Consider the following 55485-nt stretch of genomic DNA (forward strand, 5'->3'; position numbering starts at 1 on the left):
TCTGCGGCCGGACCCTCGGCGAGGTCGGCCCGGTCGTCGTCGAGGACGCCACGGCCGACGCCCGCTACGCCGACATGCCGATGGTGGTCGACGACCCGAACGTCCGGTTCTACGCCGGTGTGCCGCTGCGGCTCGGTGACGACGACGTCAAGGTCGGGACGCTCTGCCTCGTGGACCAGGCGCCGCGGACCCTCGGCGACGACGACCTGGCGCTGCTCGAGGAACTCGGGGTGTGGGCGGAGCGTGAACTCGCCGCCGGTGCCGACGAGGACCGCCTCCGGGCCGTCCTGGCCGGGCTCGAGCCGACCGGTGTCACCGTTCCCGGGTACCGGGTCGCCGGGATGAGCGTGCCCCACGGCGTCGTCTCTGGTGACCTGCACGAGTGGCACCGCTCGGGCGACGACCTCGTGGTCACGCTCGCCGACGTGATGGGCAAGGGCATGTCGGCGGGACTCCTCGCGGCGAACATCCGCGGGGCGCTCCTCGCCCGCGGCGACGAACGACCGGACACCGCGGTCGCCGGGCTCGAGGCGCAGGTCGCTCCCGAGCTCAGCCGCGCCGAGTCCTTCGCCACGCTCTTCCACGGCCGACTCGAACCGTCGACCGGACACCTCGAGTTCACGGACGCCGGACACGGGCTCGTGCTGCACCTCCGGGCGGACGGCTCCGAGACCGTGCTCCGCTCGTTCGACCTCCCGCTCGGCCTGCACCCCGCCGGCCTCACCCGGACGACGGGGTCGCTCGACCTCGGCGTCGGGGACGTGCTCGTCCTGGTGAGCGACGGCGCGCTCGAGCTGTGGGACTCGACGCTCGCATCGCTGTCACGGCTCGGGGAGCTCTACCGCGGCGCGGCCGACCTCGACGACTTCCTCGGTCGGGTGCGCGCCCGGTCCGTCGAGCACGACCCGGGCGACGACCTGACGGTCGTGGTCGTGGCGCGCGACGCCTGACGCGGGCTGGTCGCGCCCTGCGACGCCGGCGCCGGTCCGGCTCGTCGTCTCGCTCCGAGACGCCGACGCCGATCTGGCTCGTCGTCCCGCGCGACGTCGTCGGTCAGGCGCCGAGTCGCTCGATGAGCTCGCGGTAGCGGGCGGCCGTCCGCTCGACGATCTCGTCGGGGAGCACGGGCGGCGTGCCCTGGCGATCCCAGTTCGCGCTCAGCCAGTCGCGGACGATCTGCTTGTCGAACGACTCGGTCCGGTTCGCGCCGCGGGCGTCCCAGTACCGGCTGGAGTCGCTCGTGAGGACCTCGTCCGCGATCCGCACGACCCCGTCGGCGTCACGACCGAACTCGAACTTCGTGTCGGCGATGACGACCCCGTGCTCGAGCGCGATCGCCGCGGCCTCGGAGTAGACGCGGAGCGACAGGTCGCGGAGCGTCTCGGCGTCCTGCTGCCCCACGAGCTCCACCGTCTGCTCGAACGAGATGTTCTCGTCGTGCTCACCCTGCGGCGCCTTGTACGCGGGCGTGTAGATCGGCTCGGGGAGGCGGTCACCGTTCGACAGCCCGGCCGGGAGCGCCACACCGCAGACACTGCCGGACTCCTGGTACTCGGCCCAGCCGCTGCCCACGAGGTAGCCGCGCACCACGCACTCGACGGGGAACATCGTCAGCGGCACCACGTGCATCGAGCGCGACGCGACCTCGGCCGGCACCGGGGTCCCGCCGGCGGACTCGGGCAGGAGGTGGTTCGGGACGTCGGACAGCCGGTCGAACCAGAAGCGGGACAGCCGCGTCAGCAGCTCGCCCTTGCCCGGGATGGGGGGCTCGAGCGCGAAGTCGTAGGCGCTGACGCGGTCGGACGCCACGAGGAGCAGTTCGGACGCGTCCGCGACCCCGGTGGTGCCGGTCGGGACGTAGAGCTCGCGGACCTTGCCCGAGGCGACGTGCTGCCAGCCGTCGACGACGGGGGCGCTCACCGGGCGACCTTCGCGGCGATGTCCGTGCGGTACTGCGCGCCCTCCAGCGTGATGTCGTGCAGGCCGGCGTACGCCCGTTCACGGGCCTCGGCGAAGTCGGCGCCGGTGGCGACGACGCTCAGCACGCGACCGCCGGTGGCGACGAGCTCGCCGTCGAGGAGCCCGGTCGCGGCGTGGGCGACCGAGACGCCCGGACGCGCGTTCGCGGCGTCGATGCCGGTGATGCGACGACCGGTGTGCGGGTTCTCCGGGTAGCCCTCGCTCGCGAGGACCACGGTCACCGCGGACTCGGCGCGGAACTCCGGCGCCGGCACGGAGCCGAGCCGTCCGGTCGCCGCGGCGAGCATGAGGCCGCTCAGCGGGGTCGCCAGGCGGGGGAGCACGACCTGGGTCTCCGGGTCGCCGAAGCGGGCGTTGAACTCGATGACGCGGACACCCTGCTCGGTGACGATGAGCCCGCAGTACAGCAGACCGACGAACGGCGTGCCCTCGTGCTCGAGACGCCGGACCGTCGGCAGGGCGACCAGGTCGGTGACCTCGGCCACGAAGGCGTCCTCGGATGCGCAGCGGTCCGCGAGCCAGGGGAGGGGCGAGTAGGCGCCCATGCCGCCGGTGTTCGGACCGGTGTCGCCGTCGCCGAGGCGCTTGTAGTCCTGCGCGGGGCTGAGCGGCCGCACGTCGTGCCCGTCGCTCAGGAAGAACAGGGAGACCTCTTCGCCGTCGAGGAACTCCTCGACCACGACGTGCCCGTGCTGGAGCCAGTAGGTGGCGTGGTCGACCGCGGCCTGCCGGTCCTCCGTCACGAGGACGCCCTTGCCGGCCGCGAGCCCGTCGGCCTTCACCACGTACGGTGCGCCGAGCTCGTCGAGCGCGGCCACGGCTTCGTCGACCGTGCCCGCGTACACGGGACGGCCGGTGGGGACGCCCGCCTCGGCCATGATCCGCTTCGCGAACGCCTTGGACCCCTCGAGCTGCGCCGCCGCCTTGCCCGGACCGAAGACCGGGATGCCGCGGGTGCGGACGGGGTCGGCGACACCCGCGATGAGCGGTGCCTCCGGACCGACGACGACCAGCTCGACGTCGTTCTCGATCGCGTACTCGGCGACGAGCGCTCCGTTCGTCGGGTCGAGCGACACGGTCTCGACGTCCGCGGCGATGCCGGCGTTGCCCGGCGCGACCGTGATGACGTGCCCTGCCTGCTCCGCGAGGAGGGCCGTGACGATGGCGTGCTCGCGGGCACCGGAACCGAGGACGAGGATTCGCACCCGGCCAGCCTACCGAGCGCTGGTGCCGCGTTGCGATCGGCGTCGCTAGCCTGTGGACATGCCCCGCAGGACGATCGACGACGAGGACGGACGGCGCGCGCTCGCCGCGGTGGTCGGGGGCGGCACACAGCGCACCGACGTCGCGACGGCGGTCCGGTGGACGCTGCAGCGGCTCGCCGAGGACGTCCCGGGCAACAGCGTCGAGGTCCGCGTCCCGCCGTTCGCGGCCGTGCAGGCGATCCCCGGTCCGCGGCACACCCGCGGCACCCCACCGAACGTGGTGGAGACGGACGCCGCGACCTGGATCGCCCTCGCCACCGGGACGCTGCGCTGGGACGAGGCGGTCGATGCCGCGCGGGTCAGCGCGTCCGGTTCGCGGGCGGACCTGACCGACTTCCTGCCGGTACGACTGCCGGCCTGACCTGCGGCGCGCGCTGCGACGGGAGATCGCTCGCGATGCGAAGCGAATTAGGTAGGTCCTACCGATGCGCCCCACGCAACCGGTTGCCTATCGTGGAAGTCGCCGGGATTCGGACCCGACCCGAACGGGTCCGAACCCGGCGACACGCCACACGTTACGCGATTTCCGACCAGCTGTGTCAACCATTCGGCGCGTCGTGCTGCATCCCGCAACGCAGATTGCGGTGCGGGACGGTACCCGCTGGTCGACCGGAGGGGCGTCGAGCACCTCCGACAGCGTTCAGAGCAGCTCGGCGAGCTCGGTCCGCGCGTGCAGTTCCCACTTCTGGAACACCCGCGACAGGTGGGCGTCGATGGTCCGGACGGACAGCCCGAGCGTCTCGGCGATCCGTCGGTTGCTCAGCCCCTCCGCCGCGAGCTTCGCGACCTCGTACTCGCGGTTCGTCAGTGGCGGCTTCGTGTGCCCTGCGGTGACGGACATCCCGTGCGAGGCGAGGACGCCCTGCGCGACGATGACCCGTGGTCGGTCCCGGGCGCGGACGGCGTCCAGGTACTCGACGATCGCCGCGGCGAGGGGCCCGTCCACCCGCTGGGCGGCGACCCGCAGCCGGTCCGCGGAGGGCCCGTCGTCCCGACCGGCCTGCAGGTCGTTCGCGTAGTGGAGCGTCTGCCCGTACATGACGTGCGTCCACGAGCCCGCGGCGCTCGACCGCTCGATGACCTCGTCCATGTGACGCTGCCCCTCGGGGTTGCCGAGGAGCCACTCCGTCCACGCGATCGACACGGCCACCTGTTCGCCCGTGATCCGCATGGCGCGCAGGGGCGTCGTCCGGGCCCGGTCGAGCGCGACCGCGGCCTCCTCGAGCCGACCGGCGTAGGCGTATGCCATGGCGAGCCGGGCCCACGGGTACGCCGCGAAGCCGCCGTGGTCCGCGACGTCGTAGCGCTCGCACGCCGCCGAGAACGCGGCGATCGCGTCGTCCCACCGCCGCTGCCCGATCGCGAGGTTGCCGTCACCGATGAGCTCCAGCGTGAAGTCGTACATGAGGTACGGGCTCGACCGTCGGACCGGCACCTCCGTGAGCAGGTCGGCGACGTCCCCGCGCCACACCTGCACCTGGTGGAGGACGGAGACGATCTCCCCGACGCTCCACGGCGCGTCCTCGAGGTTCACCACCGCGGTCTGCAGGGCCTTGCGTGCCAGGGTCGCGGCGTCGTCGAGCCGCCCTGCGGTGGCCAGGCCCATCACGGCGCACGGCGCGACGCAGAGGAAGCCCAACGGCACGGTCGGGGCGTGCACGATGCCGGTCGCGTCCACCTCGGCGCGGACGCCGGCGAACCGACCGCCCCACCCCAGGTGCGCCAGGCGCAGGAGCCGGAGCCGCTCGGCGGCCTCCGGACCGACCAGCTCGGTCGCGGCGTCGGTGAGCGCCACCGCGGCGTCGACGTCGTCGTCGTGGAACTGGCGGATGTTCGCGAGCGTCTCGCACGCCTCGATGACCGCCGCGTCGTCCACATCGTCCGACGTGCGCGCGATCGACCACGCGGCCTCGGCGTCCGCCCGACCGGCCTCGCGACCCGCGCTGTACGAGTGCGCCAGCGATCGCAGCACGAGGGCCGCGATCCGCCCCGTGCACGACAGCGACGTCCGGAGTGCGGCCGAGGTCAGGGCGATCGCGCTCTCCAGCTCCTGCAGTCGGACCGCGACCTGCGCGGCGTCGAGCAGGGCTTCGGTCGACGGCTGCACGCCGCACTCGAGCGACCACAGCGCCGCTCGGAGCCGGGCTGCCGGGGGAGCGCCCTCCGCGCGGTCGGCGCGGAACGCGTTCGCACGGGCGAACAGGAGCGTGCGACGGGCGACGGGCACGAGGGCGCGGACGACCTCGCCGACGAGGGGGTGCGACGGCCGCACCACCACGGTCCCGTCCTCGGTCGAGTCCATCCGCACGAGGCCGAGCGCGACGACCCGGTCGATGTCCCCGCCTGCCACGAGCGCGAGCAGCCGGGGGAGCGGGATCGGGTCGGCGAGCGCGACGATGTCGACGACGTCACGGAGGTCCTCGGGCAGCGTGCCGAGCTCCGTGCGGTACATGTCGGCGAGGCTGTTCGACGCCGTGACCCGTCCGCGCCAGTACCACCCCGACGCGGTCTGCTCGAGCGCCCCGGAGGCGAGGGCGGCGCGGACGACCTCGCGGACGTACAGCGGGTTGCCCGCGGTCGCGCGGTGCACGCGTTCCGCCGATGCGTTCTCCAACGGGGCGCCGAGCGCGGTCGCGATGAGGTCGGTGGTCGCGTGGAGGTCGAGGGGCTGGAGGTCGATGCGTTCGAGCAGGTCGTCCTGCCACAGGGCGCGGAGGGGTTCGGGCAGCGCGGTGAAGTCCCGACAGGTGAGCACGAGCCGGGCGTCCTGGTGGCGGACGAGCCACGCCACGTACCGGGCGGAGATCGCGTCGAGGTGGTCGGCGTCGTCGACACGGAGGAGCACGTCGCGGTCCGCACCACCGAGCGACCGGAGCCGCTCGGCCGCCTGGCGTTCGTCGGCGAGCTCCGCGAACGTGGTCGGCAGTTCGCCGAAGTGTCCGGAAACCGCGTCGAAGGGCATCGACCGGCCAGCCGCGACCGCCGTGATCGGCACGACGAGTGTCCGTCCCGCGGCGTCTCGACCGACGACGCGGTCGGTGATCCGTTCGGCGGCGGTGGTCTTCCCGAGGCCCGGAGCGCCGACGAGCGCGACGCTCCACCGGTGCTCGGCGACGACGGCGACCGCGCGGTCCTCCTCCTCGCGGCGGGCGATCGGCCAGGCGATCCGCGCGGGCGGGCGGCGGTGGGGACCGGACCGGTGACCACGCTCGGTGCGTCCGCGCATGCGTGTCACCTCGTTCCCTCCCCACCCGTCGTCAGGGCGCGACCGGTGGGGACCATCCTGCACCTGATCGCGTTCCGCGCACAGGCCGGAGCACGTCCCACAGTGGGGGACAATGGGCTGGTGAGCACCACCGACGGACCCGAAGAACGACCGGCCCCGAACGCCGTCTCCACCTCCGACGAGGTCACCATCCGACGTGCGCCGAAGTTCGGCGTCTTCATCGTCGGCGGCGCGGTGCTCGGCTTCCTCGTCACCCTCGTCGTCGTGTCCGCGACGATGAACCTCGACCGCGGCGACCAGCAGGAGACCGCGAGCTTCGGCTCGCTGGTGGGGTACTTCTCGCTGTGGGGCGTGACCATCGGCGCGTTCGTCGGCGCGGTGGTCGCCGTCGTGCTCGACCGCGTGTTCGCGCGCCGTGCGGCGGCGCTGACCGCCGAGCGCGTGGACGTCGAACCCGCGCCGGAGACGGTCGACGGCGAGGTCGAGGACCACGGCGACGACGTCGCCGGTCGCTGACGCGACCCCTGATCGGACGGGAGGCCCGTGGCGGTGTCGCCACGGGCCTCCCGTCCGTCTGCTGGTCGCCCTGGGCGACCGGACCTAGCTGAGCTGGTTCGCCTCGACCCAGGACAGGTACTCGGGGCTGACGGTGCCCGTGACGTACTCGCCGGTGAAGCAGCTCATCTCGAGGTCGGTGACGTCCGACCCCTCGATGATCGCATCGCGCATGTCGGCGATCTCCTGGTAGATCAGGTGGTCGCTGCCGAGCACCCGGTTGATCTCCGGGATCTTCCGGTCGTGCGCGATGAGCTCCGCGCGCGTCGGCATGTTGATGCCGTAGACGTGCGGGTACCGGACGGGCGGAGCGGCGCTCGTGAACGTGACCTCGTTCGCGCCTGCGGCCCGGGCCATCTCGACGATCTCCTTGCTCGTCGTGCCGCGCACGATCGAGTCGTCGACGATGAGGATGTTCTTGCCCTTGAACTCCGAGGACATGGCGTTGAGCTTCTGGCGGACGGACCGCTTGCGCTCCGCCTGCCCCGGCATGATGAACGTCCGGCCGACGTAGCGGTTCTTGTAGAAACCCTCGCGGTACTCGATGCCGAGCTTCTGCGCGACCTGCATCGCGGCCGGGCGCGAGGAGTCCGGGATCGGCATGACGACGTCGATGTTCCCCGTCGGCGCGTACTGCTCGATCGTGTCGGCCAGGCGGTTGCCGAGGCGGAGCCGGGCGTCGTACACCGAGATGCCGTTCATGACCGAGTCGGGACGCGCGAGGTAGACGTACTCGAACGAGCAGGGCACGAGCCGCGGGTTCTTCGCGCACTGCCGCGCGTGCATCTGGCCGTTCATCTCGATGAAGACGGCCTCACCCGGGGCGATGTCGCGGACGATCTCGTAGCCGCCGGACTCGAGGACGAGCGACTCCGACGCGACGACCCACTCCGGCTGGCCGGCCTCGTCGAACTTGTGTCCGAGGATGAGCGGGCGGATGCCGAACGGGTCGCGGAACGCGAGCAGGCCGTGCCCGGCGATGGTGGCGATGGCGGCGTAGGAGCCCTCGACGCGCTCGTGCACGCGCTCCACGGCGTCGAACACCTGGCCGGGGTCGAGGTCCTTGCCGCGGACCTGGCCCTGCAGCTCGTGGGCGAGGACGTTCACGAGCAGCTCGGTGTCGGAGCTCGTGTTGAGGTGCCGACGGTCGATGTCGAACAGCTCGCGGGTGAGCTCCCGCGTGTTCGTCAGGTTGCCGTTGTGCACGAGGACGATGCCGTAGGGCGCGTTCACGTAGAACGGCTGCGCCTCTTCCTCGTTGCTCGCGGCGCCCTTCGTGGCGTAGCGCACGTGGCCGAGGCCCATCGTGCCGAGCAGGGACCGCATGTCACGTGTGCGGAAGGCCTCCCGCACGTGTCCACGCGTCTTGTGCATGTGGTGGATGTGACCCTCGACCGTGGCGATGCCGGTCGAGTCCTGTCCTCGGTGCTGCAGGAGGAGCAGAGCGTCGTAGATGGATTGGTTGGCAGGACTCTGGGCGACGAGCCCGACGATGCCGCACATTCGCGGTGTGCTCCAGACCGTAGAATCGGGGGGACCGAACAAGTCTGCCATGCCCTGCGGAGGACGACGCATGACGAACCCCTACGCCGAGGCCGGCGTCGACACAGCAGCCGGCGACCTCGCGGTCGAACTCATGAAGTCGGCCGTCTCGGCCACGCACAACGCCTCGGTGATGGGCGGTGTCGGCGGGTTCGCAGGGCTCTACGACGTGTCGTTCCTGAAGGACTTCGAACACCCGCTGCTCGCGACGTCCACCGACGGCGTCGGCACGAAGGTGGCCATCGCCCAGGCGATCGACAAGCACGACACGATCGGGCAGGACCTCGTCGGCATGGTGGTCGACGACATCGTCGTGGTCGGCGCGAAGCCGCTGTTCATGACCGACTACATCGCGTGCGGCCGCGTCGTCCCGAACCGGATCGCCGACATCGTCGCCGGCATCGCCCGCGGTTGCTCGGCGACCGGGACCGCGCTCGTCGGCGGCGAGACCGCGGAGCACCCGGGCCTCCTCGGTCCGGACGACTACGACGTGGCGGGTGCGGCGACCGGTGTGGTCGAGGCCGACCGGCAGCTCGGCGCGCACCTGGTCGAGGACGGCGACGTCGTCGTGGCGATCGCGTCGTCAGGGCTCCACTCGAACGGCTACTCGCTCGTCCGGCACATCCTGTCGACGCGGGGCGTCCAGTACACCGACCAGCTGCCCGAGTTCGGCGCCGGCGTGTCCGTGGGCGAGGCCCTGCTCGAGCCCACGCGCCTCTACACGAGCCCGCTGCTGTCCCTGCTGTCGTCGCACCCCGGCGCGGTGCACTCGCTCTCGCACGTCACCGGTGGGGGCATCGCCGCGAACCTCGCCCGCGTGCTGCCGGTCGGCTCGTGGGTCGAGGTCGACCGTTCGACGTGGTCCCCGCTGCCCGTGTTCCGGGTGCTGGCCTCGATGGCGGGGACGCCGCTCGAGGACACCGAGGGCACGTGGAACCTCGGCATCGGGATGTTCGCCGTGGTGTCGGCGGGTGCTGCGTCGGACGTGATCGCGTCGCTCGGCGCCGCGGGGCTGCCGTCGTGGGCGGTCGGGACGATCTCGACCGCGCCGCGCGAGGACCTCACCGGCTTCGAGCAGGGCGCGAAGGGCGTCGACGGCGGGGCCGTGCGCCTCGTGGGGGCGTACTCCGCCTGACGCGCCCGGCCGTCCGGTCGGCGGGCGGGCAGGGCGGTCGCGCGGGCGGGCCGGAGCGCCTGCCGCATGGTCGCAACACCCCGCGTGCGCACTGCACGACGGTCACGGATGGTCGCTCTCGGCGAGCCGAGGGACACGACGTGACCGCCCGGCGCACGGCGTGCGGGGAGTCGTGACCGTGCCTGGGGCCGTGCGCCTCGTGGGGTCTGCTCCGCCTGCCGCGGGCGGGCCTCGACCGGCTCAGGTCGCGACACCCCGCGTGCGCACCGCCCGACGATCACGGATGGTCGCTCTCGGCGGGCCGGAGCGACACGACGTGACCACCGGGCGCACGGAGTGAGGGGAGTCGTGACCGTGGCCGGACGTTCACGCGTGGTCCGCACCGCACCGCACCGCACCGCACCTGAGCCGACGGGCGCCGCACACGCGCAAACGCCGCGCACCCGAGGGTGAGCGGCGTGTCGCACGAGGGCGGCTCAGGCGGACTTGTTCTGGTCCTCGTGTTGCTCGAGCTCGAGGTCGTCCTCGTCGTCACCGTACTGGTCAGCCCAGCGGTCGACGTAGGAGTTCTCGTCCGAGTGCTGCCCGGCGGAGAGCTCGCGTTCGAGCGCACCGTAGTTCGTCTCCGGGCTGAAGTACTTCAGCTCCCGGGCGACCTTGGTGTGCTTTGCCTTCTGACGGCCGCGCCCCATGCGTGACCCCCTCGTGATCGGCTCTGGTCCGATCCTGGCGGGTGCGATTGGACACCCGGGGAATCGGACGGTTCGTGGTTTGAAATCTGCCGATCACTCTACCATGTACCCCGATCTGGACGTCGCCCCGAGCACGGCGGACACAGCAGAATCGGATGTGATGAGCGACGCCACGAACCCCGCCCCGGACCAGTACGCGCGTGTCGTCGTCATCGGCGCGGGTCAGGCCGGGCTCTCGGTCGCCCACCACCTGCGTCGCCTCGGACTCGCGCCGGGCTCGGACCTCGTGGTCCTCGACCGCGGGCCGGACACCGGCGGCGCGTGGCAGTACCGGTGGGAGGCCCTGCGGCTGGGCGCGGCACACCGGGTCCACGACCTGCCGGGGATGCGGGCGATGGGCCTCGCGTTCGACGACGCCGACCGCGCTCGACCCGCCCGGGACGTCGTCGCCGAGTACTACCGCCGCTTCGAGCAGCACTACGACCTCCGCGTCCGTCGTCCGGTAGCGGTCACGTCGGTCACCCGGGTCGAGGGCTCCGACCGACTCTGTACGACCCTGCAGATTCCGGACGGACGGACGAGCCGGATCAGCTCCGAGGTCGTCGTCAACGCCTCCGGGACGTGGGGCACCCCGTTCGTGCCGTGGTACCCGGGGCGCGACGTCTTCACCGGCCGGCAGCTCGACACGACGGAGTACCGCAGCGCCACGGAGTTCGCCGGGCAGGACGTCGTCGTCGTCGGCGGCGGGACGAGCGCGATCGGGTTCCTGCTCGAACTCGACGGTGTCGCGCGGTCCACGCGGTGGTTCACGAGGCGCCCCGTCGTCTGGTCGGACTCGGCCTCGCTCGACCTCGAGTCGGCGGTCGCCGCGGTCGACGAGCAGGACCGTGCCGCACGCGCCGGTCGAGTCCTGCCGAGCATCGTCAGCGGCACCGGCATCCCGGTCACGAGGCGCATCCGAGCGGGCATCGACCGCGGCACGCTGGTGTCCTCGCCGATGTTCGCCCGACTCGACGCGACGGGCGTCGTGACCGCCGAGGGCGAGCACGTGCACGCCGATGCCGTCCTGTGGGCGACGGGCTTCCGTGCCGACCTCCGCCACCTCGCACCGCTGCGGCTCCGCACCGCGCAGGGTGGGATCATCGTGTCGGACGGCCGCTCGGAGGACGAGCCGCGCCTGTTCCTGGCGGGTTACGGCCCGCAGGCATCGACGATCGGCGCGAACCGTGCGGGTCGGCGCATCGCCCGGCAGGTCGTGGACGTGCTCGCCGACGCCGCCTGACGGCGGCCAGCGGCCGGGCTGACGGACGGTCGAGAGAGCGGACGAACGTACGAACGGACGGACGGGAGGCGCGGCGCAGGTCGTGTGCCGGCCGTCCGTTCGTTCGTGGTCGCGTAGGGACGACCGGGTCAGGCGGGCAGCGGCTCGTCGACGCCCCGACGTCGCCGGGTGGCGAGCAGCAGGAGTGCGTCGAGGGAGAACCGCCCGGGGCCGATCAGGGCGACCGCCAGCGATCCGACAGCGAGGACGAGGACGTACTCGAAGCCGCCGTCCTGTGAGAAGAACCCGGCCGAGGAGTGGGCGAGCAGGCCCGCGACCACCATGTCGACCGCGAGGAGCACCCCGACGACGCGGGTCGCGACGCCGAGCACGAGGAACACCCCGCCGACGAGCTCGAGCCCCGCGACGAGCGGTGCGGCGACCTCGGCGAGCGGGACCCCCATGCCCGCGAAGCCCTGGGTGACGTTCGGGATGCCCTGCGCGAACTTCTGCGCGCCGTGGGCGATGAACACCACGCCGAGGACGACGCGGAGCACGGTGAGGCCGATCGAGGTCGATGTCGTTCGCATGCCCGAGAAGCTAGCGGGTGACACGTCATCGAGTACCCCCGGACGGGGGTCTCGGCGGACTTCGCCAGGGCTTCGCCAGGACATGCCCAGACAGCGGTCCACCGTTCGGTGGACCCGGTCTCAGGAAGCGGCGTCGGACCCGCGGCCGGTCTGCGCCTGCAGCCGCTCGATGTGCTCCGACGCCTCGGCCTTCGTGAGGTCGGCGGGGAGTTCCTCGCCGGCCTCACGCGCGAGGGTGTCGAGGTAGCTCCGCTGCGGGCCGGTCATCGGTTCGTCACCGGTGACCCAGTCCTCGGGGTCCTTGCTCGCGGTCGTCGAGGGGTCCGGGCGCGGCCCACCCAGGGTCTCGCCCGTGTGGTCGGTCTGGTCTGCATCGCTCATGCCGCGGACGCTACGCCGGGCCACCGACGCGCACCCCAGCGCGGCGTCCCCCGGACAGCAGCAGGGCGGGCGTCAGGCGGAGGCGGCGTACCGCACGAGGTCGGGACCGATCCCGCTCAGGGCGATCGGGACCACCGAACCACCGCGCTCGATCCACATCGTCGCCGCCCGCTCGTCGATCCGGTCGACGACGTGCAGCGCGCCGTCGAGCAGCACCGACGCGGTCACCCGCTCGGTCCCCGTCGACGGGCGCGGCGGCAGCCCGGGGACGTCGGCCGCGTACGCGGCGTACCGACCGGGTGACAGGAACGGGGACACCGGGGTCGTGACGATCTCGAGGCCCTCCGCGACCGCGGTCACCGCGACGAGTCGGACGGCCTGGTCCTTCGGCAGTGGGACGTCGACCACCGGAGCGTCGTCGGGGCCGGCCAGCGCGCGGAAGGCGGGCCGACCGTCGGGGGCGAGCAGTGCCTCCCGGCCGTCGATCCGCACCCGACCGCGCCCACGCGAGTCGGCGTACAGGCCCGGGACGATGCCGGACCGGCGTGCCTCGAGGCGGGTGATCACGACGCGGTCCGGTCGGTACCAGTCGCGGAGCGTGGCGGGGTCGACCCACCCGATGGCCGGCTCGCCGCGCGAGAGCGCTGCCGAGTCGTCCGCGGCACGTTCGTCGACCGCGCCGAGGGGGTGCTCCCCGCGCACGGCGACCAGGCCCTCGAGCGGGCTGCCGGCCGGCGGCTCGTGGTCGAGCACCTCGACGCGCTTGGACACCTTGCCGCCGTGCGCGTCGAACGTGGCGAAGGCGCGGAGGTCGGTCGGGGTCATGGCGTCACATCGTACGACCGGGCACCGTCACGCGGTGTCACGACCGATCGGCCCCGGGCGGCGACGCCGGCGTGCGCGCCGCGGGCGGGGAAGCGACCAGTGTCCGGAGTTCGCCGGTGCAGCGCGCCGGGTCGACGCCCTCGGCGGGTCCGGCCGGCCGGGTCGCACGCCGTGGTCCGGCCTCGACCCGCGATCCGGCATCGCCCCGCGGACCGGACCCGCCCCGCGGGACCAGGCTGTTGCGCTGGTCGGAGCGGAGCAGCCGGTCCTCCTCGCGGCCCTCGGGGCGGAAGACCCCGTGCGGCGACCGGCGGAGCGGCGGCCGGACGGGCTCGCCGCGGCGCTCCTGGCCCGGCAGCGGACGCGAGCGCCGGCCGTAGAGCAGCTCGGACGAGTCGAGCAACCACGGGACCAGGGCGACCGTGACGCCGTGCACGAGCAGGAGCTTCTTCCGGATGCGGCGGCCGCGGTGGTTGTGGAGCAGGTTCTCCCACCAGTGCCCGACGACGAACACCGGCGTGTACACGGTGACGACCTCGGAGCCGTGCTCGGCGCGGTGGGCCTTGATGTACTTGATGAGCGGCATCGAGATGTCGCGGTACGGACTCGGGACGATCGTGAGCGGCACCTCGATGCCGTGGTCGGCCCACTGGGCACGGAGCCGCGCGGCCTCGGCGTCGTCGATCGCGACGTGCACCGCCTCGAAGCTCGCGTGCTTCGCGGCGATGGCGTAGTCGAGCGCCTTGAGCACCGGCTTCTGCAGCTTGTTGACGAGCACGATCGCGTGGTCGCCGGTCGCGCCGAACTCGGTCTCCTCGTCGGCCTCGATCTCGTGCGAGACGTCGCGGTAGTAGCGGTTCACGCCGAGCATGAGGACGAACAGCAGGGGCATGATCACGAACACGAGCCAGGCGCCGTGCGTGAACTTCGTGATGGTGACGATGACGAGCACGACGAACGTGAAGCTCGCCCCGACGGTGTTGATGAGCCGCGAGCGCACGACCTGACCGCGGTTCACCGGCTCGGCGGCCGTCCCCGCTCGGTCCTGGCGCAGCAGGCGAGTCCAGTGCACGACCATGCCGGTCTGCCCGAGCGTGAACGAGACGAAGACGCCGATGATGTAGAGCTGGATGAGGCTCGTCACGTTCGCCCGGTACACGACGAGGAGTGCCGCCGCGACGAGCGCCAGGACGATGACGCCGTTCGAGTAGATGAGGCGGTCGCCGCGCGTCGAGAGGGCCTTCGGCGCGTACGAGTCGCGCGCGAGGATCGAGCCGAGGAGCGGGAACCCGTTGAACGCCGTGTTCGCCGCGAGGAGCAGGACCGCCGCGGTGGTCGCCTGGACGACGAAGAACAGGACCGAGCCGTCCCCGAAGGTCGCGGCGGCGATCTGGGCGATGAGCGAGCGCTGCGGCGTGGTCGCGCAGTCGGCGAAGCCCTGCAGGTCGCAGGCACGCTCGGCGTAGTGCACGCGGGCCACGAGGGCGAGCGTGATGAGCCCCACGAACAGGACGATCGCGATCCCGCCCATCGCGACGAGGGTCTTCTGGGCGTTCTGGACCTTCGGGCGACGGAAGGCCTGCACGCCGTTCGCGATCGCCTCGACGCCGGTGAGGGCCGAGCAGCCGGACGCGAAGGCACGGAGGAGCAGCAGGACGAACGCGGCCTGGGTCGTGTGTTCGACGTTCTGCACGGTGTACTGCGCCGACTCCGCGACGGGGGCGTCCCCGACGGCGACCCGCACGAGACCGGTGACGACCATGACGAACACCGACGTGACGAACAGGTAGGTCGGGATCGCGAAGGCCTTGCTCGACTCGCGGACCCCGCGGAGGTTCACGGCCGCGAGCAGCACGACGAAGAGCAGCGCGAGCTCGACGCGGAACTCGTTGAGGAACGGCAGCGCCGAGATGATGTTGTCCACGCCGGAGGCCACCGACACGGCCACGGTCATGACGTAGTCGACGAGCAGCGCACTCGCGACGACGAGTCCGGCCTTCTCGCCGAGGTTGCGGTGCGCCACCTCGTAGTCGCCGCCACCGGACGGGTACGCCTTGATGAGCTGCCGGTAGGAGGCGACGACCACCACGAGGAGGAGCACGACGAGCGCAGCCACCCACGGCGCGAAGGTCAGGAACGCCATGCCGCCGAGCAGCAGGATCATGAGGAGCTCCTGCGGCGCGTACGCCACGGAGGAGAGCGGGTCGCTCGCGAAGATCGGCAGCGCCAGGTGCTTCGGGAGGAGCTGTCCCTCGAGCTTCTCGGAGGGGAGGGGATCCCCGATCAGTCGCGCCTTCAGCGACCGGATCTCGTTCGTCACGAGCGGCAAACCTACTCATTTCGGACCCGGATTCAACACGACCCCGCCCGCCCGTATTCCGCGCCTGCGCGGATCCTCGGAACCTGTGCTGTCGAGCAGGGTTGCGGTTGACGTTGCGTCAACGCTTACGGTGTGCAGCATGAGTGATCGGACAGACAGCGCCGCGTCCGCTGCGAAAGCACCCCACGGCATCGCCGCCGTGGCGCGTTCCGCGGGGGTCTCCAGCCGGACGCTGCGCCACTACGACGCGATCGGGTTGCTCCCGGCCACGGCGGTCGGCGAGGGCGGGCTCCGCCGCTACGACGACCGGGCACTCGTCCGGCTGCAGCGCATCCTGCTCCTCCGCGGGCTCGGCCTGGGGCTGGCGGAGATCGCCGAGGTGCTCGACGGCGAGCAGGACGACGTCACGGCACTCCGGGCACACGTCGCGTGGCTCGAACGGGAGCGCGACCGGCTCGCCCGGCAGCTCGCGGCCGTGCGCACCACCATCACGAGGATCGAACGAGGAGACGACATGACCGCACAGGACACCTTCGACGGGTTCGACCAGACCCGGTTCAAGCAGGAGGTCGAGGAGCGCTGGGGCGCCGAGGCCTGGCAGCGCGGACAGGAGTGGTGGACGTCGAAGGACGCCGCCGCGAAGGACGCGTTCCAGGCGGAGCAGCGGGCGATCGCCCGGGACGCGGCGGCGCTGGCGGCGTCGGGGGACGGTCCGACGTCGGCCGCCGGGGCCGCACTCGCCCGCCGGCAGCTCACCTGGCTCGAGCAGGCGCCCGGACCGGCCGTCACCGCCGAGCGGTTCCGCACGCTCGCGGACATGTACGTGCACGACGAGCGGTTCAGGCACGCCTACGAGTGGGCCGGCTCCGGCGCCGCACGCGCGCTCCGAGACGCGATGCACGCCCTGGCGGACGCCGGCGGGGTGTGACGACGCGGCGCGCGTGACGCAGGGCGACGGCGCGGGCGGGCCGGCCGGGAGGCGCGGTGTGCGCCCGCCCCGCCGGCCCGGCCCGTCGGTGCTCGCGTCCGCTCCCGTCGCTCCCGTCAGAGGGAGCGGCGCAGCGCCTCGAGGCCGTCACGCAGACGGGTCACCGTGTCCGCGGTGAGGGTGCCCCGCGTCGCCTGACGTCGGAGGTCCGCACGGACCTGCTGCCGGAACGACGACAGGACCATCTCGACCTCGCGGAGGGCACTGGCGCCCGACGTCGGGACGTCGACCGGCTCGTCGGCCGACTGGCCGCGCGGGGCCTGGGCGCTCGCCGCGAGGTCGGCGCGGAGGGACCGCATGGCCTCGCCCACCGATGCGCGAACGCCGTCGGCGAGGGACTTCACCGAGTCGGTCACGCCGTCCTCGAGCGCGGCGACCTCGGCGGCCCGGGCGTCGAGCTCGGCACGGCCGGCGTCGGTGATCGCGTAGACGGTCTTGCGGCCGTCGGCGGTCCCCGTCACGAGGCCCTCCTCCTGGAGCTTCGCCAGACGGGGGTAGACGGTGCCAGCGCTCGGGACGTACGTGCCGCCGAAGCGGTCGCCGAGCGCGGTGATGACCTCGTACCCGTGCATCGGGTGGTCGCCCAGCAGGACGAGCAGGTAGAGGCGCAGGTGGCCGTGCGCGAAGACCGGGCTCATGCGGGCACCTCGCCGTCGGTGGTCGGGGTGGTGGCGGACCCGTCGGCGACCGGCGGGGCGTGGAGCACCGCGATGTCGCCGGAGACCGAGTTCACCTTGAGGTCGAGCCACTGGCCGGAGAGCTCTCCGCCCTGCTTGACGTACGAGCCGCGCACCCCGCGGATCTCGGAGTCGTCGAACTGCAGCTTGCCGGACGCCGTCGAGACGGTGCAACGGTAGGGCACGCCGTCCTCGAGCCGGACGCTGACCGAGCCGGACACGGTGTTGACGCGGGCCGAGTCCGGGGTGCCGTGCAGGTCGAGCAGGACGTCCGCGCTCACCCCGTCCGCCTGGAAGCGCGGGATCGACCCGGTCGCGACGACGTCGCCCGACACGGTGTGCACGGTGAGGGCGCCGTCGAGGTCCCGCACGGTGGTCGTGCCGGAGACGGCGTTGACGGTGACGTCACCCGCGACCCCGTCCACGACGACGTCGCCCGAGACGGTGTGCAGCGTGGCGCCGCGGTCCGTGCCGGAGAGGAGCGAGCCGGCCGACACGACCCCGAGGGTGACCGGGACGTCCCGCGGCACGAGGATGCTCACGTCCGCCTGGGCCTTGCCGCGGAAGGACTTGAGGAACCCGATCGGGTCGTCCCAGCGGATCTGCGGGTGGTCGACGGTCAGCGTGTCCCCGTCGACCTCGACCATGAGCGGCTTGCCGGAGACGCTGTGCACCTCCACCCGGGCGGTGGGCTCGTCGTGCGCGACGACGTCGACCTGACCGGCGACGAGCCCGACCTTCAGGCGTCGGACGATGCCGGTGTCGATGACCTTGGGCTCCTCCACGAGCCACTTCTCCTGTGCCATGGTGCCTCCTCGAACTCGCGATGTATCGCGTCTGGTGATGACACGATACATCGCGAGTTGCGCGAGTGGCAAGACGACGTTCAGGAGGTGATCCGTGCCTCCGGGCCGGGTGCGGCCGCCGCGGCGGCGAGCCGCGTGCGGTCCGGACTCCACGGGAACCGACGGAAGAGGGGCATGAGCGGCTGCACCATCGGTCCGATCGCGAACGCGGCGATCACCGTGCCCGCGCCGACGTCCCCGCCGAGGAGCCAGCCGACGATGACGACGGTGACCTCGATGACGGTCCGCGCGACCCAGATCGGCCAGCCGAAGCGCTGCGAGACGCCGACCATCAGGCCGTCCCGGGCGCCCGTGCCGAACCCGGCTCCGATGTAGAACGCCGTCGCGACGGCGAGGAGCAGCAGCCCGGCGACGAAGAGCCCGATGCGGGGGAGGAGCCCGTCGGGTGCCGGCACCAGCCAGAGCACGAGGTCCGCCGACGGGCCGATCGCGAGCGCGTTGAGCAGCGTCCCGATGCCCGGCTTCTGGCGCAACGGGATCCAGAACAGCAGGATCACGCCGCTGGAGACCACCGTGATGACACCGAACGACCACGGCACCACGTGCTCCAGTCCCTCGGTGAGCACCGTCCACGAGGCCACGCCGACGACCGCCCGGACCTGGAGCGCGGTCGACGCCCCGTAGAGGAACAGGCCGACCATGAGCTGCACGAACCGGAGGGTGAGGGCGGGGGTGCGGGGCATGCTCCGATCGTCGAGCAGATTGGCCTGCAGGTCGAGGGCCAATCGCGCTACCGTGGATCCATGACGCCCGTCCTGCTCAGCGCCCGGTCCGCAGCACTCCTCCTCACCGACTGGCGCGACAGCACGGACGCCGCCGCGTACGAGGCGCTCTCCGACGCCCTCCGGGTCCTCGCCATCGACGGGCGCATCCCGCAGGGCGTCCGCTTGCCCGCGGAGCGTGGGCTGGCAGAGGCGCTCGGCGTCTCCCGCACCACGGTCGCGAACGCGTACGCCCGGCTGCGCGAGGACGGGTTCCTCGTCTCGGTCCGCGGGTCCGGCAGCGTCGTCCGGTTGCCGCGGGACCTCGTCGGGCGCCCCGACCCCGAACGGCTCGGCGGCGTCGTCGGCGGAGACGTGCTCGACCTCCGCAAGGCGGCGCTGCACGCGGCACCGGGCATCGCCGAGGCCGTGGAGCGGGCGGTGCGGCACGTGCCGGCGGCGCTCGCCGGGATCGGGTACGACACCGTCGGGGACCCCGGGCTCCGCCGGGCGATCGCCGACCGCTACACCGCGCGCGGCCTGCCCACCGACCCGTCGCAGGTCGTCGTCACCATCGGCGCGCAGCACGCGATCGCCCTGCTCGCCCGCGTGCTCGTCCGGCGCGGCGACGCCGTCCTCGTCGAGTCCCCGACCTACCCGCACGCGCACGAGGCCTTCCGTGAGGTCGGTGGTCGGCTCGTCGGGGTCCCCGTCGACGCACGCACCGGCTGGGACACCACGGTCCTCGAGCACACGCTCCGCCGCACGGCCCCGTCGGTGGCCTACGTCATGCCGGCGCTCCACAACCCCACGGGCGCCACGATGACCCCCGACGCCCGCGACCTCCTCGTGTCGGTCGCCGCCTCGGTCGGGACGACGGTCGTCGCCGACGAGACGATGGGGGAGCTCCGCATCGACGGACCCGCCGCGACCCCGCTGGCCGCGGCGTCCGACGACGTCGTCATGATCGGCTCGGCCGACAAGGTCTTCTGGGGCGGACTCCGCATCGGCTGGATCCGCGCTCGTCCGGAGCTGCTGCAGCGGCTCCTCCTCGCCCGCCCCACGGGCGACCTCGGCACGCCGGTCCTCGACCAGCTCGTCGCGCGCGAGCTGGTCCCACGGACCGAGACCGTCCTGGAGGAGCGGCGCGCGTACCTGGCACAGGCCCGCGACGACGTCGTGGACGCGTTGCGCACGCGGCTCCCGGAGTGGGACGTGCCGTCGCCGGCGGGCGGGTTGACGACGTGGGTGGGCCTCGGCCGGCCGGTGTCGAGCGCGCTCGTCCTCGCGGCACGGGCCGAGGGGGTCGTGCTCGCCTCCGGCGGGGTGTTCGGCCCGGACGGCGGGTTCGAGCGCTTCCTCCGGGTGCCGTTCACGATGCCGGCCGCCGACCGCACCAGGATGGTCGACGTCCTCGAGCGGGCGTGGGCGCGGGTCGGTGGCGAGGCGGTCGGCCCGAGCGGGTCGCTGGCAGCGGTGGTCTGACGACGGGATCATCCCGACGGTGGAGGCGGTGCGTCCCTCCGACGGATGTCCCGTGCGACCGACCGCGGGATCCTGAGGGCATGGAGACGACCGTGCACCCCGCGCAGACCGAGGCCCCTGAGCGGCCGTCCGACCGACCGACGATGCCCGTGGCGGCCCGCGCGGGCACCGCGACCGGGCTCGCCCTGCTGGCCGGGATGCTCTGCTCCTACGGACAGGCCGTCCCGGGGCTCGGGGAGTTCGCGAACTCCGCCGGCCCGTGGTTCGTCGTGGCGGGGCTGCTCGTGCTCCTGTCCGGCCTCCACCGGCGACCGGCGATCCCGATGGTGCTGGGTGTGGTGTTCCTCGAGCTCATGCACGTCGGGTACTGGGCCGCGACCAACCTGCGCGGCTACGCCGACTTCCTGTCCCTCACGAACTTCTGGGTCCTCATCGGGATCCCCGCGGGACTCCTCGCGGGCCTCGTCGTGTGGGCGCTGCGGTCCGGATCGGGTCGCCTGGCCGCCGCGGCGATCGGTGTCACCGGAGCGGTGCTCGTCGGCGAGGGGGTGCGGGCACTGCTCCGGATCGCCGACACCACCGGCACGACCTTCTGGACGATCGAGATCCTCGTGGGCGCCGCGGTCGTCGTCGTCGGGGTGCTGACGGCACGGTCGCCGGTCGACCGGGTCGTCGCGCTCGGCACCGGGGTGGTCGGCTCGTTGGGCGTCCTGGGCGCCTACCTGTTGCTCGGCTGAGCCTCCGACCGCGTCGGCCTGCGAGGATCGGACGGTGCACCTCCTCTCGGTCTTCAGCATCCGGAACCGGTCCCTCATCGCCCTCGTCACGATCGTCGTCGCGATCTTCGGCGGCATCTCGCTGACGAGCCTCAAGCAGGAGCTGATCCCGAGCGTCGAGTTCCCCCAGGTCGCCATCGTGAGCGCCTACCCCGGCGCCACCCCGGAGGTCGTGTCGAACGACGTCTCGACGAAGATCGAGCAGGCGATCCAGGCCGTACCGAACCTCGAGTCGACGAGTGCGACCTCGTCCACCGGGCAGAGCGTCGTGTCCGCGTCGTTCGACTACGGCTCGAACCTCGCCAGCGCCGAGGACAAGATCCAGACCGCGGTCAACGCGCTGTCACTGCCGGACACCGTGCAGACACAGATCGTCACGGGCTCGTTCGACGACCTGCCGGTGCTGCAGCTCGCGGTGACGGGGGAGGGCAACCAGGAGCAGCTCGTCGACCGCCTGAACGCGACGGCGATCCCCGACCTCGAGAAGCTCGACGGCGTCCGGCAGGCCGACGTCTTCGGCAACCCCGGCCGGCGGGTCGTGATCACCCCGGACGAGGACGAGCTCGCCGCGAAGGGGCTCACGTCGCAGTCGATCTCGGACGCCCTGAGCGACAACGGCACGCTCATCCCCGGTGGCACGATCACCCAGGACGGGAAGACGCTGTCCGTGCAGACCGGCGAGCGCATCGCGTCCCTGAAGGACATCGAGGCGCTCCCGCTCACCGGCTCCTCGGGCAGCAGCTCGTCCGGTTCGGGTGACGGCGGGTCCGGATCGGGCGGCTCCGCATCCGGATCCGCGACCGGCGGGGCGGGCGCAGCCGGGGCCTCGGGCGCGACCAGCACGACGGGCGGGACCGGCGGGGCGGGCGGGAGCAGCGCCTCCAGTCCGACCACCGGCACCGGCACCGGGGCGTCCACCGGTACGGCTGCCCAGCCGACCACGACCACGCCGACGAAGCTCGGCGACGTCGCGAAGGTCGCGATCGAGGAGTCGCCGCGCACCTCGATCAGCCGCGTCGACGGCAAGACCGCGCTCACCATCGCGATCACGAAGACGCAGGAGGCGAACACCGTCGACGTGTCGGAGACGGTCAAGAAGGCCCTCCCGGACATCCAGTCGAAGGTCGCCGGCGACCCGCGGTTCACGGTGGTGTTCGACCAGGCGCCGTACATCCAGCAGTCGATCGACTCACTCGCCGAGGAGGGCCTGCTCGGCCTCGGGTTCGCGGTGGTCGTGATCCTGGTGTTCCTGCTGTCGGTGCGGTCGACCCTCGTCACGGCGATCTCGATCCCGACGTCGGTGCTCCTCGCAGCGATCGGCATGCGCGCCGCCGGGTACTCCCTCAACATCATCACGCTCGCGGCGCTCACGATCGCCATCGGCCGCGTCGTGGACGACTCCATCGTCGTCATCGAGAACATCAAGCGGCACATGCAGCCCGGGGTCGACCGGGCCCGGGCGGTGCTCGACGCGGTGCGGGAGGTCGCGGGTGCGGTCACGGCCTCGACCCTGACCACCGTGGCGGTGTTCCTGCCGGTGGCGTTCGTCGCGGAGCTGGTCGGCGAGCTGTTCCGGCCGTTCGCGCTCACCGTGACGATGGCCCTCATCGCCTCGCTGCTCGTGTCGCTGACGATCGTGCCCGTGCTCGCGTACTGGTTCCTCCGGCCACCGAAGACCCACCGGCACGCCGAGGCCGGTGCTGCGGCCGCCGACGGGACGCCCACGGAGGAGTCCGCTGCCGGTGCCGCCACGGGCGTGCCTGCGGTCGGGGCCGAGGGCGGGGCCGCGACCGGCGCACTGGCCTCCGCCGCCGACCTGCACGACGCCGGTCGCCGTGACCGCCTCCAGCGCGGCTACCGCCCGGTCCTCGCCTGGGCGATGCGACGCCCGTGGGTCGTCATCGTCCTCGCGGTCTTCGTGCTCGGCGGCACCCTCGCGGCCGTCCCGCTCGTCAAGACGAACTACCTCGGCGACTCCGGCCAGAACACCTTCACGGTGACGCAGGACCTCGAGCCGGGCACGAGCCTCGACGACCAGTCCGACGCGGCTGCGAAGGTCGAGAAGGTGCTGCGTGGGGTGCGGGGCGTCGAGACGGTGCAGACCACCATCGGGTCGAGCGACCAGTCGATCCAGGCGGCCTTCGGCGGCGGGGCGTCCGCGTCCGTGCAGTACAACGTCACGACCGACTCGACGGCCGACCAGCCCACGATCCAGTCGACCGCGCGCGACCGCATCGAGCGGATCGACGGCGTCGGCGAGGTGTCGCTGTCCTCGGCCGGCGGCGGCTTCGGCGGCTCGAGCGACATCGAGGTCGACGTCACGGCGCCGACCCAGGCCGAGCTCCGGACCGCGGCGGACGAGGTGCTGCGGAAGATGCGCGGCGTCGACGGCACCACGGAGGCGACGAGCAACCTCTCGGCCGCCGAGCCGTACCTCGCCGTGAAGGTCGACCGGCAGGAGGCAGCCGAGCGCGGCCTCACCGAGCAGCAGGTCGGTGGGCTGGTCGCGGCCGCGGTCTCGCCCCGCGACACCGGCAGCGTCGAGATCGACGACGCCACCCTCGACGTGTACATCGCCGACCCGAACCCGCCGGGGACGATCGCGGCGCTCAAGGAGCTGTCGATCCCGACGTCGACCGGCGAGGTGCCGCTGTCCGACCTCGCGACCGTGGAGCAGTCCGAGGGCCCGACCACGATCACGACGTCGAACGCCGTCCGGACCGCGACGATCACGGTCACCCCGGACGCGACGAACCTCGGTGCCGCCGTGCAGAACGTCACCGCGGCCGTCGATGCCCTCGACCTGCCGAAGGGGGCGTCGGCGTCGATCGGCGGAGTGGCGTCCAGCCAGTCGTCGGCGTTCAGCCAGCTCTTCCTCGCGATCCTCGTCGCGATCCTGATCGTCTACGTGATCATGGTCGCCACGTTCCGGAGCCTGCTGCAGCCCTTGCTGCTCCTCATGTCGGTGCCGTTCGCGGCGACCGGCGCGCTCCTGCTGCAGATCTTCACCGGCATCCCGCTCGGCGTCGCGTCGATCATCGGCCTGCTCATGCTCGTCGGCATCGTCGTGACGAACGCGATCGTGCTCGTCGACCTCGTCAACCAGTACCGCAGGCGAGGGCTCCGCGTCGCCGAGGCCCTGGTCGAGGGCGCGACGAGACGACTCCGGCCGATCCTGATGACCGCGCTCGCGACGATCTTCGCCCTGGTGCCGATGGCGCTCGGGCTGACCGGCAAGTCGGGGTTCATCTCGCAGCCGCTCGCGCTCGTCGTGATCGGCGGCCTCGTGTCGTCGACGCTCCTGACCCTCGTGGTGCTGCCGTCGCTCTACTTCGTCGTCGAGCGGGCGCGGGAGCGTCGTGCGGACCGCATCGCCGCCGGGATCACCCGGAAGCAGGCCAAGCAGCAGCGGCGCGAGGAGCGGAAGCGGCGGCGCGAGGAGCGGCGTGCGGCACGGGGTCGGAAGGCCGCGTCGGCGGACTGATCCGCCGCGAGCAGCGCGTCAGCGCTCCGAGGCCTCCACCGCCCGGAACCAGTTGACGAGCACGACGACCAGGGTGGTGACGAACACGATCGCGGCGACCTGCGCCAGCACCTGCATGTGCCCGGTCGCCGCGGCGTACCCGCCGAACGCCACCGTCGCGCAGAACGACAGCCCGAGGAGCAGCTCCACCACGGACCGCAGGGCGGAGGCGTGCTGCCAGGTGGTCGGGGCGGTCGCGGGGCGCGTCGAGGTGTCGGTCACCCCGGAAGTCTGCGCGGACACGGCGCCGGGCAGCAGTCCCGACTCCGGGTGCCACCCGCGCAGGGGGTGCGGCACGAGCACGACGCAGGGACGGCGCAACCGGTTCGGCGCGTGGCCGATCCGGTACGTGGGGACCGGGGCAGGAGTACCCGAACGGCCAGACCAGAGATCGACGTGCCTCGCCTGCTCCGCAGTGCCCGGCGGGCCGCGTCGCCGACGGCGGGTCGCGAAGGCGACCGGGTGGCGGACGGGAGGCACGGTGCGCGCCCGTCCCGTGCCTCCCGTCCGGTGGTCCGGACGCGACCGAGCTGACCCGTCAGCCGAGCCGATCGCGCAGGAACGCGACCACGCGCTTGCTCATCGCCTCGTCGAGCTGCGCGATCGAGTGCGCCGTGCCCTGCACCTGCACGAACGTCACCGGCACGTCGTGGGACCGCAGCGTCGACACGAACTCCTGCGACTCCCACAGGGGGATGAACTCGTCCGTGGAGTGCCCGATGAAGAACGGCGGGGTGTCCGCCGTGACGCGGTACTCGGGCGATGCCTGCTCGGCCGCCGGGCACTGCGTGTACGTCCGGCACCCGAGGTAGAGCAGCTGCTTCCGCTGGAAGGATGCCGACACCCCGTCGGCCTCGGTCGAGCGGCTCGTCAGGTTCGTCGGACCGCTGAGGTCGACGACCGCCCGGATCCGGTCGCCGTCCGCGAACGCGGGGGAGTCGTGGTCCGTGACGGCGAGCAGGGCCGCGAGGTTGCCGCCGGCGCTCCCGCCGAACAGCCCGACGCGGTCGCGGTCGACGTCGTACGTCGTGAGGGTGCTCGTCCGGAAGACCCAGTCCAGCGCCCGTCGGACGTCGTCGTAGCCCGCGGGGAACGGGTCCGTCGGGGCGAGGCGGTAGTCGACGTTGAAGGTGACGAACCCCTCCGAGGCGAGGTACCGGCACACCGACCGGTAGGCGGCGGTCGCCTTGTCGCCGTGCGACCAGCTGCCGCCGTGGATCATCATCACCGCGGGTCGGGAGGCAGCCGTCTTCGCGGCGGTGTCCGGGGTGGCATCGGCCGTCGGCGTCGGCGTGGCGGTCGCGTCCGGCTCGCTGTCGGGCGGCAGGCAGACGTCGAGGCGCTGCAGTGGGTCCGCGCCGTACGGCACGTCCGCGACGACGTCGACGCCGTGGTACCGGAGCGACAGCGGGTAGATCACCGGGTCCGTCGTGACGGTGGCGTTCCGGTCGCCGGTCGGGTCCGGGCTGCACGCGGCCAGGGTCACGAGCGCAGCGAGCACACCGGCGACGGCGAGCAGCGAGCGGCGAGCGGTTCCCATCGCGACCACGCTAACCCGGCGGGCTGCACGCCCACGTCCACCGGGGGACGGAGAAGCGCCGGACGGGGAAGCGCCGGACGGAGAAGCGTCCGCGCGGAGTGCGTCGGCCGGTGCCAGGATGGGCGGCAGACCCCGCAGGAGGACCCGTGAGCCGTCGCAAGGCCTGGAACGCCGACCCCGAACCGCTGCTCCGCGTCGAGGAGGGCTTCCGCCTCGACCGCGTGGACCCCGACGGCACACCGGGCTTCCCCGGACGCAAGATCGACGGGCTCGAAGCGCTCGCCGCCGGGGCCGCACGGCTCTCCGCCCTGCAGGAACGCCTGCACGCCGCGGCCACGGCGGGGGACCAGCGGCGGGTGCTGCTCGTGCTCCAGGCGATGGACACGGCGGGCAAGGGCGGCATCGTGTCGCACGTGGTCGGCGCGGTCGACCCGAACGGCGTGCACTACGCGGGCTTCAAGGCCCCGACGGCCGAGGAGCGCGAGCACGACTTCCTCTGGCGCATCGAGCGGGAGCTCCCGGGCGCCGGACAGCTCGGCGTGTTCGACCGGTCGCACTACGAGGACGTCCTCATCCAGCGCGTGCGCTCGTTCGCGCCGCCGGAGGAGATCGAGCGGCGGTACGGCGCCATCGTCGAGTTCGAGGACCGCGTCGTCGCCGAGGGCACGACGATCGTCAAGGTCATGCTGCACATCTCGAAGGACGAGCAGCGCGAGCGGCTCGGCGACCGGCTCGACCGCCCCGACAAGCACTGGAAGTTCAACCCCGGCGACATCGACGAGCGCTTGCTCTGGGACGACTACCAGCAGGCGTACCAGATCGTCTTCGACCGCACCTCGACGCCGCAGGCGCCGTGGTACGTCGTGCCCGCGAACCGGAAGTGGTACGCCCGGCTGGCCGTGCAGCAACTCCTCCTCCGGGCACTCGAGGACATGCAGCTCACGTGGCCGCCCGCGGACTTCGACGTGGCCGAGCAACGTCGGCGGCTCGCCGAGTCCTGACCCACGACCGGACCGGCCGGGAGGCACGACGCGCGTCCGCGGTCGGCGCGCGTCCGCCCCGGGGCTGGTCAGTCGGCGACGCATCGCGTAGACTCGCTCGGTCGGCCTTCGGCGCCGTGGCACTGTGACCACGGAGTTCTTCGTTTGGGTGTGTGTTGCTCGAGGGCTGGAATCACGTCGATCCGCGACGGGATGAACCCCCTCCACGATCCGCCCCCGCCGATGTCGCTGCCGGGTGTCGTGGCATGTCCGCACCCCGGAAAGAACGATGGCCCCGTACGACAAGGGCGCGCGTCAGCGTGCCGATGACCGAGTCCGCCACCCGAACGGCACCCCCGCCGCTCGCAGCAGCAAGCACCGCGGCTTCCGCGCCGCCGACCCGTCGCAGCCGCGTCAGAAGCAGCGCTGGGACGCCGAGGAGCGTCGCGGCCGCGGCGCGCAGGGCGACCGTCCCGCGCGCCCGAACTGGGAACCCCGCGAGGGCGGCCAGAGCCGCTGGAACCGCGACGCTCCCTCCTCGCACGGCCGTCACGACGCTCCGCAGGCTCCGCGTCGCGCCGGTACCGGCGAGCAGGGGCCCAGCGACCGCGCACCGCGCCGTGACCAGGGCGACCGCCCGCGTCGGTTCGACCGCGACGACCGTGACCGTGCGCCCCGTCGCGACCAGGACGACCGTGCGCCGCGCCGTTTCGACCGCGACGACCGTGCGCCCCGCCGGTTCGACCGCGACGACCGCGACCGTGCGCCGCGTCGTGACCAGGACGACCGTGCGCCGCGCCGTTTCGACCGGGAGGACCGTGCGCCGCGTCGCTTCGACCGGGAGGACCGTGCGCCGCGTCGCTTCGACCGGGACGACCGTGCGCCGCGTCGGTTCGACCGTGACGACCGCGACCGTGCGCCGCGTCGTGACCGTGACGACCGCGCCCCGCGCCGGTTCGACCGTGACGACCGCGCCCCGCGCCGGTTCGACCGTGACGCTCCCTCCTCGCACGGCCGTCACGACGCTCCGCAGGCTCCGCGTCGCGCCGGTACCGGCGAGCAGGGGCCCAGCGACCGCGGCCCCCGCCGCTCGTTCGACGAGGACCGTCCGCGCCGCGAGCGCTTCGACCGTGACGACCGTGACCGTGCGCCCCGTCGCTTCGACGACCGCCCGCGTCGCTCGTTCGACGAGGACCGTCCGCGCCGTGACCGCTCGGACCGCGACGAGACCCGCACCCCGTACGTGCCGGCCGACGACGTCAAGCTCGAGAAGCTCCAGGCCGAGGCCACCGTCGCGGCCGACGTCGAGGGCGTGACCTTCGGTGACCTCGGCATCGGCGGCAACATCTCCCGCACGCTCGCGGAGATGGGCGCGTCGAACCCGTTCCCGATCCAGGCCGCCACGATCCCCGACGTCCTCGCCGGCAAGGACGTGCTCGGCCGTGGCCGCACCGGCTCCGGCAAGACCATCGCGTTCGGTGCGCCCCTCGTCGAGAAGCTCATGGAGCACGGCGGCGGCACGAAGCGGAAGATGGGCCGCGCCCCGCGTGCGCTCATCCTCGCGCCGACGCGTGAGCTCGCGCTGCAGATCGACCGCACCGTGCAGCCGATCGCCCGCTCCGTCGGGCTCTTCACGACGCAGATCTACGGCGGCGTCCCGTACGGCCGCCAGGAGGGTGCCCTCGAGCGCGGCGTCGACATCATCGTCGGCACGCCCGGTCGCGTCCAGGACCTCATGAAAAAGGGGAAGCTCGACCTCAGCGAGGTCATCATCTCCGTGCTCGACGAGGCCGACCACATGTGCGACCTCGGGTTCCTCGAGCCGGTGCGCGAGATCCTGTCCGCGACCGCCGAGGTCACGCCGCAGGGCAACCGCGCGCAGAAGCTCCTGTTCAGCGCCACCCTCGACGCACAGGTCGCCTCGCTCGTGTCGGAGTTCCTGCACGAGCCGAGCGTCCACGAGGTGGCAGGGGAGGACCAGGCGTCCTCGACCATCGACCACCGCGTGCTCGTGGTCGAGCAGCGCCAGAAGGACCAGCTGCTCGAGGAGCTCGTCGCCGGTGAGGGCAAGACGATCGTGTTCGCGCGCACCCGTGCCTACGCCGAGCGCCTCGCCGACCAGTTCGAGGACGCCGGCATCCGCGCCACCTCGCTCCACGGCGACCTCAACCAGTCGCGGCGCACGCGCAACCTCGGGCTGCTGACGAGCGGCCGGGTGAACGTGCTCGTCGCGACCGACGTCGCCGCCCGCGGCATCCACGTCGACGACGTGTCGCTCGTCGTGCAGGCGGACGCCCCGGACGACTACAAGGCGTACATGCACCGCTCCGGCCGGACCGGTCGCGCAGGCGCCGAGGGCACGGTCGTGACGATCGTGACCCGGAACCGCCGCCGCAAGATCGAGGGCATCCTCGACAACGCCGAGATCGAGGCCGACCTCGTGGACGCCGCTCCCGGCGACCGCCTGGTCGCGGAGCTCGCGGCGCGCTGACGCGCGGAGCGACGGACGGGAGGCGCGGTGTCAGCTGGCACCGCGCCTCCCGTCCGTCTTGCCGGCGCGTCAGCGGTTGAAGAAGAGCAGACCGCGCACGTAACCGGCCTGGCCGGCGTGCTGGACGCAGTCGTCGAGGATGCTGACGAGCCGGACGCCCGCCGTCACCGGCGGGTCCCAGGCGTCGTCGACCACGGTGTCGAGGTCCTCCGGTGCGAGCGTGGCGAGGTGCTCGACGGTCCTGGCCGTCACCGCGTCGAGGTAGCCGGTCAACAGCTCCGCCGACGCCCGCACCCGGCCGACGTCGTCGCGGGACATGCCGTAGCCGAGCGCCTCGGCCGGGAAGGGCAGGCCGAACCGGTCGACCCAGCCGTCGGCCGTCCAGACCTGCTCGGACCCCGCGAGGTCGGCGACCTGGGCGTCCTGGCCGCGTGCGGCGTGCCAGGCGAGCCACGCGAGGGTGTTCGCGCCGGCGGCCGGACGTGCGGCGAGCTGATCCTCGGAGAGTCCGTCGAGGGCACGGCCGATCGTCTCCGGCACACGGGAGAACGCTTCGGTGAGGAGTTCGGAGGGGGTCATGCCCGCGACGCTACGCGCGTCGCGCGAGGGCGGAACCCACCTCGTCGAGGACCGCGGCGAGGGCGGCGCGCTCACCCGGCGGCACGACCTGCCGGAACGCGTCGACCCAGCGTGCGCCGATCGTCTCGGCGACCGCCACCCCGGACGGGGTGAGGTGCAGGAGGATGCTCCGCCGATCCGTCGGGTTCGGACGACGTTCGAGGTGTCCGCGGCGCTCGAGCCGGTCGATGAGCGACGTCATCGCACCCGTCGACAGCTCGAGGTGCGCACCGGCCTGCTTCGGGGTGATGCCCTCGCCGTCGGCCGCTGCGAGGTGGAAGAGGAAGCGGGCGTCGGTCGGGCCGAGGCCGTTGGCGACGCTCTCGTGGTCGAGGGCCCGCGCGTGCTGTGCCTGGAACAGGCGGAACGCGGTGAGGAGTCGCGTGAGGTCTGCATCGGGCGCGGGGACGACGACGTCGGGGGAGACGGGCGCGGGGGGCAGCACGTCGGCCCGGCGGGCGGGGAGCACTGGGGCAGGGTCCGTCATCACGGTTCTCTCGGGTGGGGGCGTCGGTGCGGCGTGCACGACGTGGTGCTCATCTTCCAGGTATCTCAATGATTGAACCACCCCCGGAACAGGGGGTGTTCCTCGTCTTGTGAGACGCACGACGAGCAAGTATCTTGATGATCGTAACAACGCGATGGTCGCTCACCTCGATCATCACGACGGCACGCAGCGCGACCAACCACCGCGGGTCCGGGCCGACCACCGATCAGATCTCTTCTCCGCTGGAGCACACACATGTCCCGTGTCACCCCTCGCGCCGCCCGTCTCGCCGCCTGGATCGCCGTCCCCGCCGCACTCGTCGCGTCGGGTGTCGTCGTCTCGACCGCCTCGTACTCGGCCTTCTCGGCCACCACCGTCAACCCGACGAGCAACTGGACCGCCGGCACCGTCGCACTCACCGACGACGACAACAACACCGCACTCTTCACCGCGACCGGCCTCAAGCCGGGGTCGACCGGCACGAACTGCATCGCCGTGACCTCCACCGGCTCGCTGCCCTCGACCGTCAAGCTCTACGGCACGAACGCCGCCACGACGAACGCCCTCGCGACGAACATCAACCTCACCGTCGAGCAGGGCACCGGCGGCGGTTTCGGCTCCTGCACAGGCTTCACCCCGGCGACCACGAGCGGCACGCTCTACTCCGGCACCGTCGCCGGCTTCGGGTCGGCCTCGACGAACTTCGCCACCGGCGTCGGCACCTGGGCCCCGACCGGCACGGCCTCCGAGACCCGTGTCTACCGCTTCTCGTACACGGTGCCGACATCCGCGCCGAACTCGATCCAGGGCGGCACCGCGGCGCTCGGCTTCACCTGGGAGGCCCAGAACAGCTGAGCCGTCCCGCTCCCGTCGTCGCGCTCCCCGTCGGAGGTCCTCGTGGTCAGCATCGCCGTGCCCGGTGGCAGCACACCGCGCAGTGCGTTCCACGACGCCGTCGACTGGGGGCGCGTCGTCGTCGGGACGCTCGCCCGCGGCGTGGTCGCCACCGTGCTCGGTCTCGCGCTCTGGGCCGCCGCCCCTGCACTCATCGGGTGGCAGCCGACCACGGTGATGACCGGGTCGATGGAGCCACGGCTCGTCCCGGGCGACGTCGTGGTCTCGCGCCCGGTGCCGCCCGCCGAGGTCCGACCCGGCAGGATCCTGCTCGCCGACGACCCCGACCAGCCGGGGCACCTGCGGATGCACCGCTACGTCGAGGAGGGCCCCCGCGGCACACTCGTCACGAAGGGCGACGCCAACCCGCAGGCCGACTCCACACCGCTCGAGCCCGAGGCCGTGCACGGGGTGGCGTTCCTGCGGATCCCGTTCGTCGCGGCGCCGATCACCTGGCTCCGCGAGGGCGAGTGGGTCCGGCTCGCGCTGCTCGGCCTCGGGTTCGCGGCAGTCCTCGCGCTGTGCGCCGTGGACGGGTCGCTCCGTCGCTTCGCGGCCGGCGACGACGCCGACGGAGACGACGCGGACGGCGGCGACGCGGGTGGCGAGCCCACGGACAGCGCTGACGGTCCGGCGCGACCGGGTGACGGCCTGGAGGCAGGGGGCGGGCCCGCACCGTCCCTCCCGTCCGGCGGTGGCATGACCGTCACCCGGCGCTCGCTCCGTCGACGTGACCGGAGGGTCCGGCGGGTGCGCCGCCTCGGCGGCGGGGCCGCCGTGGTCGTGCTGGCCGTCGGGCTCGGCACACTGCTGTCGCCGCCGGCCGTGGCGGCGCCGTTCTCACGGACGACGAGCGCGGCGTCGACCTACGGCGCGGCGACCGCGGCGAGCGTGCTGACCCTGACCTGCACCCAGGCCACGTCGAACACGGTCACGATCGCGTGGACCTACCCGACAGGCATCGGGACGCCGAACTCGTTCGACCTCCTGAGCGGGAACACCCAGGTCGCGACCGCGTCCGGCGCCGCCAGGTCACTCTCCTACCAGGGGAGTGGGCTGCTCGACCTCGGGACCACCTACACACTGACCCTCCGCACGAACCTCGGCGGATCGTGGACCACCGTGAGCACGCCGACGGTCCGCGTGAAGGTGGCATCGCTCCTCGGGATCACGTCCGCCACCTGCGCCTGACCGGACCGTCGTCCACAGGTCGCGCGGGGCGCCCGTGGATGTCCGTGGACGGCGCTACCGTGACGGCATGCGGATCCTGCACACCGGCGACTGGCACCTCGGTCGGACCCTCCTGGGCGCAGACCTGCTCGACCACCAGGCCGCCTTCCTCGACCACCTCGTCGACGTCGTCCGCGCGCGGTCGGTCGACCTCGTCGTCGTCGCCGGTGACGTCTACGACCGCGCGATCCCGCCGGTCGAAGCAGTCCGCATGCTCTCCGGTGCGCTCGAACGCCTCGCCGAGCACGCGACGGTCGTGATCACCCCCGGCAACCACGACTCCGCGGCCCGGCTCGGATTCGGGGCAGGGGTCATGGCCTCCCGCGTCCGCATCCTCGCCGAACCCGCCGGCATCGCGACGCCCGTGCTCGTGGACGACCCGTCGGGTGCCGTCGCCGTGTACGGCATCCCGTACCTCCACCCCGACCTCACCCGGTGGGCGCTCGCCGCGGTCCCGGACGAGCCCCTCGCCCGGTCCCACCAGGCAGTCGTCGGTGCGGCCACCGATCGCATCCGCGCCGACCTCGCCACGCGGCCCGGCACGCGGAGCGTCGTCGTCGCACACGCCTTCGTGGGCGGCGCCGAACCCAGCGACAGCGAGCAGGACATCCGCGTCGGCGGTGTCGACATGGTCGCGCGGTCGACCTTCGACGGGTTCGACTACGTCGCCCTCGGGCACCTGCACGGCCCGCAGCGCGTCGGTGACGGCGACCGGGTCCGGTACGCCGGCTCACCCCTCGCCTTCTCCTTCGGGGAGCGGCACCAGGCGAAGTCCGTCACCCTGGTGGACCTCGCGGCGGACGGCAGCGTCGCGGTCGAGCTGCTGCCCACGCCCGTGCCACGGCGGCTCGTCGACGTCCGGGCGCCCATCGCCGACATCGAGTCCGGAGCGTTCGCGGACCACGCGGACGCCTGGGTCCGCGTCGCGGTCACCGACACCGTCCACCCCGAACGGATGTACCAGCGCGTCAAGGACCACCTGCCGCACGCCCTCGCCATCACGCACGAGCCGGCCGCCGCCGCCGCACGTCCGGCAGCGCGTGCGGTCACGGCGACGTCCGACCCGGTCGAGGTCGCAGCCGACTTCGTCACCTTCGCGACCGGAGCCGCGCCCGACGATGACGACCGCGCCGTCCTGACCGAGGCGTACGAGTCCGCCGCGCGGGCACTGCAGACCGAGGGGGACCGCTGATGTACCTGCACCGCCTCGAACTCCGCGCGATCGGGCCGTACCCGGACACGGTGACGATCGACTTCGCCGCGCTCGCCGCGTCCGGGGTGTTCCTGCTCGAGGGGCCGACGGGTTCGGGCAAGTCGACCATCATCGACGCCGTCGTGTTCGCCCTGTACGGCGGGCTCGCCGGTGCGGACGCGAGCAACGACCGACTGCACAGCCAGCACGCCGACCCGTCGGTCGAACCGTACGTCGAGCTCGTCTTCGAGACCGGCGCCGGCGTGTTCCGCGTCCGGCGGACCCCGCAGTACGACCGCCCGAAGCAGCGCGGGACCGGCACGGTCAAGCAGCAGGCATCGGCACAGCTCCTCCGGCTCGCCGGGCCGTCCGACCCCGCGGGCGAACCCCTGTCGGCCCGCATCCCGGAGGTCGGAGCCGAGATCGCCCGCATCGTCGGGCTCGACCGTGCGCAGTTCCTCCAGACGGTCGTGCTGCCGCAGGGGGAGTTCGCCCGGTTCCTCCGCTCACCGGGTGAGGACCGTCGGAAGCTCCTGCAGTCGCTCTTCGGCACGCAGGTCTACGACCGCACCGCCGACGAGCTCGCCGCACGCCGTCGGGCCGTCCTGGCCGAGGTCGAGGGTGCGGACGCCCGGGTCCGCGACGCGCTCGCCCGGTTCGCCCAGGCGGCGGACGTCGACACCGTGACCGAGTCCGACGTCCCCGGCACGGTCGACGCGCTCCGGGACGCAGCACAGCGTGCCGAGGGTGTGCGGGCCGATGCCGCCGCCGCTGCCCGGGCCGCCGCCGAACACGAGGCGCTGCTCCGGGCGCGCGCGACCGCGGTGGTGCGCCGTCGCGACCTCCTCGCGCGACTCGCCGCCCTCGACGCGGGCTCCGGGGAGGTCGAGGCCGCCCGGCAGCAGCTCGAGCGGTCGAGCCGGGCAGCCCGGGTGGTGTCCTTCGCGGACAGCCTCGACGCCGCGCGCGACCGAGCCGCCGCCGCGCGGGCCGACGCGGCCACGCTCCGCGAGCGGCACGGACTCGAGCACGGGGCCGACGTCGGAGCGCTCGCAGAACGACTCCGCGCCTCGGTCGAGGCCGAGCGCCACCTCGTCGACCTCGCCGCCCGGATCGATGCCCGGACGACCGCGCTCGACGCCGCCCGCCGCGACCTCGCGGCACTCGGGGACCACGTGGCCGAACGCGACCGTGAGCTGCAGGGACGACCCGCGCGGCGCGCCGAGCTCGTCGCCCGGGCAGCCGCGGCGGCGGAGACGGCTGCCGGCGGCACGGCTGCCGAACACGAGGTCGAACGCCTCGTGGTCGCCCGCCGCGAGCGAGCGGCCCTCGCGGAGGGCGCCCGTCGCCGGTCCGGTGCGGAACAGGCTGTGGCCGCCGCCCGGACCGCCGCCGAGTCCGCCCTGGCGACCGAGCGTGACCTGCGGGACCGCCGCATCGCGGGACTCGCCGGGGAACTCGGAGCCGCCCTCGAGGACGGCTCCCCGTGCCCGGTCTGCGGTGCCGTCGAGCACCCCGTCCCGGCTGCCCCGAAGGACGACCACCCCACCACCGACGCCGTCGACCAGGCGGCCGACCGCGCTCGTGCGGCGGAGGCAGCCCTCGGCGACGCCGCTGCCGACCTCCGCGTCGCGGAGGCCGAGCACCGACGGCTCGCCGACGCGGTGGGCGGCCTGGACGACGCCGACCTCGCCGCGGCGTTCGACCGCGCCACCGCCGCGGTGTCGGCCGCGCAGGACGCCTCCCGGACGGCCGTCGCCCTGGACCGCGAACTGACCACCTTCGACGAGGCCACGCGGGCGAGCGAACGCGCCCGCAACGACGCAGAGACCCGCCGTGCCGTGCTGGCCACCGCCGTCGAGGCCGACGCCGAGCGGCTGCGTGAGGACACCGAGGCGATCAGCGGCGCGGTCGCTCGGCTGACCGTCGTGCCCGTCCCGGGTGTCGAGGGCGGCTCGGCACTCGCTCCGGTGGTCCGTGCGATCGAGGCGCACGTCGCGGTGCTCGGCGCCGTGGTCCGGGCCGACGCCGCGGTGGACCAGGACGACCGGGTCGTGGCCGACCGCACCGTCGAGGTCGACGCCGCCCTCGAGGAGCACGGCTTCGACGAGGTCTCCGACGCACGTGCGGCGTTGCTGGACGACGCCGCAGGACGCCAGCTGCGGCAGATGGTCGACGACGCGATCGCCGCCCGGGGCGCCGTCGACGCGGGCCTCGCCGACCCCGCGGTGCAGGCAGCCGCAGCCGACGCCGACGCCGAGTTCGACGTCGTGGGCGCCGCAGCGGAACGGGAGCGGGCCACCGATCTGCTCGACGAGGCGACCCGGGCCGCGGTCACCGCCACCGATCGGTCGACCGCCGTGCAGCGCTGCGCCGCCGAGCTGGCCGGGGCGGTGCGGGCGCGTGACGACACCAGTGCTCGCAGCCGAGCGGTGGTCCGGCTGGCCGACGTCGCGAACGGTGCGACGGCCGCCAACCCGTCCGGCATCACCCTCGGGACCTACGTGCTGATGCGCCGTTTCGAGGACGTCGTCGCGGCGGCGAACGACCGACTCCGCGGCATGCTCGGCGGGCGGTTCACCCTCGAGACCTCCGACGAGCGCGAGTCCGGGTCACGGGCCCGTCGCACCGGCTTGGCGCTCGCGGTGCACGACCACACGACCGACACCGTCCGCGATCCGCGCAGCCTGTCCGGGGGTGAGACCTTCACGGTGTCGCTGTGTCTCGCACTCGGGCTCGCCGACGTCGTGCAGGCCGAGGCGGGTGGGGTGTCGCTCGGCACGCTGTTCGTGGACGAGGGCTTCGGCACGCTCGACCCGGAGGCGCTCGACGGCGTGCTCGTGCAGCTGTCACGGCTGACCGCCGGCGGTCGTCAGGTGGGGATCGTCAGCCACGTCGAGGAGCTCAAGCAGCGGATCCCCGAGCGCATCGCGGTGCGCCGGACGCCGGACGGCGGGTCGCGCGTGACGACGACGGTCTGACGTCACCCGCCGCTCCGGTGACCTCCGCGGTGACAGCGACGGTGACCGCTACGGCGACGGGGTCGAGTCGATCGTGCCGTCGGGCGGCGGCAGGATGTCCGCCGCGACCCACGGGAAGACCCACGTGAACAGCACGTACACGATCGCTGCGAGCAGCACGACCAGCTCGATCACCTTGAGTGCGGTCGGTCCGGGCAGGAGCCGCCAGACGAGCGGGAAGATCACTTGGCGAGCTCCTTCGGGGTGCCTTCGGACACGGGCATCCAGTAGTCGAGCTTGGCGTGCACGATGTAGCGCTCCGCCGCGGACCACATCGGGTGGCAGGCGGTGAGGGTCAGCCAACGGTCGTCCGCCGTCGGCTCGACGCCGGGCTTGTTCGGGACGGGCGCGATCGTCTCGACCTTGTCCGGCGTGACGATCTGGGAGTCGGTGACCTTGTAGACGTACCAGACGTCGAACTTCGTCGCCTTGTCCGTCACCCGGACGACCACCGCGTCGCCGTCCTTGAGCTCGGCGATCTGGTTGAGCGGCTTGCCGTACGTCACGCGGTGCCCGGCGACGGCGAAGTTGCCCTCGGCGCCCGGCATCGCGGTGTCCTGGTAGTGCCCGAGCCCGATGGTGTTGAGCACCTTCTCACGGTCGGTGCCCTCGCCGATCGGACGGTCGTAGTCGGCGCCGAACCGGGGGATCTGCATCGTGCCGAACACGTCCTCGACGTCCTTCGGCTCGGAGAGGACCGGAGCCGGTCCGCGGTGCTCGGTCCCCGTGCCGGTCGTCGGGTCGGTCTGACCGAGTCCGTCGATGAGCTTCGTCTGGCCCTGGACCGCGACGACGTCCGTCCACCAGGCCGTCCACACGACGTAGAGCCCCGTCCCGGCGCCCGCGATGATGAGCAGCTCGGCGAAGAGCGAGACGATCGCGCCGCCGACGCTCTGACGACGACGAGGCGCCCGACGTCGCGGTGGCTGACGGTCGTCGCCGCCCGTGTCGTCGCCGGATCGCGACGGGAGGGTGTCGTGCGCGGTCACGGTGCTCCTGGTCCTGGGGTGGTCGGACAGTTGTACCATCCCATGCCGACGTCCGGGTGACGCCGTTCTCCACAGGACCGTTACCGTGTGGAGATGCAGTACGCGATCCGCACCTTCGCCCGCCCCGACACCGACGCGGTCGTGGCGCTCTGGGAGGCGTGCCGGCTCGTCCGACCCTGGAACGACCCGCGGCGCGACATCGAGCGCAAGCTGACGGTGCAGCCCGAGCTGTTCCTCGTGGCCGTCGACGCGGACGATGCGGTGGTCGGTGCCGGCATGGCCGGGTTCGACGGGCACCGGGGATGGGTGAACTACCTCGCGGTGCGGCCCGACCTGCAGGGCTCCGGGCTCGGTCGGACGTTCATGCGGGAGTTCGAGCAGCGGTTGGCCGCGATCGGCTGCCCGAAGCTCAACCTCCAGGTGCGCGCCGGCAACGAGCAGGTGCTCGGCTTCTACGAGTCGCTCGGGTACGAGCCCGACCACACGGTGTCGCTCGGCAAGCGGCTCATCCCCGACGTCTGACGCCCCCTCGGCCCCGGCTGGCGACGGCCGAGACCCGGGCCTGCGGACACCTTGCGCGCCGATCCGCCGCGAAAGTGTCCGCGGGTCCGAGACCCGGGCACCGCCGGGCACCGCGCGGCACGCCGGGCCGGGCGGGCCCCGGACCTCACACCAGCGCGAGCCCCACCGACGCCGTGAACGCGAGCACGATGCCGACCGACTGCAGCGCAGTCAGCCGTTCGCGGAGCAGGACCCCGGCGAGCACCACCGTGCCGATCGGGTAGAGCGCGTTGAGCACGCTCATCACCGGCAGGGTCAGCGGGTCGGCGCTCGCGTGCAGTCCGGCCTGGATGAACACGTTCGCCAGGGCGTCCAGCAAACCGCACGCCACGACGGTCCCGACGAACCGACCGGACCACCGCGTCCGCCCCGGAACGACCGCGGCAGACCCCGCGGCGACCGCAGCGGACCCCGCGACCGCGGCAGACCCCGCGGCCGGAGCCGACGGAGTGACGCGATCCGCGCCTCCAGGCCGCACCGCCCGACCGCGGCGGGCACGCCGCAGGACGACCGTCGCAGCCGCTCCGAGCACCACCACCTGCAGCACCCGCGCCACCAGCAGCGGGGCGACCCCGGAGTCGGCCGGGGTCATGTCGTACGCCAGCACGATCCCGCCGAACCCGCACCCCGCGACCGCGGCCGCGACCACCCCGCGGACGGTGACCCGCGCGCCCGAGCCGTCCCGGACCGACGCGACGAGCACGACGGCGACCACCGCCACCACGAGCATGACGCCGGCGAGCAGGGACAACGCCGTCCCCCTGGACACCGCGACGAGCACGGGCACGCAGGCCGCGAAGACCGCGGTGAGCGGCGAGAGCACGCTCATCGGACCGATCGCGAGCGCCGTGTAGAGCAGCAGGACCGCGACCCCGCCGGCGAGCCCGGCGACCGCACCCCAGAGCACCGCCCGGCCCGAGAACGCCGACGGCACGACCACCAGCCCGACGAGCAACGGCACGATCCCCACCAGCGCGGCGACGGCGGTGACGACGACCGGCCGGACACGGCGCGAGGCCAGGCCGCCGAGGAAGTCGGCGAACCCGTAGACGAGGGCGCCGGAGAGGCCGAGGACGACGGTGAGCACGGCTCCCATCCTGCCCGCCCTTGTAGCCTGCACCGCGTGAGTGTTCCCTACCAGCGCCTGACCCGCATCGATGCCCGGTGGCGGTGGTGGCGTCCGCTCGTGGCGCTGGCGTTCCTCGCGGGGTGGTACCTCGTGTCGCAGGTGCTCATCGTCATCGCGTACACGATCCCGGTCGGCGCGACGAGCGGCGCCGAGGGGCTGATCGACTTCGAGCAGAAGCTGTCCAGCGGCGCACTCGACCCGACCGATCCGCTGACGCTGTCGGTGTCGCTCGTGTCCCTCGTGGTGCTCCTCCCCGGGATCGTCCTCGCCGTACGGATCGCGCGGCTCGGCCGGGGCGTGCTGTCGTCGGTCCGCTTCCGGGTGCGGTGGGGCTGGACGGCCTGGTGCCTGCTCCCGACCCTCGTCATCGCCGCGATCATGTTCTTCATGCAGGCGCTCTACCCGCTCGGCGACGGCATGATCACGGGCGACGGCTGGAACCACGCCGCCATCGGCCAGTCCACCGTCACGCTGTCGACGCTCGTGCTGACGATCGCCCTCGTCGTCGTGCTGGTGCCGTTCCAGGGTGCGGCCGAGGAGTTCGTCTTCCGCGGCTTCCTCATGCAGACGATCGCCTCGTGGATCCCGCGGCGGGTCGGCACGGTCCTTGCGGTGGTGATCTCGTCCGTGGTCTTCGCGTCGCTGCACATCCCGAACGGCTACAACGTCTGGGGGATCCTCGACGTCGGCTCGTTCGGTCTCATCGCGGCGATCATCGTGCTCCGGACCGGCGGTCTCGAGGCCACGGTCCTGCAGCACGCCTTCAACAACATCATGATCTTCGTGCTGCAGGCGCCGGGCTGGTCGCGGATCGACCTGCAGTCGCAGAACGACAACAGCACCTGGGTGAGCTGGCTCGTCTCGCTCGGCACGTCCCTCGCGTACTGGGGCATGGTCGAGCTGCTCGCGAAGTGGCGCCGCCTCGACCGACGCTTCGCCGGTCACGAGGCACCCCACTTCCGCGGTCCGGTCCCCGCCTGGGCGGGTGGCCCCCGGTGGACCCGGCCGGGAGGCACGGGCTGGGACGGCGCGCCGGCCAATGCCGAGGGGGCGGCCGGTTCGGGTCCGGTGGACGACGCGGGCGCTGTGGACGGAGCGAGTCCTGTGGACACGACCGCGGGTGTCGCCGGCCGCTCGTAGGCTGGGGGCATGAGCACGACGGCCACGACCTCCCCGTCGCGGTCCGCGGCGCTCGACGTCCTGCACCGGGTGTGGGGCTACGACGACTTCCGCGGGCAGCAGGCCGCGATCATCGACCAGGTCGTCTCCGGCGGTGACGCCCTCGTGCTCATGCCGACCGGCGGCGGCAAGTCGCTCTGCTACCAGGTGCCGGCCCTCGTGCGCGACGGCGTCGGGGTCGTCGTGTCGCCGCTCATCGCCCTCATGCAGGACCAGGTCGACGCCCTCGCCGCGAACGGCGTACGCGCGGCGTTCCTCAACTCGACGCAGGGCCCGGACGAGCGCGCCCGGGTCGAGCGGGCGGTCGTGTCGGGCGAGGTGGACATGCTCTACCTCGCGCCCGAGCGGCTCCGGCTCGAGAGCACGCGGGCCCTGCTCGACCGCGCCCGCATCGCGCTCTTCGCCATCGACGAGGCGCACTGCGTCGCCCAGTGGGGCCACGACTTCCGGCCGGACTACCTCGAGCTGAGCGTGCTGCACGAGCGGTGGCCCGCCGTGCCCCGGATCGCGCTGACCGCCACGGCGACGCCGCAGACCCACCGCGAGATCTCGGCACGGCTCGGCCTCGACGACGCCGCGCACTTCGTCGCCGACTTCGACCGGCCGAACATCCAGTACCGCATCGAGCCGAAGACCGGCGCGCTGCAGCAGCTCCTGACCTTCATCCGGACCGAGCACAGCGGCGACGCCGGCATCGTCTACTGCCTGTCCCGCAACTCCGTCGAGCGCACCGCGGCCGCGCTCGCCGAACAGGGCATCCCGGCGCTGCCGTACCACGCGGGACTCGACGCCCGGGTGCGGGAACGCAACCAGTCGACGTTCCTGCGCGAGGACGGCGTCGTCATGGTGGCGACGATCGCCTTCGGCATGGGCATCGACAAGCCCGACGTCCGGTTCGTCGCCCACCTCGACCTCCCGAAGTCGGTCGAGGGCTACTACCAGGAGACCGGGCGTGCGGGCCGTGACGGACTGCCGTCCACCGCGTGGCTCGCGTACGGCCTCAACGACGTCGTGCAGCAGCGCCGGATGATCGACCAGTCCGAGGGCGATGCCGCGCACCGCCGCCAGCTGAGCGCGCACCTCGACGCCATGCTCGCCCTGTGCGAGACGATCGAGTGCCGACGGGTCCGGCTGCTCGCTTACTTCGGGCAGGAGAGCACGGCGTGCGGCAACTGCGACACGTGCATCGCGCCCCCGGAGTCGTGGGACGGCACGGTCCCGGCGCAGAAGCTCCTGTCGACCGTGGTCCGACTCGAGCGCGAGCGCGGCCAGCGGTACGGCGTCGCACACCTCGTGGACATCCTCGTCGGCAAGCAGTCCCCGCGCGTGCAGGAGCTGCGGCACGACTCCCTCGCGACGTTCGGCATCGGCAACGACCTCTCCGAGGGGGAGTGGCGCGCCGTCGCTCGGCAGCTCCTCGCACAGGGGTTCATGGCCGTCTCCGGTGACGGATACGGCACGATCGTGCTGAGTCCCACGAGCGCGGACGTCCTCGCCGGACGGGTCGTGGTCCGCATGCGCCGCGATCCGGTGAAGGCACCGCGGGCGAGCCGGTCGCGGCGCACAGTCGTGACCGACATGCCGCAGGAGGCCCTCGGGCTGTTCGAGTCCCTGCGCGCCTGGCGAGCCGAGCAGGCGCGGGAGCAGGGCGTCCCGGCCTACGTGGTGTTCAACGACGCGACGCTCCGCGGGATCGCCGCCGTGAAGCCCGCCGACGTCGACGCGCTCGGTGAGATCTCGGGGGTCGGATCGGCGAAGCTCGAGCGGTACGGCCGGGCCGTGCTCGACGTCGTTGCCACGGCGGTCGACTGACCGATCTCCGCACTCGGCGGGCCGCATGCCGTGTCGGGCATGTGTCCCCGGACGCGCTCACTACACTCGGAACCTCCCGTCACGAGGAGGCCCGGGTGTCCGGTTCGACGAAGTTCGCCACCGCTCTCAGCCGTGCGGTGGTCACGCCGCTCGCCCGGCTGCTGTGGCGTCCGCGGATCGTCGGACGGCGCAACGTGCCCCGGCACGGCGCCGTGATCCTGGCGAGCAACCACCGGTCCTTCATCGACTCCCCGGCGATCACGCTCATGGCGCCGCGGAAGGTGTCGTTCCTCGCGAAGCAGGAGTACTTCACCGGGTCCGGCGTGAAGGGCGCTGTCTCGCGGGCGTTCTTCGGTGGCATCGGTGCGATCGGCGTCGAGCGCGGGGCCGGGTCGGCGGCGCAGCACGCCCTCGACCTCGGACTCGAGCGCCTCGAGGCGGGGGAGGCCTTCGCGATCTACCCCGAGGGCACGCGCTCGCTCGACGGCCGCCTGTACAAGGGTCGGACGGGTGTCGCCTGGCTGGCCCTGACGAGCGGAGCGCCCGTGGTCCCGGTGGCGCTGACCGGCACCGAGGACGTCCAGCCGGTGGGGTCGAGGATCCCCAGGCTCGCGAAGGTGACGATCGAGTTCGGGAAGCCCCTCGACCTGTCGTCCTTCGGTGAGGCGTCGTCCGGACGTGCCCGGCGCCACGCGACGGACGCGGTGATGGCCGCGATCCAGGAGCTCAGCGGGCAGCAGCCGGCGAACGCGTACAACAACCCGCCCGCCACCATCGTCGAACGGGTCAAGCAGGCACTCCGACGCGACGACCCGACCGCAGCCGTCGAACCCGAATGAGTATTGCGCATCTGAAATACTGATGCTTCAATGGAGGCGTGCCGTCGGCACAGCGAGCGGACCGAACCGCTCGTCACACACCGACCGGAAGGCAGGCAGCATGTCCTCCACGCCCCTCTTCGACTCCGTCGCCCGCTCACGCGAGCAGGCCGCTGTGCCCGTGCCCGAGACCGCCGCGACGTCCGTCCCGACCTCGCCGATGTCCGCGCCGCTCGGTGTCCGCTCCTCGTCCGCCGTCCCCTCGGCACTCGTCGCTGCGATCGACGACATCCCGCAGCGCGTGGCGGCGAGCATCCGGGACGAGCACCGTGTGACGCCCGAGCAGCTCGTGCTCGTCGAGGCCGTCGCCGACGCGATCACCCGCGCGGTCGTCGACGCCGTCGTGGCCGAGGTCGACCGCATCGCCCGCGACGGCGTCGTCTGCGCATGAGGCCGGTCGTGACCACCACGACCGAGCAGCACCCGCTCCCCACTCGGCGTCAGCTCCGCGCGGCCGAACGCGAGCGGGACTCCCAGACCAGCTCCCAGACCTCCGGGGCGGCGGTGTCCCCTCCTGCCGCCCCGGTGCCGACACCCGACCTCCCGAGCCGCCGCAGCCTCCGTGCCGCGGACCAGGCCTCCCGCGGGCCAGGCCCCGCCCGCAGCCTCGCCGAGGCCGTCACCGGCGCGGTCGCCCTCCCGTTCCGCGCGATCGGCGACGCCGTCTCGGCCAGCCGGGCGATCCCCGTCACCGCGACCGCGGTCGCAGCCTGTCTGGTCGTGTCCGTCGCCACGCCGCAGGCCGCCGTGGCGTCGACACCGCAGGCTGCCACCGCGTCCGTCGGCACCCCCGGGCAGCAGTACGTCGCGCCCGGAGCCGTCGCGGCGGCGGTCGAGCGGGACGCCTTCGACGTCGGTGCACGACGGGCTCCGGTCGGCCGTTCCGACCGGTCACCTGCTCGCGCGTCCCGTCCCGACGTCGTCCGACCGGTTGCGGGGACGATCCCGCCCGCCGGTGGCTTCGGGGGTCGGCAGGTCGCCGGCTGCGGTGCCTGCTCGACGAACCACCAGGGGCTCGACTTCGCGGCCCCGCACGGGGCTCCGGTCGTTTCGGTCCTGGCGGGGCGGGTCGTCTCCGCCGGTGTCTTCGGCGGGTACGGCAACCAGGTCCTCGTCCAGCACGGCGACGGCACGCAGACGCGGTACGGTCACCTCTCCCGGATCGACGTCGTCGTGGGGCAGACGGTCGGCGTCGATCAGCGGATCGGCGCGGTGGGCAGCACGGGTGTCTCGACCGGTGCGCACCTCCACTTCGAGGTCATCGTGAGCGGTGTCGCAACCGATCCCGCACCGTGGCTCTCCGCCCGCGGGGTGCTCTGAACCGGGCGGCGTAGCGTCGGGCCGGTCGCGGCAGGGTGCCGCGCAGGACGGAGTCGCTCGTGCGCGTGTCGGTGTTGGGAACGGGTGCGATGGGTGCCGGTGTCGCGGGGTCCCTCGTGCGTGCCGGCCACGAGGTCACGGTCTGGAACCGGACGCGGGAGCGCGCCGAACCCCTCGCGTCGCAGGGTGCGACGGTCGCGAGCGAGCCGGCCGAGGCCGTCGAGCACGCCGAGGTCGTCCTCCTGACGCTCTTCGACACCGATGCCGTGGTGGACGTGCTCGAGCAGGCCGCGGGGGAGGCTCCGGAGGGCGCCGTGTGGGTCCAGGCCTCGACGATCGGCACGGACGGGACCGACACGGTCGTCCAGCTCGCGGCGAAGTACGGTGTCACGCTCGTCGAGGCGATGATGCTCGGCACGAAGGCTCCGGCGGAGCAGGGGAAGCTCACACTCCTCGCCGCGGGGCCCTCGGACGTGCTCGACGGACTCGGCCCGGTGTTCGACGCGATCGCGGTGAAGACCGTCCGCGCCGGCGACCAGGTCGGTCAGGGCACGGCGCTCAAGCTCGCGGCGAACGCCTGGATCGCGTCCGTCACCGCGGCGACCGGGCAGTCCCTCGCGATCGCGCGGTCCCTCGGTCTCGACCCGGCGCTGTTCCTCGAGGCGATCGACGGGAGCGCCAGCGATTCGCCGTACGCGCACACGAAGGGCGAGTCGATGATCCGGGGCGAGTTCCCGGCGCAGTTCGCGCTCGACGGGTTGCGGAAGGACATCGGTCTCATCGCCGAGGCCGCTCGCGACGCCGGGGTCTCGACCGTGCTGCTCGACGCCCTGGGTCGGGTGTACGCCGACGCGAGCGCGGCCGGGCACGGCGCCGACGACATCGCGGCGGTCGGTACGGCGTTCTGACCGAGGTGCGCCACCACGCAGCGGTCCGCTTCCCGGTCCGCGCCACGATCCGCGCCGCACGGCAGCAGGTCAGTGCCGGCGGAGCCACCGCCGCACCGCGCCCGTGAGTCGTCCGACGGCCTCGTCGTTCATGGTGTTCGCGAGGTCGAACGCTTCGCGCGTGGGGTCGGACCCGGCGCGGATCCGTCGGAGCGCAGCGTCCGCACGAGCCCGGGCGTCGAGCTCGGCGAGCGGCATGTCGTCCTCGGGGTCGTGCCCCTCGGTGCCGGGGTCCGCGCGCGTCATGCCGCGAGGCTACGCGACGGCGACGTCGTCCGACTGCGCGTCCTCCGGAGCGATGTGGTCGACGACGCGGGTCATGTCCTCGAGGAAGGACACGATGACCCGGAGCTCCGCCGCGTTCAGCGAGGACGCGACCTCCGCACCGCTCTCGTCGAGCTGGTCGAGGACCCGGAACGCCTGGCGCATCGACTCGCCGGAGGCGGTCAGGAACACCCCGCGGCGGTCGTGCGGGTCGGGGTGCCGCTCGACGTGGCCGCTGCGCACGAGTCGGTCCACGAGCGCGGAGGTCGACGCGGCGGTGATGCCGAGCTCCTCGGCGAGTTGCTTGGAGTTGACACGCCGCCCGGTCTGGTCGGCGTCGAGCAGCACCCGGAGTGCGAGGAGCGCGTTCTCCCCGACGCCCAGGGCTTCGCGGGCCCGACGCTGTGCGGCGTTCTCGGCTGTGCGGTAGCGGCGGAGGGCGTTCAGCACGTCGACCGCGTCGACCCTCGAGCGATCGTCGTACCAGTACCCCGCCGAGTGGGTGACTTCCTCGGTGGACATACCACGATGCTAGACGCTCTAGTTAGATTGTCTAGCGAGTCCGCGTCGATCGGCCACGCAACACCGGTGACCCGTGCCGGAAACACCCCGGCAACGACCGCTCAGTAGGTTCGCGGCATGCGGGTGCGGACGTGCTGAGCCATCTCGCCGGGAGCGTCTTCCGCCTCGGTGCCGCCGTCGAGCACACCGACGCCGTCGCCCGACTCCTGGACGTCTACGTCGCCCGACGGCACCCGTCGACCGCGCCGCCGGTGCAGACGGCCTCCGTGGCGCTCCGGACCGTCGTGGGTGCAGTGGTCCAGCGCGACGCGGACCTCGCCGTCACCCTCGACGCCCTGGCGCTCGACCGTCACGAGCCGGCATCCATCGCGAGTGCGATCGCGGTCGCCCGGGACAGCGCGCGCCGGGCTCGCGAGGTCGTGTCCACCGAGCTGTGGGACTGCCTGGACGTGACCCGGTCCCGGATGCCCCGCAAGGTCGGTGGGGACCGAGCGCACGACTTCCTCACCTGGGCGAAGGAGCGCAGCGCGCTCGCCGTCGGGGTCGTCGACGGTGACGCCAGCCGTGACGAGGTGTGGGCGTTCTTCACCCTCGGCCGGTCGCTCACCCGGTGCCGGACGACCGCGGCACTGCTCGGTTCCGAACTGCTCGACCCCGGATCCGCCGAGTCGTGGTCGGACGCGCTGCGCGGCTGCGGTGCCCGCGAGGCGTTCCACCGCGGAGCCCACCACGACGTCGAACCCGCCGAGGCCGCCGCGTTCCTGCTCCTCGACACGAACAGCCCGCGTGCGCTCGGCTTCCTCGCCCACCGAGCGGCCGACGGGCTCGCGGGCGTGGCTCCGGCGTGCGTGGCCGAGCAGGTCGCGGGGTTCCGGCGCGCGGTCGCGGCGCTCGACGCGGTCGCGCCCGAGGACGCGCTGACCGCACTGCCCGGTGTGACGACACACCTCGCGGCAGCCGCTGCGGCGGCCGACAGGGCGCTCGAGGAGCGCGTGTTCCAGGTGGTCGCCCCCGTCACCTGACCCGTGTCCTCAGGCGCACCACGGGACGGACGGGAGGCGCGTGGCGGCGCCGCACCGCGCCTCCAGGCCGACGGGTGGCCGCGTCGGTGACGTGGCGGGTGTCAGACGCCGCTCGACCGGTTCGCGACCGCCTCGTCGCGCGAGAGGTCCTGTCGGAGCGCCGCCCGCGCCGCCCGCGGGCTCACGATCGGCACCGCGTGGGTCACCGCGAGGTGCAGGCGGGAGTCGGCGTCGTACAGGAGTCGGAGGCGCTCGAAGCGGACGAGCCAGACCACGGCGATCGCGAGGGCGACGAAGCCGGAGGCCGCCCCGACCCCGATGGCCCACCGCGGCCCCGCGGCGTCGGCGATCGCGCCGACGATGGGGGCGCCGATCGGGGTGCCACCCGCGAAGATCGCCATGTAGAGCGCCATGACCCGACCGCGCATCGCGGGCGCCGTCGTGGTCTGCACGAGGGCGTTCGCGGTCGTCATGAAGGTCAGCGAGGCGAGCCCGACGAACATGAGGACGACCGCGAAGCTCCAGTACGTCGGGGCGAACGCAGCGGCCGTGCAGGCGATGCCGAAGCCGGCCGACGCGATCACGAGCGTGCGCATCCGGGGGCGGTCCCGTCGTGCCGACAGCAGGGCGCCGAGTACCGAACCGATCGCCATGACCGAGTTGAGCAGGCCGAACTCGCCGGCGCCGCGGTGGAACTCGATGCGGGCCATCGTCGAGGTGAAGATCGGGAAGTTCACGCCGAACGTCCCCACGACGAAGATCATGCACAGCACGACGATGATGTCCGGCCGTGTCCGCACGTACCGGAAGCCGGCGACGATCTGGCCCTTGCCGCGCTTGGCCCGCGGGCGGTCGGCGAGCTGTGCCGGGTCGACGAACCGCAGCGCGAGGAGCACGGCCAGGAACGACGCCGCGTTGATGACGAAGACCCAGCCGGAGCCGATCGCCGCGATGAGCACGCCGGCGACGGCGGGGCCGATGAGTCGTGCGGCGTTGAACGACGCGGAGTTGAGCGCCACGGCGTTCGACACGTGCTCGCCCTGCACGACGTCGGAGACGAAGGTCTGCCGGATCGGGGTGTCGAACGCGGCGACGATGCCGAGCGCGAGCGCGAAGCCGTACAGCGACAGCAGCGTCGCGGTGTGGGTGAGCACCATCACGCCGAGCCCGAGGCCGAGCGCACCCATCAGCCCCTGCGTGAGCATGAGCATCTTCCGGCGGTCGAACCGGTCGGCGACGAGCCCGGTGACGGGCAGGAGGAGCAGCTGCGGCCCGAACTGGAGCGCCATCGTGACACCGACGGCGACCGCGTCGTTGTCGGAGAGCTGCGTGAGGACGATCCAGTCCTGCGCGGTGCGTTGCATCCAGGTGCCGACGTTGGACACCAGGGCACCGGCGAACCAGATGCGGTAGTTGCGTCCCGAGAGGGACCGGAACATGGCCGTCACTGCTGCGCGAGCCTCCTCATGATCTCGGTGGCGTCGGCGAGCGTCTGGCGCTCGGCCGGCGTGAGGGCGGTGAGCCGCGGGCTCAGCCAGCCGTCGCGGCGTCGTCGGGTCTCCTCGACGAAGGCCGCGCCGGCGTCGGTGGTGCCGATGAGCACCTTGCGGCGGTCGTCGTCGTGCAGGCGCTTCGACACGAGTCCGCGCTCGGTCAGGACCGCGACGGTCTTCGTCATCGACGGCGGGGTCACGCCGTCCTGCCGGCTGAGGTCGGCGAGGGTCATCGCTCCGTCGCGGTGCAGTCGGGCGAGGGCGGAGAACTGCGCGTCCGTGACCGTCTGGTCGGCCTTCTGGTTGCGCAGGGTCCGCGAGAGCCGGTTCACCGCGATGCGGAGATCGGTCGCGAGCGACGCACGGGTGGCGGTGGGGGACATGATCGTTAGCCTACCAAATTAGTTCAGTGAACGAACCGGTTGTGCGCAGAGCGGACCTGGAAGGGCCGCCACAGGTGTAGCGTTCGGACTGTGGGCAACAGGTGTTGCTCAACTGAACGGAAGAAGGAGCACATGTCCGAGTTCGAGGGCAAGGTCGCCGTCGTCACCGGTGGCGGCAGCGGCATCGGCGAAGCGATCGCGAAGGAGCTCGCCGCGGCGGGCGCGAAGGTCGTCGTCACCGACATCAAGCAGGACGCCGCACAGCGCGTCGTGGGCGAGATCGAGGCCGCCGGCGGGACCGCGAGCGCGTTCGAGGCGAACTCCGCGCTGGCCGCCGACAACGAGCGCATGGTGCAGTTCGCCGTCGACACGTACGGAGCGCTGCACCTCGCCGTGAACAACGCCGGCATCGGGGCCGCCCCGCAGTCGATCGGCGAGTACGACGTCGACGCGTGGGACCGCGTGCGTGCGGTCGACCTCGACGGTGTCTTCTACGGGCTCCGCTACGAGATCCCCGCGATGCTCGCCGCCGGCGGTGGCGCGATCGTGAACATGTCGTCGGTGCTCGGCTCGGTCGGCATCGCCCAGAACGCCGCGTACGTCGCCTCGAAGCACGCACTCGTCGGGCTGACCAAGGTCGCCGCGCTCGAGTACACGGCGCAGGGTGTCCGCACGAACGCGGTCGGCCCCGGCTTCATCGACACCCCGCTCGTGCGCTCGTCGCTCTCCGCCGAGGCGCTCTCGGCCCTCGAGCAGGAGCACGCCGCCGGTCGGCTCGGCACCGACGCCGAGGTCGCCGCGCTCGTGCTGTTCCTCCTGAGCGACAAGGCGTCGTTCATCAGCGGCAGCTACCACCTGGTGGACGGCGGCTACAGCGCCCACTGACGTGGGCACGCGGACGGGAGGCCCGGATCACGTGACCGACGTCGGTCACGTGATCCGGGCCTCCCGTCCGTCTCAGTGGAACTGCGGGATCGTCATCCAGATGCCGAAGAGCACGGCCACGATGCAGACCGCGAAGCACAGCCCGGCACCAGCCAGGGCGAGCGGGGGCGTGTGGCCGGACCGCGGGGTCTCCTGCGCGTCCTGCGTCCGCTCGCCACCCGCGTCGACCGGCTGTCCGGTCCCGAGCAGCCGCAGGCCCAGCGTGTAGAGCAGCACCAGGCCCACCGCCGCGATGAAGCCCACCCACGCGACCGTCCCGATCGCACCGAAGTCGATGTCCATCTCGTCCTCCGCTCAGGCCGCGACCGGCTGCTGCGCCGGCTGCTCTTCGTTGACGTTGTCCTGCGTCACCGGCTTGCGGCGCGCGAGGAAGAAGAAGCCGAGGCCCGCCGCCAGGGCGAGGACCGCGACGAGGACGAGCCCGACCGTCGAGGTCGCTGCCACCGCCGTCGCGAGGGCACCGACGACCGCGGCCGCCGGCAGCGTGATCACCCAGGCGACGACGATCCGCCCGACGACGGACCAGTGCACGTCCGCGAGCTTCTTGCCGAGGCCCGACCCGATCACCGAGCCGCTCGTGACGTGGGTGGTCGACAGGGCGAACCCGAGGTGCGACGACACGAGGATCGTGGCGGCCGAGCTGGCCTCCGCCGCGAAGCCCTGCGGCGACTGCACGTCCGAGATGCGCTTGCCGACCGTGCGCATGATCCGCCACCCGCCCATGTAGGTGCCGAGGCCGATCGCGAGCCCGCACGCCAGGATCACCCAGAGCGCCGGTCCGCTGCCCGACGGCTGGTAGTCCGCGGCGATCAGGGTCAGCGTGATGACGCCCATGGTCTTCTGCGCGTCGTTCGTGCCGTGCGCCAGCGAGACGAGCGACGCGGAGATCGTCTGCCCGTGCCGGAACCCGGTCGCGGCGCCGTGCGTCGTGGCGTTCTTCGTCAACGAGTAGGCGAGGTACGTCGCGACGAGGGCGATCACACCCGCGATGACCGGGGAGAGCAGCGCCGGGAGCACGACCTTCGACACGACCGTGGCCCAGTCGACCGAGTTCAGTCCGGCGCCGATGATGGACGCGCCGATGAGCCCGCCGAACAGCGCGTGCGTGGACGACGACGGCAGGCCGAAGTACCACGTGGCGAGGTTCCACAGCACGGCGCCGACGAGTCCCGCGAAGATCATCACGGGGGAGATGTGGATGCCGTCCTGGCCCTCGCGGATGATGCCCTGCGAGACGGTCTTGGCGACCTCGGTGGAGAGGAACGCGCCGACCACGTTGAGGACGGCGGAGATGAGCACGGCGGTCCGGGGCTTCAGGGCACCCGTGGCGACCGAGGTGGCCATGGCGTTCGCGGTGTCGTGGAAGCCGTTCGTGAAGTCGAACACGAGGGCCACCACGATCACCAGCACGACGGTGACGAGGACGTCCATGCGCGGAACGGTAGGCCCGCTCGGAGCCTGCTGCGTGAACGCCGGGTGAACACGCCACGGAACCCGTGCGGCACCGGCGCGTCTGCGAGGATGCAGAGGTGCCGACCTTCTCCGCAGCCCGAGGGGACTCCTCGTTCACCGACGCGCACGGCGTCGAGATCGTCTACTCCACCTGGCGAGCCGGCAAGCCGAAGGGCATCGTGCAGATCGCCCACGGTGTCGGCGAGCACTCGCTGCGCTACGAGCCGCTCGCACAGGACCTCGTGCGCGCCGGCTGGACCGTGCACGCCAACGACCACCGCGGGCACGGGCGCACAGGGCTCGCGCAGTGGGACGGCGACCACGCGAAGCTCGGCCGGCTCGGCCCCGGGGGCCTGCGTGCCGCGATCGCGGCGGTCGAGCAGCTCAGCGCCCTCGCCCGCGAGGACACCCCCGGCGTCCCGCTCGTCCTGCTCGGGCACTCGTGGGGGTCGCTCATGGCGCAGCGGATCGTCAACACGTCGAGTGCGCTCTACGACGGCGTCGTGCTCTCCGCGACCGCGTACCGGCTGCCCGGGTGGATGAACAGCGGGGACCTCAACGCCCGGTTCGCCGGGGCCGGACCGACGAAGTACGAGTGGATCAGTCGCGACCGCGCGGTGATCGACGCGATCGGCCTGGATCCACTCGCGGTCGAGGCCGATGTCATCCGGCTCTTCGGCCTCCCGGACACCCTCCGGCTGCTCGGGGTCCCGCGTCGGGGCATCCCGCACGACCTCCCGATGCTCCTGCAGGTCGGCTCCGACGACACCCTCGGCGGGCCGCGGTCCGTCGAGCGCCTGGCGCGGGCGTACCGGACGCGCGGGAAGCTGTCGGACGTCGAGGTGCGGGTGTACGAGGGGGCGCGGCACGAGGTCTACAACGAGACCAACCGCGACGAGGTCGTGGGCGACCTCGTCGCCTGGCTGGAGCGCACGGTCGCGCGCTGACTCCGGAACCAGGTTCCGGACACAGCACCGTGGGAAAGCGTGGTTCCGTGTCCGGGACCTGGTTCCGCAGGCGGGGTGGACGTGGCCACGGGACGGACTGGAGGCACGGTGCGGGCCCGCCACGGGCCTCCAGTCGGGCCGGTGGCGGCGTAGGGTCGTCGTGTGCACGGTGAGTACAAGGTCCCAGGCGGGAAGCTCGTCGTCGTCGACCTCGAGGTCGTCGACGGATCGATCCAGGAGTTCCGGCTCGCCGGTGACTTCTTCCTCGAACCGGACGACGCGCTGCCGCTGATCGACGCCGCCGTGAACGGCCTGTCGTCGACGACGGACGCCGCCGGGATCGCCGCCGCCGTCCGCGGCGCGCTGCCGGAGGGGGCGCAGCTGCTCGGCTTCACGCCGGAGTCGGTCGGGGTCGCCGTCCGCCGGGCGCTCTCGCGGGCGTCCTCGTGGCAGGACTACGACTGGGAGGTCATCCACGAGGGGCCGATCTCCCCGAACGAGCACCTCGCGCTCGACCAGGTGCTCACCGAGGAGGTCGGGGCGGGCCGTCGTGGTCCGACGCTCCGCATCTGGGAGTGGGACGAATCCGCGGTCGTGATCGGCTCGTTCCAGTCCCTCAAGAACGAGGTCGACCCCGAGGGGGCCGCGAAGTACGGCGTGCAGGTCGTGCGGCGCATCTCCGGTGGCGGCGCGATGTTCATGGAGGCGGGCGCGATCATCTCCTACTCGCTCTACGTGCCGGCCGACCTCGTGCAGGGCATGACCTTCGCCGACTCGTACGCCTACCTCGACGAGTGGGTGATCGAGGCGCTGAAGTCGCTCGGGATCGACGCGTACTACCAGCCGCTCAACGACATCACCTCGGCGAAGGGGAAGATCGGCGGCGCCGCGCAGAAGCGCCTCGGCACCGGAGCCGTGCTCCACCACGCCACCATGAGCTACGACATGGACGGCCAGAAGATGGTCGAGGTGCTCCGGATCGGCCGCGAGAAGATGAGCGACAAGGGCACGACCTCGGCAGCGAAGCGCGTCGACCCGCTGCGCTCCCAGACCGGCCTGCCCCGTGCGGAGGTCATCGAGCGGCTGATCGGCACGTTCACGAAGCTCTACGGCGCGCACGAGGGGCACGTCACCGAGGCCGAGCGGCAGCGGGCGCAGGAGCTCATCGACACGAAGTTCGCGACGAAGGAGTGGCTCGAGCGCGTGCCGTGAGTCGACGGCGCCGCCGCGGGGCGCTGTGGCGCGGTGCCGCCGCGGAGCGCTGCTCAGGGTGCCGTGCTGAGCGCGTGGGCGAGGCCCCGCACCAGGAGCGCACGCGATCGGTCCGTCGCGGCGCCGTCCGGGTCACTCGCGGACGACCGCGTCAGGCCGTCGACCACGGCGATGACGGCGTCGGCCGCGACCGGCGTGGGCACCGCGAGGACGACGTCGTGCATCGTGGACCAGTGCCGCAGCGCTGCGTCGACCGCGTCACGCCAGAGTCGGCGCTCCGCCTCGAGCAGCGGACCGTCCCCAGCGGCACCCGGCCCGCTGGCACTCAGGGCCTCGAGCAGGCGGAAGCGTTCGGGTTCGGTGCGGACCAGCTCGATCCACGCGGCCACGGCGGCGTCGAGTGCTGCCGTGAGGTCGTCGTGGGCGTCGGCCGCACCGAGCACACGAGGCAGCGACGCGCGGGCCTGGCGCTCGAGCAGGGCGACGACGAGGTGCCTCCGGGCGCCGAACACGTAGTGGACCACCCCGTGTGCGACCCCGGCGCGGGCAGCCACGGCACGGGTCGTCAGTCCACCGAGCCCCTCGTCGCGGACGACGAGGGCCGCGGCGTCGAGCAGCTCCTCACGCCGGTCGGCACGACTGCGGTACCCGCGCGTCCCCTCGTCCTCCGTCATCACAGGAAGCGTACGGCGCGTGCGCAGGGTCGTGCTGGACGATGAATCTGGCCGATTGGCCGAATCAGGGAGGAGCCCCCATGGAGATCATCGTCCGAGCGGCTGCGGAGCACGAGCTGCACGCCGCCGCCACCGTCCTGGCAGAGGCCTTCGCCGAGGACCCGGTGCTCGCCGAGATCCGGCCTCCGCGTTCCGGCGAGCACCGGGTGGCCGTGCTCGGGCGGCTGTTCGCCGCCTTGATCCGAGCGGTGCCGGAACGGTCCCGCGCCGTCGACGTCGCGATCGCGCGTGACCGGGTCGTCGGCGCTGCGTTCTGGCAGGCGCCGCTCCCGCACCGAGGCGGGCTCCGGGCGTTCGTGCGGCAGGTGCCGGAACTCGTGCGGGTGCTCGGGATCGCGGGCGGACTCCGGGCGCTCGCCCACCTGCGCCGGATGGAGCGTGCCCGCCCGGCCGCGCCGCACTGGTACCTCGCCGAGATCGGCGTGTCGGAGGCCGTGCGTGGGCAGGGCGTCGGCG

Annotated in this window: 53 protein-coding genes (2 of these 53 cut by a window edge); 27 read left to right on the forward strand and 26 right to left on the reverse strand. The window is 72.8% G+C overall.

Translation table 11 applies throughout. The features are described 5' to 3' along the window. A protein-coding gene (locus tag ACRQ4C_RS03425; RefSeq protein WP_290132812.1) for a PP2C family protein-serine/threonine phosphatase crosses the window boundary here: on the forward strand, positions 1 to 950 show its 3' portion. It extends 247 nt beyond the left edge of the window; 950 of the gene's 1197 nt are visible here — the last part of the coding sequence; its start codon lies off the left edge, out of view; the stop codon is at positions 948 to 950. A gap of 103 nt (positions 951 to 1053) precedes the next feature. Here ACRQ4C_RS03425 and ACRQ4C_RS03430 read toward each other — a convergent pair whose 3' ends face one another. Both ACRQ4C_RS03430 and purD read right to left on the reverse strand, forming a co-directional pair. Beyond that, complete coding sequence (locus tag ACRQ4C_RS03430) at positions 1054 to 1920, reverse strand: phosphoribosylaminoimidazolesuccinocarboxamide synthase (RefSeq protein WP_439690127.1); 867 nt, start codon at positions 1918 to 1920, stop codon at positions 1054 to 1056. Then, positions 1917 to 3185: a phosphoribosylamine--glycine ligase gene (purD, locus tag ACRQ4C_RS03435; RefSeq protein WP_439690128.1), complete on the reverse strand. Its 1269-nt coding sequence runs from the start codon at positions 3183 to 3185 to the stop codon at positions 1917 to 1919. The genes ACRQ4C_RS03430 and purD overlap by 4 nt, the downstream gene beginning before the upstream one ends. Before the next feature lie 58 nt (positions 3186 to 3243). Here purD and ACRQ4C_RS03440 point away from each other — a divergent pair, with 58 nt between their 5' ends. After that, positions 3244 to 3606: a sterol carrier family protein gene (locus ACRQ4C_RS03440; RefSeq protein WP_439690129.1), complete on the forward strand. Its 363-nt coding sequence runs from the start codon at positions 3244 to 3246 to the stop codon at positions 3604 to 3606. 279 nt (positions 3607 to 3885) lie between these two features. Here ACRQ4C_RS03440 and ACRQ4C_RS03445 read toward each other — a convergent pair whose 3' ends face one another. Continuing rightward, the gene (locus ACRQ4C_RS03445) at positions 3886 to 6471 is read right to left on the reverse strand and encodes a LuxR C-terminal-related transcriptional regulator (RefSeq protein WP_439690130.1); all 2586 of its coding nucleotides are present in this window, start codon (positions 6469 to 6471) and stop codon (positions 3886 to 3888) included. 120 nt (positions 6472 to 6591) lie between these two features. Between ACRQ4C_RS03445 and ACRQ4C_RS03450 the strand changes: the two genes are divergently transcribed. Then, positions 6592 to 6987: a hypothetical protein gene (locus ACRQ4C_RS03450; protein ID WP_290132807.1), complete on the forward strand. Its 396-nt coding sequence runs from the start codon at positions 6592 to 6594 to the stop codon at positions 6985 to 6987. An 84-nt stretch (positions 6988 to 7071) separates the two neighbouring features. Here ACRQ4C_RS03450 and purF read toward each other — a convergent pair whose 3' ends face one another. After that, entirely contained in the window at positions 7072 to 8529 is a 1458-nt protein-coding gene (gene purF, locus ACRQ4C_RS03455) for an amidophosphoribosyltransferase (protein WP_290132806.1), read from the reverse strand. Between the two features lie 70 nt (positions 8530 to 8599). Between purF and purM the strand changes: the two genes are divergently transcribed. Beyond that, on the forward strand, positions 8600 to 9703 hold the full coding sequence (purM, locus tag ACRQ4C_RS03460) for a phosphoribosylformylglycinamidine cyclo-ligase (RefSeq protein WP_439690131.1): 1104 nt from the start codon (positions 8600 to 8602) through the stop codon (positions 9701 to 9703). 476 nt (positions 9704 to 10179) lie between these two features. Here the strand turns inward: purM and ACRQ4C_RS03465 are convergent, their stop codons facing one another. Then, positions 10180 to 10395, reverse strand: a complete 216-nt coding sequence (locus ACRQ4C_RS03465) for a DUF3073 domain-containing protein (protein ID WP_022905133.1) — start codon at positions 10393 to 10395, stop codon at positions 10180 to 10182. A 160-nt stretch (positions 10396 to 10555) separates the two neighbouring features. Here ACRQ4C_RS03465 and ACRQ4C_RS03470 point away from each other — a divergent pair, with 160 nt between their 5' ends. Next, a complete protein-coding gene (locus tag ACRQ4C_RS03470; protein WP_439690132.1) occupies positions 10556 to 11677 on the forward strand; it encodes an NAD(P)-binding domain-containing protein in 1122 nt (373 codons plus the stop codon). Positions 11678 to 11805: 128 nt separating this feature from the next. On the opposite strand, the gene ACRQ4C_RS03475 is transcribed toward ACRQ4C_RS03470, so the two are convergent. The 4 genes from ACRQ4C_RS03475 to ACRQ4C_RS03490 form a co-directional block, all read right to left on the reverse strand. After that, positions 11806 to 12246, reverse strand: coding sequence for a DoxX family protein (locus ACRQ4C_RS03475; RefSeq protein ID WP_439690133.1), 441 nt, complete (start codon positions 12244 to 12246; stop codon positions 11806 to 11808). Positions 12247 to 12366: 120 nt separating this feature from the next. Next, positions 12367 to 12627: a DUF3072 domain-containing protein gene (locus ACRQ4C_RS03480; protein ID WP_439690134.1), complete on the reverse strand. Its 261-nt coding sequence runs from the start codon at positions 12625 to 12627 to the stop codon at positions 12367 to 12369. A 72-nt stretch (positions 12628 to 12699) separates the two neighbouring features. Then, a complete protein-coding gene (locus ACRQ4C_RS03485; protein WP_439690135.1) occupies positions 12700 to 13452 on the reverse strand; it encodes a hypothetical protein in 753 nt (250 codons plus the stop codon). 37 nt (positions 13453 to 13489) lie between these two features. Further along, on the reverse strand, positions 13490 to 15781 hold the full coding sequence (locus ACRQ4C_RS03490) for an amino acid permease (RefSeq protein WP_439690136.1): 2292 nt from the start codon (positions 15779 to 15781) through the stop codon (positions 13490 to 13492). Positions 15782 to 15911: 130 nt separating this feature from the next. Between ACRQ4C_RS03490 and ACRQ4C_RS03495 the strand changes: the two genes are divergently transcribed. Further along, on the forward strand, positions 15912 to 16700 hold the full coding sequence (locus tag ACRQ4C_RS03495) for a MerR family transcriptional regulator (RefSeq protein ID WP_439690137.1): 789 nt from the start codon (positions 15912 to 15914) through the stop codon (positions 16698 to 16700). Between the two features lie 116 nt (positions 16701 to 16816). Here ACRQ4C_RS03495 and ACRQ4C_RS03500 read toward each other — a convergent pair whose 3' ends face one another. The 3 genes from ACRQ4C_RS03500 to ACRQ4C_RS03510 form a co-directional block, all read right to left on the reverse strand. Beyond that, entirely contained in the window at positions 16817 to 17398 is a 582-nt protein-coding gene (locus tag ACRQ4C_RS03500; protein WP_439690138.1) for a PadR family transcriptional regulator, read from the reverse strand. Further along, a complete protein-coding gene (locus tag ACRQ4C_RS03505; protein ID WP_439690139.1) occupies positions 17395 to 18243 on the reverse strand; it encodes a DUF4097 family beta strand repeat-containing protein in 849 nt (282 codons plus the stop codon). The genes ACRQ4C_RS03500 and ACRQ4C_RS03505 overlap by 4 nt, the downstream gene beginning before the upstream one ends. An 80-nt stretch (positions 18244 to 18323) precedes the next feature. After that, on the reverse strand, positions 18324 to 18986 hold the full coding sequence (locus ACRQ4C_RS03510; RefSeq protein WP_439690140.1) for a YczE/YyaS/YitT family protein: 663 nt from the start codon (positions 18984 to 18986) through the stop codon (positions 18324 to 18326). A 60-nt stretch (positions 18987 to 19046) separates the two neighbouring features. On the opposite strand from ACRQ4C_RS03510, the gene ACRQ4C_RS03515 reads away from it, so the two are divergent. From ACRQ4C_RS03515 to ACRQ4C_RS03525, 3 genes are all read left to right on the forward strand, one after another. Then, positions 19047 to 20489, forward strand: a complete 1443-nt coding sequence (locus ACRQ4C_RS03515) for a PLP-dependent aminotransferase family protein (RefSeq protein WP_439690141.1) — start codon at positions 19047 to 19049, stop codon at positions 20487 to 20489. Between the two features lie 80 nt (positions 20490 to 20569). Continuing rightward, a complete protein-coding gene (locus tag ACRQ4C_RS03520) occupies positions 20570 to 21226 on the forward strand; it encodes a DUF6518 family protein (RefSeq protein ID WP_439690142.1) in 657 nt (218 codons plus the stop codon). A gap of 34 nt (positions 21227 to 21260) precedes the next feature. Next, positions 21261 to 24749 (forward strand): efflux RND transporter permease subunit, encoded by a 3489-nt coding sequence (locus ACRQ4C_RS03525; protein ID WP_439690143.1) that lies wholly within the window; start codon positions 21261 to 21263, stop codon positions 24747 to 24749. A gap of 18 nt (positions 24750 to 24767) precedes the next feature. On the opposite strand, the gene ACRQ4C_RS03530 is transcribed toward ACRQ4C_RS03525, so the two are convergent. Beyond that, on the reverse strand, positions 24768 to 25010 hold the full coding sequence (locus tag ACRQ4C_RS03530) for a hypothetical protein (protein WP_439690144.1): 243 nt from the start codon (positions 25008 to 25010) through the stop codon (positions 24768 to 24770). A gap of 316 nt (positions 25011 to 25326) precedes the next feature. Continuing rightward, on the reverse strand, positions 25327 to 26328 hold the full coding sequence (locus ACRQ4C_RS03535) for an alpha/beta hydrolase (protein ID WP_439690145.1): 1002 nt from the start codon (positions 26326 to 26328) through the stop codon (positions 25327 to 25329). A 146-nt stretch (positions 26329 to 26474) separates the two neighbouring features. On the opposite strand from ACRQ4C_RS03535, the gene ACRQ4C_RS03540 reads away from it, so the two are divergent. Continuing rightward, positions 26475 to 27329, forward strand: coding sequence for a PPK2 family polyphosphate kinase (locus tag ACRQ4C_RS03540; protein WP_290132790.1), 855 nt, complete (start codon positions 26475 to 26477; stop codon positions 27327 to 27329). Positions 27330 to 27597: 268 nt separating this feature from the next. Then, positions 27598 to 29799, forward strand: coding sequence for a DEAD/DEAH box helicase (locus ACRQ4C_RS03545; RefSeq protein ID WP_439690146.1), 2202 nt, complete (start codon positions 27598 to 27600; stop codon positions 29797 to 29799). A 69-nt stretch (positions 29800 to 29868) separates the two neighbouring features. Here the strand turns inward: ACRQ4C_RS03545 and ACRQ4C_RS03550 are convergent, their stop codons facing one another. After that, a complete protein-coding gene (locus ACRQ4C_RS03550; protein WP_439690147.1) occupies positions 29869 to 30378 on the reverse strand; it encodes a mycothiol transferase in 510 nt (169 codons plus the stop codon). 10 nt (positions 30379 to 30388) lie between these two features. Beyond that, on the reverse strand, positions 30389 to 30904 hold the full coding sequence (locus ACRQ4C_RS03555; protein ID WP_439690148.1) for a MarR family winged helix-turn-helix transcriptional regulator: 516 nt from the start codon (positions 30902 to 30904) through the stop codon (positions 30389 to 30391). A 255-nt stretch (positions 30905 to 31159) separates the two neighbouring features. On the opposite strand from ACRQ4C_RS03555, the gene ACRQ4C_RS03560 reads away from it, so the two are divergent. From ACRQ4C_RS03560 to ACRQ4C_RS03575, 4 genes are all read left to right on the forward strand, one after another. Beyond that, positions 31160 to 31759, forward strand: a complete 600-nt coding sequence (locus ACRQ4C_RS03560) for a hypothetical protein (protein ID WP_290132786.1) — start codon at positions 31160 to 31162, stop codon at positions 31757 to 31759. A 42-nt stretch (positions 31760 to 31801) separates the two neighbouring features. Beyond that, positions 31802 to 32989 (forward strand): S24/S26 family peptidase, encoded by a 1188-nt coding sequence (locus ACRQ4C_RS03565; RefSeq protein WP_439690149.1) that lies wholly within the window; start codon positions 31802 to 31804, stop codon positions 32987 to 32989. Positions 32990 to 33056: 67 nt separating this feature from the next. Then, positions 33057 to 34220 carry a metallophosphoesterase family protein gene (locus tag ACRQ4C_RS03570; protein WP_439690150.1) on the forward strand — a complete coding sequence of 388 codons (1164 nt, stop codon included), beginning with the start codon at positions 33057 to 33059 and terminating at the stop codon, positions 34218 to 34220. Beyond that, positions 34220 to 37201: an AAA family ATPase gene (locus ACRQ4C_RS03575; protein ID WP_439690151.1), complete on the forward strand. Its 2982-nt coding sequence runs from the start codon at positions 34220 to 34222 to the stop codon at positions 37199 to 37201. The genes ACRQ4C_RS03570 and ACRQ4C_RS03575 overlap by 1 nt, the downstream gene beginning before the upstream one ends. A 48-nt stretch (positions 37202 to 37249) precedes the next feature. On the opposite strand, the gene ACRQ4C_RS03580 is transcribed toward ACRQ4C_RS03575, so the two are convergent. Both ACRQ4C_RS03580 and ACRQ4C_RS03585 read right to left on the reverse strand, forming a co-directional pair. Continuing rightward, the gene (locus ACRQ4C_RS03580; protein ID WP_290132782.1) at positions 37250 to 37426 is read right to left on the reverse strand and encodes a hypothetical protein; all 177 of its coding nucleotides are present in this window, start codon (positions 37424 to 37426) and stop codon (positions 37250 to 37252) included. Then, positions 37423 to 38229: a class E sortase gene (locus ACRQ4C_RS03585; RefSeq protein WP_439690152.1), complete on the reverse strand. Its 807-nt coding sequence runs from the start codon at positions 38227 to 38229 to the stop codon at positions 37423 to 37425. Before ACRQ4C_RS03585 ends, ACRQ4C_RS03580 begins: the two co-directional genes overlap by 4 nt. 93 nt (positions 38230 to 38322) lie before the next feature. Between ACRQ4C_RS03585 and ACRQ4C_RS03590 the strand changes: the two genes are divergently transcribed. Next, entirely contained in the window at positions 38323 to 38751 is a 429-nt protein-coding gene (locus ACRQ4C_RS03590; protein WP_439690153.1) for a GNAT family acetyltransferase, read from the forward strand. Positions 38752 to 38896: 145 nt separating this feature from the next. Here ACRQ4C_RS03590 and ACRQ4C_RS03595 read toward each other — a convergent pair whose 3' ends face one another. Further along, positions 38897 to 39877, reverse strand: a complete 981-nt coding sequence (locus tag ACRQ4C_RS03595; RefSeq protein WP_439690154.1) for an EamA/RhaT family transporter — start codon at positions 39875 to 39877, stop codon at positions 38897 to 38899. Between the two features lie 36 nt (positions 39878 to 39913). On the opposite strand from ACRQ4C_RS03595, the gene ACRQ4C_RS03600 reads away from it, so the two are divergent. The 6 genes from ACRQ4C_RS03600 to ACRQ4C_RS03625 all read left to right on the forward strand — a co-directional run bounded on the left by ACRQ4C_RS03600 (position 39914) and on the right by ACRQ4C_RS03625 (position 46016). Next, entirely contained in the window at positions 39914 to 41059 is a 1146-nt protein-coding gene (locus tag ACRQ4C_RS03600; protein ID WP_439690155.1) for a lysostaphin resistance A-like protein, read from the forward strand. 9 nt (positions 41060 to 41068) lie between these two features. After that, on the forward strand, positions 41069 to 42910 hold the full coding sequence (recQ, locus tag ACRQ4C_RS03605) for a DNA helicase RecQ (RefSeq protein WP_290132777.1): 1842 nt from the start codon (positions 41069 to 41071) through the stop codon (positions 42908 to 42910). Positions 42911 to 43005: 95 nt separating this feature from the next. Continuing rightward, a complete protein-coding gene (locus ACRQ4C_RS03610) occupies positions 43006 to 43749 on the forward strand; it encodes a lysophospholipid acyltransferase family protein (RefSeq protein ID WP_290132776.1) in 744 nt (247 codons plus the stop codon). Between the two features lie 100 nt (positions 43750 to 43849). Next, positions 43850 to 44179, forward strand: coding sequence for a hypothetical protein (locus tag ACRQ4C_RS03615; protein ID WP_439690156.1), 330 nt, complete (start codon positions 43850 to 43852; stop codon positions 44177 to 44179). Between the two features lie 8 nt (positions 44180 to 44187). Next, complete coding sequence (locus ACRQ4C_RS03620) at positions 44188 to 45108, forward strand: peptidoglycan DD-metalloendopeptidase family protein (protein ID WP_439690157.1); 921 nt, start codon at positions 44188 to 44190, stop codon at positions 45106 to 45108. A gap of 71 nt (positions 45109 to 45179) precedes the next feature. After that, entirely contained in the window at positions 45180 to 46016 is an 837-nt protein-coding gene (locus ACRQ4C_RS03625; protein WP_439690940.1) for an NAD(P)-dependent oxidoreductase, read from the forward strand. A 69-nt stretch (positions 46017 to 46085) separates the two neighbouring features. Here the strand turns inward: ACRQ4C_RS03625 and ACRQ4C_RS03630 are convergent, their stop codons facing one another. Next, entirely contained in the window at positions 46086 to 46301 is a 216-nt protein-coding gene (locus tag ACRQ4C_RS03630) for a hypothetical protein (protein WP_439690158.1), read from the reverse strand. A gap of 9 nt (positions 46302 to 46310) precedes the next feature. Further along, positions 46311 to 46841 carry a MarR family winged helix-turn-helix transcriptional regulator gene (locus ACRQ4C_RS03635; RefSeq protein ID WP_290132771.1) on the reverse strand — a complete coding sequence of 177 codons (531 nt, stop codon included), beginning with the start codon at positions 46839 to 46841 and terminating at the stop codon, positions 46311 to 46313. A 131-nt stretch (positions 46842 to 46972) separates the two neighbouring features. On the opposite strand from ACRQ4C_RS03635, the gene ACRQ4C_RS03640 reads away from it, so the two are divergent. After that, positions 46973 to 47863, forward strand: a complete 891-nt coding sequence (locus ACRQ4C_RS03640) for an alpha-E domain-containing protein (protein WP_439690159.1) — start codon at positions 46973 to 46975, stop codon at positions 47861 to 47863. A 101-nt stretch (positions 47864 to 47964) separates the two neighbouring features. On the opposite strand, the gene ACRQ4C_RS03645 is transcribed toward ACRQ4C_RS03640, so the two are convergent. Continuing rightward, the gene (locus tag ACRQ4C_RS03645) at positions 47965 to 49311 is read right to left on the reverse strand and encodes an MFS transporter (RefSeq protein WP_439690160.1); all 1347 of its coding nucleotides are present in this window, start codon (positions 49309 to 49311) and stop codon (positions 47965 to 47967) included. After that, positions 49308 to 49739, reverse strand: a complete 432-nt coding sequence (locus ACRQ4C_RS03650) for a MarR family winged helix-turn-helix transcriptional regulator (RefSeq protein WP_439690161.1) — start codon at positions 49737 to 49739, stop codon at positions 49308 to 49310. Before ACRQ4C_RS03650 ends, ACRQ4C_RS03645 begins: the two co-directional genes overlap by 4 nt. Before the next feature lie 132 nt (positions 49740 to 49871). Between ACRQ4C_RS03650 and ACRQ4C_RS03655 the strand changes: the two genes are divergently transcribed. Continuing rightward, positions 49872 to 50624, forward strand: coding sequence for an SDR family NAD(P)-dependent oxidoreductase (locus ACRQ4C_RS03655; RefSeq protein WP_439690162.1), 753 nt, complete (start codon positions 49872 to 49874; stop codon positions 50622 to 50624). Positions 50625 to 50696: 72 nt separating this feature from the next. On the opposite strand, the gene ACRQ4C_RS03660 is transcribed toward ACRQ4C_RS03655, so the two are convergent. Together ACRQ4C_RS03660 and ACRQ4C_RS03665 are read right to left on the reverse strand one after the other, a co-directional pair. Next, entirely contained in the window at positions 50697 to 50966 is a 270-nt protein-coding gene (locus ACRQ4C_RS03660; protein ID WP_439690163.1) for a hypothetical protein, read from the reverse strand. Between the two features lie 12 nt (positions 50967 to 50978). Further along, entirely contained in the window at positions 50979 to 52115 is a 1137-nt protein-coding gene (locus tag ACRQ4C_RS03665) for an inorganic phosphate transporter (protein WP_439690164.1), read from the reverse strand. Between the two features lie 98 nt (positions 52116 to 52213). Here ACRQ4C_RS03665 and ACRQ4C_RS03670 point away from each other — a divergent pair, with 98 nt between their 5' ends. Both ACRQ4C_RS03670 and ACRQ4C_RS03675 read left to right on the forward strand, forming a co-directional pair. Further along, positions 52214 to 53083 (forward strand): alpha/beta hydrolase, encoded by an 870-nt coding sequence (locus tag ACRQ4C_RS03670; RefSeq protein WP_290132764.1) that lies wholly within the window; start codon positions 52214 to 52216, stop codon positions 53081 to 53083. 162 nt (positions 53084 to 53245) lie between these two features. Then, a complete protein-coding gene (locus ACRQ4C_RS03675) occupies positions 53246 to 54295 on the forward strand; it encodes a lipoate--protein ligase family protein (protein WP_439690165.1) in 1050 nt (349 codons plus the stop codon). Positions 54296 to 54348: 53 nt separating this feature from the next. Here the strand turns inward: ACRQ4C_RS03675 and ACRQ4C_RS03680 are convergent, their stop codons facing one another. Then, positions 54349 to 54969 (reverse strand): TetR family transcriptional regulator, encoded by a 621-nt coding sequence (locus ACRQ4C_RS03680; protein WP_439690166.1) that lies wholly within the window; start codon positions 54967 to 54969, stop codon positions 54349 to 54351. 80 nt (positions 54970 to 55049) lie between these two features. On the opposite strand from ACRQ4C_RS03680, the gene ACRQ4C_RS03685 reads away from it, so the two are divergent. Then, positions 55050 to 55485, forward strand: partial view of a GNAT family N-acetyltransferase gene (locus ACRQ4C_RS03685; RefSeq protein ID WP_439690167.1) — the 5' portion only. 203 nt of this gene lie beyond the right edge of the window; only the first 436 of its 639 coding nucleotides appear in the window; it begins with the start codon at positions 55050 to 55052; its stop codon lies off the right edge, out of view.

This window comes from Curtobacterium sp. SP.BCp, from assembly GCF_051903255.1.
Taxonomy (GTDB): Bacteria; Actinomycetota; Actinomycetes; order Actinomycetales; family Microbacteriaceae; genus Curtobacterium.

Coding starts and splice junctions, on each gene's coding strand:
- ACRQ4C_RS03485 (WP_439690135.1), bottom strand. CDS start 13,452: ATGACCCCGACCGACCTCCGCGCCTTCGCCACGTTCGACGCGCACGGC.
- ACRQ4C_RS03475 (WP_439690133.1), bottom strand. CDS start 12,246: ATGCGAACGACATCGACCTCGATCGGCCTCACCGTGCTCCGCGTCGTC.
- ACRQ4C_RS03520 (WP_439690142.1), top strand. CDS start 20,570: ATGGAGACGACCGTGCACCCCGCGCAGACCGAGGCCCCTGAGCGGCCG.
- ACRQ4C_RS03470 (WP_439690132.1), top strand. CDS start 10,556: ATGAGCGACGCCACGAACCCCGCCCCGGACCAGTACGCGCGTGTCGTC.
- ACRQ4C_RS03505 (WP_439690139.1), bottom strand. CDS start 18,243: ATGGCACAGGAGAAGTGGCTCGTGGAGGAGCCCAAGGTCATCGACACC.
- purM (WP_439690131.1), top strand. CDS start 8,600: ATGACGAACCCCTACGCCGAGGCCGGCGTCGACACAGCAGCCGGCGAC.
- ACRQ4C_RS03440 (WP_439690129.1), top strand. CDS start 3,244: ATGCCCCGCAGGACGATCGACGACGAGGACGGACGGCGCGCGCTCGCC.
- ACRQ4C_RS03560 (WP_290132786.1), top strand. CDS start 31,160: ATGTCCCGTGTCACCCCTCGCGCCGCCCGTCTCGCCGCCTGGATCGCC.
- ACRQ4C_RS03665 (WP_439690164.1), bottom strand. CDS start 52,115: ATGGACGTCCTCGTCACCGTCGTGCTGGTGATCGTGGTGGCCCTCGTG.
- ACRQ4C_RS03555 (WP_439690148.1), bottom strand. CDS start 30,904: ATGACGGACCCTGCCCCAGTGCTCCCCGCCCGCCGGGCCGACGTGCTG.
- ACRQ4C_RS03515 (WP_439690141.1), top strand. CDS start 19,047: ATGACGCCCGTCCTGCTCAGCGCCCGGTCCGCAGCACTCCTCCTCACC.
- ACRQ4C_RS03630 (WP_439690158.1), bottom strand. CDS start 46,301: ATGACGCGCGCGGACCCCGGCACCGAGGGGCACGACCCCGAGGACGAC.
- ACRQ4C_RS03575 (WP_439690151.1), top strand. CDS start 34,220: ATGTACCTGCACCGCCTCGAACTCCGCGCGATCGGGCCGTACCCGGAC.
- ACRQ4C_RS03535 (WP_439690145.1), bottom strand. CDS start 26,328: ATGGGAACCGCTCGCCGCTCGCTGCTCGCCGTCGCCGGTGTGCTCGCT.
- ACRQ4C_RS03615 (WP_439690156.1), top strand. CDS start 43,850: ATGTCCTCCACGCCCCTCTTCGACTCCGTCGCCCGCTCACGCGAGCAG.
- ACRQ4C_RS03660 (WP_439690163.1), bottom strand. CDS start 50,966: ATGGACATCGACTTCGGTGCGATCGGGACGGTCGCGTGGGTGGGCTTC.
- ACRQ4C_RS03550 (WP_439690147.1), bottom strand. CDS start 30,378: ATGACCCCCTCCGAACTCCTCACCGAAGCGTTCTCCCGTGTGCCGGAG.
- ACRQ4C_RS03655 (WP_439690162.1), top strand. CDS start 49,872: ATGTCCGAGTTCGAGGGCAAGGTCGCCGTCGTCACCGGTGGCGGCAGC.
- ACRQ4C_RS03500 (WP_439690138.1), bottom strand. CDS start 17,398: ATGAGCCCGGTCTTCGCGCACGGCCACCTGCGCCTCTACCTGCTCGTC.
- ACRQ4C_RS03480 (WP_439690134.1), bottom strand. CDS start 12,627: ATGAGCGATGCAGACCAGACCGACCACACGGGCGAGACCCTGGGTGGG.
- ACRQ4C_RS03495 (WP_439690137.1), top strand. CDS start 15,912: ATGAGTGATCGGACAGACAGCGCCGCGTCCGCTGCGAAAGCACCCCAC.
- ACRQ4C_RS03570 (WP_439690150.1), top strand. CDS start 33,057: ATGCGGATCCTGCACACCGGCGACTGGCACCTCGGTCGGACCCTCCTG.
- ACRQ4C_RS03465 (WP_022905133.1), bottom strand. CDS start 10,395: ATGGGGCGCGGCCGTCAGAAGGCAAAGCACACCAAGGTCGCCCGGGAG.
- ACRQ4C_RS03635 (WP_290132771.1), bottom strand. CDS start 46,841: ATGTCCACCGAGGAAGTCACCCACTCGGCGGGGTACTGGTACGACGAT.
- recQ (WP_290132777.1), top strand. CDS start 41,069: ATGAGCACGACGGCCACGACCTCCCCGTCGCGGTCCGCGGCGCTCGAC.
- ACRQ4C_RS03590 (WP_439690153.1), top strand. CDS start 38,323: ATGCAGTACGCGATCCGCACCTTCGCCCGCCCCGACACCGACGCGGTC.
- ACRQ4C_RS03545 (WP_439690146.1), top strand. CDS start 27,598: ATGGCCCCGTACGACAAGGGCGCGCGTCAGCGTGCCGATGACCGAGTC.
- ACRQ4C_RS03510 (WP_439690140.1), bottom strand. CDS start 18,986: ATGCCCCGCACCCCCGCCCTCACCCTCCGGTTCGTGCAGCTCATGGTC.
- ACRQ4C_RS03680 (WP_439690166.1), bottom strand. CDS start 54,969: ATGACGGAGGACGAGGGGACGCGCGGGTACCGCAGTCGTGCCGACCGG.
- purF (WP_290132806.1), bottom strand. CDS start 8,529: ATGTGCGGCATCGTCGGGCTCGTCGCCCAGAGTCCTGCCAACCAATCC.
- ACRQ4C_RS03650 (WP_439690161.1), bottom strand. CDS start 49,739: ATGTCCCCCACCGCCACCCGTGCGTCGCTCGCGACCGATCTCCGCATC.
- ACRQ4C_RS03445 (WP_439690130.1), bottom strand. CDS start 6,471: ATGCGCGGACGCACCGAGCGTGGTCACCGGTCCGGTCCCCACCGCCGC.